The sequence below is a fragment of the Nocardioides sp. GCM10030259 genome (assembly GCF_042666375.1).
In the GTDB taxonomy this organism is placed as follows: Bacteria; Actinomycetota; Actinomycetes; order Propionibacteriales; family Nocardioidaceae; genus Nocardioides.
Genome location: NZ_JBHTDF010000005.1, coordinates 1 through 49,891, shown reverse-complemented (window position 1 = coordinate 49,891; position 49,891 = coordinate 1). Strand labels below are relative to the sequence as shown.

General features: G+C 72.4%; 49 protein-coding genes. 29 read left to right on the top strand and 20 right to left on the bottom strand.

Annotation, left to right across the window (positions count from 1 at the left end; genetic code table 11):
• From ACFQQI_RS04745 to ACFQQI_RS04735, 3 genes are all read right to left on the bottom strand, one after another.
• Positions 1 to 429: AMP-binding protein (locus ACFQQI_RS04745; RefSeq protein WP_378558698.1), on the bottom strand; the 429-nt coding region annotated here is incomplete at its 3' end.
• Positions 430 to 431: 2 nt separating this feature from the next.
• Positions 432 to 1,574, bottom strand: a complete 1,143-nt coding sequence (locus ACFQQI_RS04740; protein WP_378558696.1) for a DUF5938 domain-containing protein — start codon at positions 1,572 to 1,574, stop codon at positions 432 to 434.
• Between the two features lie 2 nt (positions 1,575 to 1,576).
• A complete protein-coding gene (locus ACFQQI_RS04735) occupies positions 1,577 to 2,374 on the bottom strand; it encodes an SDR family NAD(P)-dependent oxidoreductase (protein WP_378558694.1) in 798 nt (265 codons plus the stop codon).
• A 176-nt stretch (positions 2,375 to 2,550) separates the two neighbouring features.
• Here ACFQQI_RS04735 and ACFQQI_RS04730 point away from each other — a divergent pair, with 176 nt between their 5' ends.
• Positions 2,551 to 3,168, top strand: a complete 618-nt coding sequence (locus ACFQQI_RS04730; RefSeq protein ID WP_378558692.1) for a TetR/AcrR family transcriptional regulator — start codon at positions 2,551 to 2,553, stop codon at positions 3,166 to 3,168.
• 175 nt (positions 3,169 to 3,343) lie between these two features.
• Positions 3,344 to 5,815 carry a leucine--tRNA ligase gene (gene leuS, locus ACFQQI_RS04725; RefSeq protein ID WP_378558690.1) on the top strand — a complete coding sequence of 824 codons (2,472 nt, stop codon included), beginning with the start codon at positions 3,344 to 3,346 and terminating at the stop codon, positions 5,813 to 5,815.
• On the opposite strand, the gene ACFQQI_RS04720 is transcribed toward leuS, so the two are convergent.
• Positions 5,816 to 7,267, bottom strand: a complete 1,452-nt coding sequence (locus ACFQQI_RS04720; RefSeq protein WP_378558688.1) for an AAA family ATPase — start codon at positions 7,265 to 7,267, stop codon at positions 5,816 to 5,818.
• A 75-nt stretch (positions 7,268 to 7,342) separates the two neighbouring features.
• On the opposite strand from ACFQQI_RS04720, the gene ACFQQI_RS04715 reads away from it, so the two are divergent.
• The 4 genes from ACFQQI_RS04715 to holA all read left to right on the top strand — a co-directional run bounded on the left by ACFQQI_RS04715 (position 7,343) and on the right by holA (position 12,586).
• Complete coding sequence (locus ACFQQI_RS04715; protein ID WP_378558687.1) at positions 7,343 to 8,194, top strand: DegV family protein; 852 nt, start codon at positions 7,343 to 7,345, stop codon at positions 8,192 to 8,194.
• Between the two features lie 96 nt (positions 8,195 to 8,290).
• The gene (locus ACFQQI_RS04710; RefSeq protein ID WP_378558685.1) at positions 8,291 to 9,187 is read left to right on the top strand and encodes a helix-hairpin-helix domain-containing protein; all 897 of its coding nucleotides are present in this window, start codon (positions 8,291 to 8,293) and stop codon (positions 9,185 to 9,187) included.
• 1 nt (position 9,188) lies between these two features.
• Entirely contained in the window at positions 9,189 to 11,552 is a 2,364-nt protein-coding gene (locus ACFQQI_RS04705) for a ComEC/Rec2 family competence protein (RefSeq protein WP_378558683.1), read from the top strand.
• A 41-nt stretch (positions 11,553 to 11,593) separates the two neighbouring features.
• Positions 11,594 to 12,586, top strand: coding sequence for a DNA polymerase III subunit delta (gene holA / locus ACFQQI_RS04700; protein ID WP_378558681.1), 993 nt, complete (start codon positions 11,594 to 11,596; stop codon positions 12,584 to 12,586).
• Positions 12,587 to 12,647: 61 nt separating this feature from the next.
• Here the strand turns inward: holA and rpsT are convergent, their stop codons facing one another.
• Both rpsT and ACFQQI_RS04690 read right to left on the bottom strand, forming a co-directional pair.
• Positions 12,648 to 12,908 carry a 30S ribosomal protein S20 gene (gene rpsT / locus ACFQQI_RS04695; RefSeq protein ID WP_378558678.1) on the bottom strand — a complete coding sequence of 87 codons (261 nt, stop codon included), beginning with the start codon at positions 12,906 to 12,908 and terminating at the stop codon, positions 12,648 to 12,650.
• 144 nt (positions 12,909 to 13,052) lie between these two features.
• The gene (locus ACFQQI_RS04690; RefSeq protein WP_378558675.1) at positions 13,053 to 14,018 is read right to left on the bottom strand and encodes a phosphotransferase family protein; all 966 of its coding nucleotides are present in this window, start codon (positions 14,016 to 14,018) and stop codon (positions 13,053 to 13,055) included.
• Positions 14,019 to 14,158: 140 nt separating this feature from the next.
• Here ACFQQI_RS04690 and lepA point away from each other — a divergent pair, with 140 nt between their 5' ends.
• Complete coding sequence (lepA, locus tag ACFQQI_RS04685) at positions 14,159 to 16,021, top strand: translation elongation factor 4 (protein WP_378558672.1); 1,863 nt, start codon at positions 14,159 to 14,161, stop codon at positions 16,019 to 16,021.
• Positions 16,022 to 16,027: 6 nt separating this feature from the next.
• Here lepA and ACFQQI_RS04680 read toward each other — a convergent pair whose 3' ends face one another.
• Positions 16,028 to 16,330 (bottom strand): transcriptional regulator, encoded by a 303-nt coding sequence (locus tag ACFQQI_RS04680; RefSeq protein WP_378558669.1) that lies wholly within the window; start codon positions 16,328 to 16,330, stop codon positions 16,028 to 16,030.
• The gene (locus ACFQQI_RS04675; RefSeq protein ID WP_378558666.1) at positions 16,327 to 16,779 is read right to left on the bottom strand and encodes a hypothetical protein; all 453 of its coding nucleotides are present in this window, start codon (positions 16,777 to 16,779) and stop codon (positions 16,327 to 16,329) included. Before ACFQQI_RS04675 ends, ACFQQI_RS04680 begins: the two co-directional genes overlap by 4 nt.
• Positions 16,780 to 16,849: 70 nt before the next feature.
• Between ACFQQI_RS04675 and ACFQQI_RS04670 the strand changes: the two genes are divergently transcribed.
• The 8 genes from ACFQQI_RS04670 (at position 16,850) to ACFQQI_RS04635 (ending at position 28,206) form a co-directional block, all read left to right on the top strand.
• The gene (locus ACFQQI_RS04670) at positions 16,850 to 17,770 is read left to right on the top strand and encodes an aminoglycoside phosphotransferase family protein (protein ID WP_378558663.1); all 921 of its coding nucleotides are present in this window, start codon (positions 16,850 to 16,852) and stop codon (positions 17,768 to 17,770) included.
• 121 nt (positions 17,771 to 17,891) lie between these two features.
• Entirely contained in the window at positions 17,892 to 19,727 is a 1,836-nt protein-coding gene (locus ACFQQI_RS04665) for an AMP-dependent synthetase/ligase (protein WP_378558661.1), read from the top strand.
• A gap of 225 nt (positions 19,728 to 19,952) precedes the next feature.
• Positions 19,953 to 20,642 carry a hypothetical protein gene (locus tag ACFQQI_RS04660; RefSeq protein ID WP_378558658.1) on the top strand — a complete coding sequence of 230 codons (690 nt, stop codon included), beginning with the start codon at positions 19,953 to 19,955 and terminating at the stop codon, positions 20,640 to 20,642.
• 10 nt (positions 20,643 to 20,652) lie between these two features.
• Entirely contained in the window at positions 20,653 to 22,170 is a 1,518-nt protein-coding gene (locus tag ACFQQI_RS04655; protein ID WP_378559866.1) for a DNA polymerase Y family protein, read from the top strand.
• Positions 22,170 to 25,574 carry an error-prone DNA polymerase gene (locus tag ACFQQI_RS04650; protein ID WP_378559863.1) on the top strand — a complete coding sequence of 1,135 codons (3,405 nt, stop codon included), beginning with the start codon at positions 22,170 to 22,172 and terminating at the stop codon, positions 25,572 to 25,574. The genes ACFQQI_RS04655 and ACFQQI_RS04650 overlap by 1 nt, the downstream gene beginning before the upstream one ends.
• A 43-nt stretch (positions 25,575 to 25,617) precedes the next feature.
• The gene (locus ACFQQI_RS04645; protein WP_378558655.1) at positions 25,618 to 26,472 is read left to right on the top strand and encodes a 3,4-dioxygenase subunit beta; all 855 of its coding nucleotides are present in this window, start codon (positions 25,618 to 25,620) and stop codon (positions 26,470 to 26,472) included.
• A 51-nt stretch (positions 26,473 to 26,523) separates the two neighbouring features.
• On the top strand, positions 26,524 to 27,750 hold the full coding sequence (gene hemW / locus ACFQQI_RS04640) for a radical SAM family heme chaperone HemW (RefSeq protein ID WP_378558652.1): 1,227 nt from the start codon (positions 26,524 to 26,526) through the stop codon (positions 27,748 to 27,750).
• Between the two features lie 18 nt (positions 27,751 to 27,768).
• Positions 27,769 to 28,206 carry a TM2 domain-containing protein gene (locus ACFQQI_RS04635; RefSeq protein ID WP_378558649.1) on the top strand — a complete coding sequence of 146 codons (438 nt, stop codon included), beginning with the start codon at positions 27,769 to 27,771 and terminating at the stop codon, positions 28,204 to 28,206.
• A gap of 111 nt (positions 28,207 to 28,317) precedes the next feature.
• On the opposite strand, the gene ACFQQI_RS04630 is transcribed toward ACFQQI_RS04635, so the two are convergent.
• Genes ACFQQI_RS04630 through ACFQQI_RS04615 form a run of 4 tightly spaced genes read right to left on the bottom strand, consistent with a single transcriptional unit; the run spans position 28,318 to position 31,070 of the window.
• Complete coding sequence (locus ACFQQI_RS04630; RefSeq protein ID WP_378558647.1) at positions 28,318 to 29,175, bottom strand: DUF3097 domain-containing protein; 858 nt, start codon at positions 29,173 to 29,175, stop codon at positions 28,318 to 28,320.
• A 48-nt stretch (positions 29,176 to 29,223) separates the two neighbouring features.
• Positions 29,224 to 29,430 (bottom strand): hypothetical protein, encoded by a 207-nt coding sequence (locus tag ACFQQI_RS04625; RefSeq protein WP_378558644.1) that lies wholly within the window; start codon positions 29,428 to 29,430, stop codon positions 29,224 to 29,226.
• 24 nt (positions 29,431 to 29,454) lie between these two features.
• Positions 29,455 to 30,315 carry an MBL fold metallo-hydrolase gene (locus ACFQQI_RS04620; protein ID WP_378558642.1) on the bottom strand — a complete coding sequence of 287 codons (861 nt, stop codon included), beginning with the start codon at positions 30,313 to 30,315 and terminating at the stop codon, positions 29,455 to 29,457.
• Between the two features lie 17 nt (positions 30,316 to 30,332).
• The gene (locus ACFQQI_RS04615) at positions 30,333 to 31,070 is read right to left on the bottom strand and encodes a hypothetical protein (protein ID WP_378558639.1); all 738 of its coding nucleotides are present in this window, start codon (positions 31,068 to 31,070) and stop codon (positions 30,333 to 30,335) included.
• 193 nt (positions 31,071 to 31,263) lie between these two features.
• Here ACFQQI_RS04615 and hrcA point away from each other — a divergent pair, with 193 nt between their 5' ends.
• Genes hrcA through ACFQQI_RS04600 form a run of 3 tightly spaced genes read left to right on the top strand, consistent with a single transcriptional unit; the run spans position 31,264 to position 34,259 of the window.
• Positions 31,264 to 32,280 (top strand): heat-inducible transcriptional repressor HrcA, encoded by a 1,017-nt coding sequence (gene hrcA, locus ACFQQI_RS04610; RefSeq protein WP_378558636.1) that lies wholly within the window; start codon positions 31,264 to 31,266, stop codon positions 32,278 to 32,280.
• Positions 32,281 to 32,340: 60 nt separating this feature from the next.
• The gene (gene dnaJ, locus ACFQQI_RS04605; protein WP_378558634.1) at positions 32,341 to 33,513 is read left to right on the top strand and encodes a molecular chaperone DnaJ; all 1,173 of its coding nucleotides are present in this window, start codon (positions 32,341 to 32,343) and stop codon (positions 33,511 to 33,513) included.
• A 5-nt stretch (positions 33,514 to 33,518) separates the two neighbouring features.
• Positions 33,519 to 34,259 carry a 16S rRNA (uracil(1498)-N(3))-methyltransferase gene (locus tag ACFQQI_RS04600; protein WP_378558631.1) on the top strand — a complete coding sequence of 247 codons (741 nt, stop codon included), beginning with the start codon at positions 33,519 to 33,521 and terminating at the stop codon, positions 34,257 to 34,259.
• A gap of 61 nt (positions 34,260 to 34,320) precedes the next feature.
• Here the strand turns inward: ACFQQI_RS04600 and ACFQQI_RS04595 are convergent, their stop codons facing one another.
• From ACFQQI_RS04595 to ACFQQI_RS04580, 4 genes are read right to left on the bottom strand one after another with little or no spacing between them, the layout of a single operon-like run.
• The gene (locus ACFQQI_RS04595) at positions 34,321 to 35,349 is read right to left on the bottom strand and encodes a winged helix DNA-binding domain-containing protein (protein ID WP_378558628.1); all 1,029 of its coding nucleotides are present in this window, start codon (positions 35,347 to 35,349) and stop codon (positions 34,321 to 34,323) included.
• Positions 35,346 to 36,272, bottom strand: coding sequence for a Gmad2 immunoglobulin-like domain-containing protein (locus ACFQQI_RS04590; RefSeq protein WP_378558626.1), 927 nt, complete (start codon positions 36,270 to 36,272; stop codon positions 35,346 to 35,348). Before ACFQQI_RS04590 ends, ACFQQI_RS04595 begins: the two co-directional genes overlap by 4 nt.
• 15 nt (positions 36,273 to 36,287) lie before the next feature.
• Positions 36,288 to 37,175 carry a Gmad2 immunoglobulin-like domain-containing protein gene (locus ACFQQI_RS04585; protein WP_378558623.1) on the bottom strand — a complete coding sequence of 296 codons (888 nt, stop codon included), beginning with the start codon at positions 37,173 to 37,175 and terminating at the stop codon, positions 36,288 to 36,290.
• Entirely contained in the window at positions 37,172 to 37,702 is a 531-nt protein-coding gene (locus ACFQQI_RS04580; protein WP_378558620.1) for a SigE family RNA polymerase sigma factor, read from the bottom strand. The genes ACFQQI_RS04585 and ACFQQI_RS04580 overlap by 4 nt, the downstream gene beginning before the upstream one ends.
• A 59-nt stretch (positions 37,703 to 37,761) precedes the next feature.
• On the opposite strand from ACFQQI_RS04580, the gene ACFQQI_RS04575 reads away from it, so the two are divergent.
• Entirely contained in the window at positions 37,762 to 38,112 is a 351-nt protein-coding gene (locus ACFQQI_RS04575; protein ID WP_378558618.1) for an HIT domain-containing protein, read from the top strand.
• On the top strand, positions 38,109 to 39,320 hold the full coding sequence (locus tag ACFQQI_RS04570; RefSeq protein ID WP_378558615.1) for a hypothetical protein: 1,212 nt from the start codon (positions 38,109 to 38,111) through the stop codon (positions 39,318 to 39,320). The genes ACFQQI_RS04575 and ACFQQI_RS04570 overlap by 4 nt, the downstream gene beginning before the upstream one ends.
• Before the next feature lie 5 nt (positions 39,321 to 39,325).
• Here ACFQQI_RS04570 and ACFQQI_RS04565 read toward each other — a convergent pair whose 3' ends face one another.
• Positions 39,326 to 39,595, bottom strand: coding sequence for a hypothetical protein (locus ACFQQI_RS04565; protein WP_378558612.1), 270 nt, complete (start codon positions 39,593 to 39,595; stop codon positions 39,326 to 39,328).
• A gap of 110 nt (positions 39,596 to 39,705) precedes the next feature.
• On the opposite strand from ACFQQI_RS04565, the gene ACFQQI_RS04560 reads away from it, so the two are divergent.
• The 9 genes from ACFQQI_RS04560 (at position 39,706) to ACFQQI_RS04520 (ending at position 47,657) form a co-directional block, all read left to right on the top strand.
• Positions 39,706 to 40,719, top strand: coding sequence for a PhoH family protein (locus ACFQQI_RS04560; protein ID WP_378558610.1), 1,014 nt, complete (start codon positions 39,706 to 39,708; stop codon positions 40,717 to 40,719).
• Positions 40,716 to 41,168: an rRNA maturation RNase YbeY gene (gene ybeY, locus ACFQQI_RS04555; protein ID WP_378558607.1), complete on the top strand. Its 453-nt coding sequence runs from the start codon at positions 40,716 to 40,718 to the stop codon at positions 41,166 to 41,168. Before ACFQQI_RS04560 ends, ybeY begins: the two co-directional genes overlap by 4 nt.
• 4 nt (positions 41,169 to 41,172) lie before the next feature.
• Positions 41,173 to 42,474: a hemolysin family protein gene (locus tag ACFQQI_RS04550; protein WP_378558605.1), complete on the top strand. Its 1,302-nt coding sequence runs from the start codon at positions 41,173 to 41,175 to the stop codon at positions 42,472 to 42,474.
• Positions 42,467 to 42,808, top strand: a complete 342-nt coding sequence (locus ACFQQI_RS04545) for a cytidine deaminase (protein WP_378558603.1) — start codon at positions 42,467 to 42,469, stop codon at positions 42,806 to 42,808. The genes ACFQQI_RS04550 and ACFQQI_RS04545 overlap by 8 nt, the downstream gene beginning before the upstream one ends.
• Before the next feature lie 87 nt (positions 42,809 to 42,895).
• Positions 42,896 to 44,224: an FAD-binding oxidoreductase gene (locus ACFQQI_RS04540; protein WP_378558601.1), complete on the top strand. Its 1,329-nt coding sequence runs from the start codon at positions 42,896 to 42,898 to the stop codon at positions 44,222 to 44,224.
• A 5-nt stretch (positions 44,225 to 44,229) separates the two neighbouring features.
• Complete coding sequence (locus ACFQQI_RS04535; RefSeq protein WP_378558599.1) at positions 44,230 to 45,492, top strand: class I SAM-dependent methyltransferase; 1,263 nt, start codon at positions 44,230 to 44,232, stop codon at positions 45,490 to 45,492.
• A 76-nt stretch (positions 45,493 to 45,568) separates the two neighbouring features.
• Complete coding sequence (locus tag ACFQQI_RS04530) at positions 45,569 to 46,342, top strand: siderophore-interacting protein (protein ID WP_378558597.1); 774 nt, start codon at positions 45,569 to 45,571, stop codon at positions 46,340 to 46,342.
• A complete protein-coding gene (era, locus tag ACFQQI_RS04525) occupies positions 46,339 to 47,256 on the top strand; it encodes a GTPase Era (protein ID WP_378558594.1) in 918 nt (305 codons plus the stop codon). The genes ACFQQI_RS04530 and era overlap by 4 nt, the downstream gene beginning before the upstream one ends.
• The gene (locus ACFQQI_RS04520) at positions 47,256 to 47,657 is read left to right on the top strand and encodes a nuclear transport factor 2 family protein (protein ID WP_378558591.1); all 402 of its coding nucleotides are present in this window, start codon (positions 47,256 to 47,258) and stop codon (positions 47,655 to 47,657) included. The genes era and ACFQQI_RS04520 overlap by 1 nt, the downstream gene beginning before the upstream one ends.
• Here ACFQQI_RS04520 and ACFQQI_RS04515 read toward each other — a convergent pair.
• From ACFQQI_RS04515 to ACFQQI_RS04505, 3 genes are read right to left on the bottom strand one after another with little or no spacing between them, the layout of a single operon-like run.
• Complete coding sequence (locus ACFQQI_RS04515; protein WP_378558589.1) at positions 47,627 to 48,388, bottom strand: septum formation family protein; 762 nt, start codon at positions 48,386 to 48,388, stop codon at positions 47,627 to 47,629. The two genes, ACFQQI_RS04520 and ACFQQI_RS04515, sit on opposite strands and share 31 nt — an antisense overlap.
• Positions 48,385 to 49,155: a septum formation family protein gene (locus ACFQQI_RS04510; RefSeq protein ID WP_378558586.1), complete on the bottom strand. Its 771-nt coding sequence runs from the start codon at positions 49,153 to 49,155 to the stop codon at positions 48,385 to 48,387. Before ACFQQI_RS04510 ends, ACFQQI_RS04515 begins: the two co-directional genes overlap by 4 nt.
• A gap of 50 nt (positions 49,156 to 49,205) precedes the next feature.
• Positions 49,206 to 49,688, bottom strand: a complete 483-nt coding sequence (locus ACFQQI_RS04505) for a flavodoxin family protein (RefSeq protein WP_378558583.1) — start codon at positions 49,686 to 49,688, stop codon at positions 49,206 to 49,208.
• Positions 49,689 to 49,891 lie beyond the last annotated feature (203 nt).

Below are 49,891 nucleotides of genomic sequence, written 5' to 3'. Positions count from 1 at the left end.
GGCCACGAAGTCCTCCCAGGAGAGCGCGCCGGGCACCTCGGCATCCAGGCAGACCAGCGTGGTGAGGTGGGGGAGGTCTCCACTGATCTGCTGCACCAGCGGCGCGAACCGCTCCTGGAAGAACAACGTGACGCACTCGAAGAGGTCCAGCAGCTCCTGGTTCTCGGCGGCCTCGTTGCGGGGGTTGATAGGGCACCACACGGCTCCGGCGCGGCTGATGCCGAAGACGCACGTGAACGCCAGCGGGTCGTTCGCCGACAGGATCGCGACCTTGTCGCCCGGCCGGACGCCGTGCCCGACCAGCGCGGCGGCGATCCGCCCGCTCAGGTCGCGCACCTCGCCGTACGTCTGCGAGACGCCGTCGGTCGTCAGGCAGGGGGCGTTCGGATCGAGCGAGGCGCCCTTGTCGAGGTAGTCCGCGAGACGCACGGTCAGCCCTGGACCGTCAGCACGGGTTCCGAGACCAGGCCGAAGCCGCGCAGCACCCCGAGCAGCTCGCGGTGGCCGAACGCCTGGCAGCCCGAGGCGAAGCCGACCCGCTTCGGGGGTTGCTGGAGCAGCGAGTACGCCGCGTACGCCTGAAGCGCCCCGGTCTGCTTGTAGTTCTGGTTGCCGTGGATGACGCAGTGCGCGCGCCCGAGGGGTCCGGAGGCGTGCACCGAGTCGAGCGACTTGTTCAGGCGCGGGTTCTCGCGAGGAGGCATCTCGCTCATCACCTGCGACGCGGTGGCGGTGAGCGCGGCGTACTTCTCGTCCGGCGCCATGTCCTTGGTCGCCTCGACCGCGGCGGCCACGATCTGCGGCACCCCCAGCATCAGCGGCTTGTTGAACACGCCGCCGAGCACCTTGCAGGTGGCGACGCGCGGGTCCTTCTTGAACCAGACCGGGTGCGAGGTGCCGCCCCACGGAAGCGCGAGCGCCAGCTCGTGCTGGCCGGGGATGGCGAGCTGGTAGAGCCCGGCGCCGGAGTCCCAGGGGACGTACTGGTTCTGCTCGAGGTAGTAGGCGCCGGCCAGCGCCGCGTTGACCAGGATGGTCAGCGTCGAGGCGACGGTGGGGCTGCCGCCCCAGAAGACCGCGATGTCGAGGGTGTCGAGGCCGGGCCGCTCGAGCGCGATCTCGGCGGCGATCTCGCCGGTCGTGTACATCTGCGCGACGCCGGGCGCCAGCAGCAGCCCGGCGGCCGCGTAGTCGGCGCCGTACCGCTCGTCGCAGGTGATCAGCCAGTCCTGCTCGCCGGTGGTGTCGAGGTAGTGGACGCCGGCGGCGAGCGCCGCCTCGACGACGGCCGGGCCGAGCTGGCTGAAGGGACCGACGGTGTTGCAGACCACCGAGGCGCCCGCGAACAGTTCGGCCAGGGCCTCCGGGCTGCCGTCGCACGCGGCGACCTCGTAGTCGGCGGTCTCGATGCCGGCGACGTTCGACTCCATGGAGCTCTTCAGCCGCCCCTCGTCGCGGCCGGCGGCCACGAACGGGACGTGGTACTCACGGAGGTACTCGCAGATCAGCCGGCCGGTGTAGCCGGAGGCGCCGTAGACGACGACCGGCCGAGAGGAGGTGCTGGGCTCGCTCATGGTCACATCCCCATCCCGCCGTCGACCGGGAGGCCGACGCCGTTGACGAAGCGCGCCTGGTCGGACGCGAGGAAGACGACGGCGTCCGCCATGTCGGCGACCTCGCCGAGCCGGCCGGACGGCGTGAGACCGACGACGGCCTCGACGGCGGCCTCGGGTGACTCGAAGAGCCCGAGTCGGGCCATGTCGACCGCCAGCCCCTGCCCCATCGCGGTCGGCACGAGGCCGGGGTAGACGCAGTTGACGCGGACGCCGTACCCGAGCTTGCCGGCCTCCATCGCGGCGACGCGGGTGAGCCGGTCGACCGCGGACTTGGTGGCGGAGTAGATCGGGATGCCGGGGAACGCGATCGTCGCGGCGACGGACGCGACGTTGACGATGCTGCCGCCCCGGCCGGCGACGCCGTCGGGGCGCATCGCGCGCAGTCCCCACTTGAGGCCGAGCGCGGTGCCGAGGACGTTCACGTCCAGCATCGTGCGGATGTCCTTCGGCTCGACGTCGACGATCAGGCTGCTGATCTCGACGCCGGCGTTGTTGACGAGTACGTCGAGGCCGCCGAAGTCCGCGGCCGCGGCGTTGACCGCGTTCTCCCAGCTGCCCTCGTCGGTGACGTCGAGGTGGACGAACCCATGGCCCTCGCCCGGCAGCGTGTCGGCGACCTTGGCCCCGAGGTCGTCCTGGAGGTCGGCGACGACGACCCTGGCGCCGGCCGACGCGAGGGCGTGCGCCATGCCTTCGCCGAGGCCCTGGGCGCCTCCGGTGACGAGCGCCGTGCGGCCCGTGAGATCGACTGCGGTCATGGGAGCTCCTCGGGAGGCGACGTGGTGGTCGTCACAAGGTAGGCGGCACCCCTTGACGACTGTCAAGACTTTGCTGGACATTCGTCAAGACAATTCTGGACAATCGTCAAGATCGACGACCGGGACCGGCGTCGGTCGCGTACAGTGACGCCCGACCACGCGGGAGGAGATGGGCGGTGGCAGGCACCAGGGAGGCGCGACGCGCCCCGGCCGACAAGTACGACGAGCGCCGCAACCAGCTCGCCGAGTCGGCGCTGCGGACCCTCGGCGAGCTCGGCTACGCCCGCACCAGCCTCCGCGAGATCGCCAACAACTCGGAGTTCAGCCACGGGGTCGTGCACTACTACTTCTCCGACAAGCTCGAGCTGATCGTCTACTGCGTGCGTTACTACAAGGCGCGGTGCGTGACCCGCTACGACGCGGTCGTGGCGGAGTCGACCACGGCCGAGGGACTGCTCGACGCGTTCGCGGCCAAGCTGGTCGAGACCCTCCGCGAGGAGGCGGCCATGCACCGGCTCTGGTACGACCTGCGCACCCAGAGCATGTTCGAGGAGAAGCTCCGCGAGGCCGTGCTCATGATCGACGGGACGCTCGAGGACATGATCTGGCGGATCGTGAGTCGCTACGCCGAGCTCTCCGGTCGCGCGGTCGCGATGTCCCCCGCCGCGGCGTACGGCGTGCTCGACGGGCTCTTCCAGCAGGCCCTGCTCGGCCACCTGACCGGCGCGGCCGGGGCCGAGGAGTCGATGGCCGCCCAGGTCCACGAGCTCATGCCGTTGATGCTGCGCCCGTGACGCGGGTCGGCGCCGGCGGGCGACCTCGGGTACCCTAGGCGCATGCGCAGGAACCTGCTCCTTACGCAGCCGCACTGACCACCTCCAGTGCGGCCACCCCTCACGCCCGAGGGGTTTTTTTGTGCCTCGGGCCGGGAGCGAGCAGAGTCCCCACCGAACGCGAAGAGAGATCGAGATGAGCGAGCAGGAGACGTACGACGTCGAGCAGGTGCAGGAGAAGTGGCTGCCCGTCTGGGACGAGCTGCAGCCCTTCCGTGCCGACGACGAGTCGCCGCGCGAGAAGAAGTACGCGCTGACGATGTTCCCCTACCCGAGCGGCGACCTGCACATGGGTCACGCCGAGGTGACGGCGCTGCACGACGTGATCGCGCGCTACTGGTGGCAGCGCGGCTACGAGGTCCTGAACCCCATGGGCTGGGACTCCTTCGGCCTGCCCGCCGAGAACGCCGCGATCCGCAACGACGAGCACCCCGCGACGTACACCTACGCGAACATCGAGACGCAGTACGAGTCCTTCAAGCGCTACGGCATCTCGTTCGACTGGTCGCGCCGGCTGCACACCTCCGACCCGGAGTACTACCGCTGGACCCAGTGGCTGTTCCTGAAGTTCCGCGAGCGCGGGCTGGCCTACCGCCGCAACAGCCCGGTCAACTGGTGCCCCAACGACCAGACCGTGCTGGCCAACGAGCAGGTCGTCGACGGCAGGTGCGAGCGCTGCGGCGCCGACGTCACCAAGCGCGAGCTGACCCAGTGGTACTTCAAGATCACCGAGTACGCCCAGGAGCTGCTGGACGAGCTGGACCGGCTGGAGCCCACGTGGCCGCCGCGGGTCGTCACCGCGCAGCGCAACTGGATCGGCCGCTCCGAGGGTGCCCACGTCGACTTCGCCGTCCAGGGGCGCGACGAGCCGATCACCGTCTACACCACGCGTCCGGACACGATCTTCGGTACGACGTTCATGGTCGTCGCCGTCGACTCCGCGCTGGCCGAGGAGCTGGTGACCGACGGTCAGCGGGACGCCTTCGAGGCCTACCGCGAGGAGATCCGCAAGGAGACCGAGATCGAGCGGCTCTCCACCGACCGGCCGAAGACCGGCGTCGACCTGGGCGTCACGGCGACCAACCCGGTCACCGGTGAGCAGATCCCGGTCTGGGCGACCGACTACGTGCTGGCCGACTACGGCACCGGCGCGGTGATGGGCGTGCCCGGCGGCGACCAGCGCGACTGGGAGTTCGCGACGGTGATGGGCCTGGAGATCATCCGGACGACGCAGACGCCGGAGGGCTTCGAGGGCGAGGCCTTCCACGGCGAGGGGCCGGCGATCAACTCCCCGTCGCCCGGGGTCGACGCCGCGCTGGACATCAACGGCCTGGACGTCGCCGCCGCGAAGCGGGCGACCATCGACTTCCTGGAGCAGCAGGGGACCGGCAAGGGCGCGGTCAACTTCCGGCTGCGCGACTGGCTGCTGAGCCGCCAGCGCTACTGGGGCGTGCCGATCCCGATCATCCACTGCGAGAAGGACGGCGAGGTCGCCGTACCGTACGACCAGCTGCCGCTGGAGCTGCCGGAGCTGCGCGGTGCCGACCTGAAGCCCAAGGGCGTCTCGCCGCTGGCGGCCGCCACGGAGTGGGTCGACGTGGAGTGCCCCACGTGCGGCGGTCCGGCGAAGCGGGACAGCGACACGATGGACACGTTCGTCGACTCGTCGTGGTACTTCCTGCGCTACTGCTCGCCGGACTACACCGACGGACCCTTCGACGTCGAGAAGGCCAAGGCGTGGATGCCGGCCGACATCTACGTCGGCGGCGTCGAGCACGCCGTCCTGCACCTGCTGTACGCACGCTTCTTCACCAAGGTGCTGCGGGACATGGGGATGCTGGACGTGGGCGAGCCGTTCGCCTCCCAGCTGAACCAGGGCATCGTCATCAACCAGGGCCGCAAGATGAGCAAGTCGCTGGGCAACGGCGTCAGTCTGGGGGACCAACTTGCGGCCTACGGAGTGGACGCCGTACGCCTGACGCTGGTCTTCGCCGGCCCGCCGGAGGACGACATCGACTGGGCCGACATGTCGCCCGCGGGGTCGCTGCGCTTCCTGCAGCGCGCCTGGCGGCTGTCCGGTGACGTCACCTCGGAGCCCGGCACCGCCGCCGAGGGCGGCGACGTCGCGCTGCGCCGGGTCACCGCGCACACGGTGCACGAGGCGGCCGAGCTGATCGAGTCCTACCGGTTCAACGTCATGGTCGCGCGGGTCATGGAGCTGGTGAACGCCACCCGCAAGGCGATCGACTCGGGTTGCGGCCCGGCCGACCCCGCCGTACGCGAGGCCGCCGAGGCCGTGGCGATCCTGCTGTCGCTGGTCGCGCCGTTCACCGCCGAGGAGATGTGGGAGTGGCTGGGCCACCGGCCGACCGTCGCCAAGGCGGGCTGGCCGGCCGTCGACCCGGCGCTGCTGGTCGAGGAGTCGGTCACCGCCGTCGTCCAGATCCAGGGCAAGGTCAAGGCGCGCCTGGAGGTCGCCCCGGACATCACCGAGGCCGACCTGGAGCAGCTGGCGCTGGCGGACCCGGGGGTCGTGAAGGCGATCGACGGCCGGCAGGTGCGCAAGGTGATCGTGCGCGCGCCGAAGCTGGTCAACGTCGTCGTCTGATCACTCCGACCGGTAGCCCAGCACCGACCGCGTCATCTGGTTGCGGGTGTCGAGGAGCTCCGACAGCGAGGCGTCCACGTCGTCTGCGGTGACGCGCAGGTCGGCGTCGGGCGCCCGCTCGGCCGCGATGACGGCGGCCCGGCGCAGCAGCTCCTTGATGAAGGAGGCGGTCACGCCGTCGGTGCGGTCGAGCACGTCGTCGATGCGGCTCAGGTCGACGTCGAGCGCGCCGCGGTAGAGCTCGACGAGGCGGCGACGCGACTCGCGGTCCGGCAGGTCGACGTGGACCGCCTGGTCGACGCGTCCCGGGCGGGCGGCGAGCGCCGGCTCCAGCAGGTCGGCGCGGTTGGTGGTCAGCAGGAAGACGACGTCCGCGTCCTCGGCCAGTCCGTCCATCTCGTTGAACAGCGTGAAGAGCAGGAGGGTCTCGCCGCCGTAGTGGTCCCGCTGCTGCGCGATCAGGTCGACGTCCTCGACGATGATCATCGCCGGCTGGAGGGCGCGGGCGATCGAGCACGCGTCGCGGATGGCGCCGAGGGTCTCGCCGGTCAGCTCGATGATCGTCGTGTCGGCCAGCTGGCTGACCAGGTAGCGGACCGTGTGGGTCTTGCCGACGCCCGGCGGGCCGTAGAGCAGCAGCCCGCGCTTGAGGTGCTGGCCGGCCGCGCGGAGGCGGTCGCGGCTGTGAGCGACGCCGACCACCTGGCGACGTACGTCGGCGAAGGTCTCCGTCGGCAGGATCAGGTCGTCGGGCGACATCGTCGGGCGCTCGTGGATGCGCAGCAGCGCGGAGCGCTCGCCGAACATGCTGCGCCCGAAGGAGACCACCTGGCCCCGGTAGACGTTGAGAGTGAGGGCGAGCTCGCGCAGCTCGGCGGTCAGCGCCGCCGCGGCCTCGGGCCGGTTGGCGACGACCTCGACGCTGACGCTGCGGTGCTCGCTGTCGTGGTCGGGGCCGCGCACCAGGAGCGCGAGCCGGTCGGCGCCGTCCTCGGCGAGCACCAGCGCGGCGCGCAGGCACTCACGGGTCTGGCCGTCCGGCCCGGACGGCAGCGTGACCCGGGTGATGTTGCCGGGACGCGGGCCGTGGAGCTGCTGGACGGCGTCCTGGCCGATGAGGTCCGCGAGCCCGAAGGACCCCCGGTGGCGGTAGTCCCTGAGCCCGACGAGGCTGTGGTTGCGCCCCGGCGCCGCGAGCCAGGCGTCCAGGGCGCCCTGGACGTTGACGTGCTCGTAGCCCGGCCAGGCCTCCTCGGTGACCGCGAGATCCTGCACCGGGACGCCGAGGTGGTCGGCGACGAGCGTGCGGAAGGTCGGCTGGTCGGCGGCGCGCGCCTGGTGCACGAAGCGGCGGACCAGCATCCGCCCGTAGCCGCCCAGGTCGGAGACCCGGAACGACGTGTCGTCGCCGGGAGGGAGGTCCGGTCCGCTGAGGACGGTGAAGTGGCTCACGCACGGAAGTGTGCCGGTCCGCCATCGTTCGTGCGCGGGAGTTCCTGGCGTTCGTGATCGTCTAACCTCTCCGGCATGCCGGTCACGATCGTCACCGACTCGACCGCCAGCCTGCCTGCGGAGCTGGCGGAGAAGCGGGGGATCGTCGTGGTCCCGCTGCAGGTGGTCATCGGGGCGGACGTGTACGACGAGGCCCCCGGCGGGGCGACGCCCGAGCTGGTCGCGGCCGCCCTGAAGGAGTGGAAGCCGGTCAGCACCTCCCGCCCGGGTCCGGCCGCGCTGCTCGAGGTCTACGAGCAGGCGGTGCGCGACGGCGCGACCGAGATCGTGTCGGTGCACCTGTCCGGCGACATGAGCGGGACGTTCGAGTCGGCGCAGCTCGCCGCCCGCGACGCGTCCGTGCACGTCGTACCCGTCGACACGCGGCAGGTCGGCTTCGCGACCGGCTTCGCGGCGCTGGCCGCTGCCGACGTGGTCGACGCGGGAGGCAACGCCGACGAAGCGGCCGAGGCGGCGCGGGCCCGCGCGTCGGCGTCGTCGTCGCTGTTCTACGTCGACACGCTGGAGTACCTGCGCCGGGGTGGGCGGATCGGCGCCGCCGCCGCGCTGCTCGGTGGCGCGCTGGCGGTCAAGCCGCTGCTCCAGATCGAGGACGGCAAGGTCGCCTCGCTCGAACGGGTCCGGACGTCGGCCCGGGCGCTCGGCCGGCTCGAGGAGCTGGCCGTCCAGCGCGCGGGCGACGGCCAGGTGGACGTGTGCGTCGCCCACCTGGCCAACCCGGACCGGGCCGGGCAGCTCGCCGACCGGCTCGGCGAGCGGCTCGCGGCGAACCTCGCCGGGCGCGAGGTCTGGTGCGGTGAGCTCGGCGCCGTGCTCGGCGCCCACGTCGGGCCCGGGATGATCGCCGTCTGCGTCGCGCCCCGCTGAGCCGGGAACCGTCCACAGGATCCGCTCCGACCGGGCCGTCCACAGCGGCGTACGACGACCGCGCCGGTGGTCGGCCCCGCTGCCTAGCGTCGCGACATGGCCTCCCTGCGACCCCGCGCCGACCAGATCGCCTCGCGGCGGCTGGAGCTGCTGACCGCCGAGCTCCACGCCGCCCGCCCCGACCCACCTCCGGAGCAGGACTCGTGGCTCGAGGGGCACACGCGCATCCGCCCACTGCGCGCAGTGCCGGACCCGGTGCCCGAGCCGGCGCCTCCGCTCCCGCCGGTCGTGCCGGTGCCGGGACGGCACGCCGCCCGACGGGCGCGCGCAGCGCCAGGAGGGGTGCCCGACGCGCTCCGCGGCCGGATCTCGCTCGGCCCGTCCCAGCTGCTGGTCGTCGCCGTGCTGGTGGCCGTCGGGCTCGCCGTCACCGCGTGGTGGGTGGTGCGCGGCGACCCGCAGCGGCTGGAGGCGCCCGGACCGCTCCTGGCGTCGGCAGCCCCGCTCGCTGACGCGACCGCGGCCGCCGCGTCGCTCGAGAGCCCGGGCGCCACGGCCCCCGGCGGTGCGGCCGGCGTGACCGTCGACGTCACCGGCAAGGTCCGCAAGCCCGGGATCGTCGTCCTCGATGTCGGCGCACGCGTCGTCGACGCGCTCGAGGCCGCCGGCGGCGCGCGGCCCGGTGTCGACCTGTCCTCGCTCAACCTGGCTCGGCTGCTCGTCGACGGCGAGCAGGTCGTCGTCGGCCGACCTGCGACGGCTCCGGTGGCGATCCCGTCCGACGGAGCGCCGGCGTCCGGTGCCCTGGTCAACCTCAACACGGCCGGCCAGGCCGAGCTGGAGACGCTGCCCGAGGTCGGGCCGGTCACGGCCGAGGCCATCCTCGCCTGGCGCACCGAGCACGGCGGGTTCTCGGCCGTCGACGAGCTGCTCGAGGTCGACGGCATCGGCGACGCGACACTCGCGCAGATCGCGCCGCACGTGACGGTGTGAGGTGGCCGGCGGTGGGGTGGACGGCGGTGAGGTGGACGGCGGTGACGACGAGCGGCCCGCGGGAGCGGACCTGCGGATGCTGGCCCTGGGTGCCGCGGCCTGGGCTGGCGCCGGCCTCGCGCGCTGGTCGGGGTGGTGGCTGGTCCCGGTCGCGATCGCCTGCGCCCTGGTGTGCTGGCCTCTCGTGCGGAGGCGACGCAGCCGCGCCGCATCCCGCACCGCATCCCGCACCGCCGGCGGCGCGCTGCTCGTGCTCGTCGCGACCGGCACCGTCACGCTGCTGCGCCTCGACCAGGTCGCGCAGGGCCCGGTCCACGCGCTCGCCGCCGATCGCGCGGCGATCGGGGTCGTCGGCACGCTGGTCTCCGACCCGCGCCCGGTCGCCGGCCGCTACGGCGAGGCCGTGGTCACCCGCCTCGAGGTCCGGGAGGTGACCGGACGCGGTTCCTCGTACGCCGTCGCGTCGCCGGTGCTCGTGATCGGGGACGCCGACTGGCTCGAAGTCCCGCTCGGGTCGCGGGTCCGCGCCTCCGGCCGGCTCGGTCCGGCGGACGACCACGACCTGGCCGGGGTGCTCGCAGCGCGCGGTCCGCCCGATGTCGTGGCGGCGCCCGACCTGTGGTGGCGCGGTGCGTCCGCGGTGCGCGCCTCGATTCGGGCTGCCGTCGCCCACCGGCCCGCGGACGAGCGGGCGCTGGTGCCCGCCCTGGTCGACGGCGACGACGCCGGGCTCGACGAGGGCCTCGCGGAGGACTTCCGGACCGCGGGCCTCACCCACCTGCTGGCGGTCTCCGGGACCAACCTGACATTGGTCGTCGGGTTCCTTCTGGTGCTGGCCCGGTGGGCGGGGGTGCGAGGACGGGGTCTGCTCGTCGTCGGCGCCCTCGGGATCGTCGGCTTCGTGCTGCTCGCCCGCACCGAGCCCAGCGTGCTCCGGGCCGCGGTGATGGGCACGGTGGCGTTGTTCGCGATGGGGACCGACGGCCGCAGACGGGGGACCCGGGCCCTGGGCGTGGCCGTGGTGGTGCTGCTGCTCGCGCAGCCCGGGCTGGCGGTGCAGGCTGGGTTCGCGCTGTCGGTGATCGCGACCGCCGGCATCGTGCTGCTGGCGCCGGTCTGGCGCGACGCGCTCCGGCGCTGGCTCCCGCGCTGGGTGGCCGAGGCCGTCTCGGTGCCGGCCGCGGCGCAGCTGGCCTGCACCCCGGTCGTGGCCGGCCTGTCCGGACAGGTGAGCCTGGTCGCGGTCGCGGCCAACCTCGTGGTGGCGCCGGTGGTCGGTCCGGCGACCGTGCTCGGCCTCGGCGGCGGGCTCGTCGGCCTGCTCTGGCCGGCCGGCGGACGGCTGCTCGGAACGCTGGCCGGCTGGTGCGTGTCCTGGATCATCCTGGTGGCCGGGCGCGCGGCGGCGCTGCCCGTCGCGGCGGTTGACTGGGGGAGCGGCGCGCTCGCGCTTGCGGTGCTCACGGTCCTCGTCGTCGTCATCGCACTCGCCGGTCCGGTGCTGCTCCGGCACCCGGTCACCGGGGTGGGCTGCTGCCTGCTGCTGGCGCTCGTCGTCGCCGTCCGCCCCCCGACGCCGGGCTGGCCGCCGTCCGGCTGGGTGCTGGTCGCGTGCGACGTCGGTCAGGGCGACGCGCTGGTGCTCAACGCGGGTGACGGCGCCGCCGTCGTGGTCGATGCCGGGCCCGAGGCGACGTCCGTCGATCGTTGTCTCGAGCGCCTCGGCGTCGGGTCGGTGCCGCTCGTGGTGCTCACGCACTTCCACGCCGACCACGTCGACGGGCTGACCGGCGTGCTCGACGGCCGGCCCGTTGGTGCGATCGTCACCACCGGACTGCTGGACCCTCCCGAGGGCGTGCGGCAGGTCGAGCAGGCGGCGGCCGATGCGGGGCTGGTGCCGCAGGCGACGTTCGACGGTGCGATCACGGCTGTCGGCGACGTGTCGCTCCAGGTGCTGTGGCCGCCAGCGGACGCGCCGACGACCGGGCCCGGCGACGGCAGCACCGCGAACGACGCGAGCGTCGTGCTGCTCGCACAGGTCGGTGGCGTGCGGATCCTGCTCACCGGCGACGTCGAGCCTGACGGACAGGCGCAGCTGGCGCGAGCCCTGCCGGGGCTGCGGATCGATGTGCTCAAGGTGCCGCACCACGGCAGCCGCTACCAGGACGAGGACTGGCTGCTCTCCCTCGGCGCCCGGGTCGCCGTGGTCTCCGTCGGCGCTGACAATGACTACGGCCATCCCGCCCCCGACGCTCTCGAGCCGCTCGAGGCGGCCGGCGCCCGGGTGCTGCGAACCGATCAGGACGGCGACGCCGCGGTGGTCGCCGACGGCGGCGTCCTGGCCACCGTGACGTCCGGCGGGTAGCCCCGTCGGGTGTCCTTGGGCTGTGGCAGGCTGTCCGCACCATGGCAGGTACCTCGAAGCCCCGCGCGGCGGACGTCCTCGGTCGCGTCACCCTGGTGACGGGCAAGGAGGAGTTCCTGCGCGAGCGCACGGTCACCACCGTGCGCGACGCCGTCCGCGGCCACGACGCCGACGCGGAGATGGCGGAGACCCGCGGCTCCGACCTGACGATGGCGACGCTCGGCGAGCTGGCGGCGCCGTCCCTCTTCTCCTCGACCCGGTGCGTGGTCGTGCGCGCCCTCGAGGACCTTCCCGAGGAGTCGGTCGACGGCCTGCTCGGCTACGCCGCCTCGCCCGTCGACGACGTCGCGCTGGTGCTCATGCACAGCGGCGGCACCAAGGGCTCCGGGGTGCTCACCAAGCTGCGCAAGCTCGATCCGGTCGTCGAGGTGAAGGTCGCGGAGCTGCGTCCGTCGGAGTTCCCGGCGTTCGTCGCCAACGAGGCCCGCAGCCACGGCGCCACGCTCGAGCAGGAGGCGGCCGACCTGCTGGTCCAGGCGGTCGGCCAGGACCTGCGCTCCCTGGCGGCCGCGGCCGACCAGCTCGCGAGCGACTTCCACGGCCAGACGCTCACGGCCGAGATCGTGAAGCGCTACTTCGGCGGCCGCGCGGAGGCGAAGTCCTTCGCGGTTGCCGACGCGGCCATGTGGGGACGACGCACGGTCGCCCTCGAGGAGCTGCGCTGGGCGCTCGACGGCGGGACGGCGCCGGTGCTCGTGACCTCGGCGTTCGCCGGGGGAGCGCGCGGGGTGGCTCGCTACAAGGCGGCGCCGCGCGGCATGCGCGATGCCGATCTGGCCCGCGAGGTCGGCGTCCCGCCGTGGAAGCTGCGCACGATCCGCGACCAGTCCCGCGGCTGGTCCGACGGCGGCATCGCCCGCGCCATCCGGGCCATCGCACAGGCCGACGCCGACATCAAGGGCGCGGCCAGCGACGCTTCGTACACGCTCGAGCGCCTCGTCCTCACGGTCACGGGCCTTCGCGACCAGCGCTGAAATGACGACGACCCGCCCGACGTCAGTCGGACGGGTCGTCGGGACGACCGATCGGTGAGGATCAGAGAGAGGCGGCCTTCTTGGCGATCGCGGACTTGCGGTTCGCGGCCTGGTTCTTGTGGATGACGCCCTTGGAGGCGGCCTTGTCGAGCTTCTTGGCGGCGTCCTGACCGAGCTTGACCGCGGTCTCCTTGTCGCCGGCCGCGGCGGCCTCACGGAACTTGCGGACGGCGGTCTTCAGGCTGGTCTTGACGGCCTTGTTGCGCTCGTGCCGCTTCTCGTTCTGCTTGTTCCGCTTGATCTGGGACTTGATGTTCGCCACTTGGTACGCCTTCGTGATGGTGGTGTGATCGGTCGGTTCGTCTGGGGCGCGGTCGATGGACATGCCTCTCGACACGCGACGGACAAGGCTAGCAGCGACGCTCGGGAGCGCCCAAATCTCAGAGGTTGCAGGGCCCGAGCTCGCTCAGGACCAGCCCCGCCGCGCGGACAGCCACCGCCAGCAGACCTCGCCCTGCCAGCGCTGGACCTCGCGGATGTACGGCGAGGACGACGGTACCGGCTGTGCCGCGGAGTGCAGGAAGTAGCCGGTGACCAGCGCGAGCACGATGTCGACCGCCTCGGCGGGGACCTCCGCGGTGAGCGGGTGCGCGGCCAGCGCCGCCTCGACGTCCAGGCCGTCGCCGCGCGGCCCGATCATCAGGAAGAGGGTGTCCAGCCAGGCGGCGCCGCGCACGGGCCAGTTCCAGTCGCAGAGCAGCACCCGGCCGTCGGAGCACAGCATCACGTTGTCGTCGCGGACGTCGGTGTGGACGAGCGTCTCGCCGTCGGCGACCTCGCCATATCTCGCGGCGAGCCCGGCGGCCTCGTCGAGGTGTTCGGACAGGCCGGGGAGGTCGGGGGAGCCCGCGCGCACCTTCCCCCAGTACGCCGGCCAGTCGGCGAAGTCGGCCACGAAGGACGCCGCCTCGAGCCCGTCGGGCGCCGGGGTGAGCGCCTCCGCCATCCGCGCGGTCAGCGTGAGGCAGGCGTCGAGGTCGGCCTGCCGCCACGGCCGGGACGGCTGCCGCGCCTCGACGTGCTCGAGGCCGAGCACCACCCAGTCGTCGGCGTCGTGGAGCCACAGCAGCCGCGGCGCGGGCGCGTCCCCGGGGAGTGCCGCGAGCTTGCGGGCCTCCTCGCGGTAGGCCTCGGCGAACATCCGCTGCGCCCGCGTCGACGCGGCCTTGACGAAGTGGCGGCTGCCGTCGGCGCAGTCCAGCACCGAGGCGAAGCCGGGGGTGAACCCGGCCCCCTGCGACTCGGCCGACACCACCGGCGACCCGCACTGCTCCTCGACCAGCGCCCGCACGTGCGGTGGCAGGTGCGCCCACTCGAGGCGGCGGGCGGTGCGGCCGTGCGGGATCGTGGACGGGAGGGCGGGGGTGCTCACCGCGCCATCCTCGACCACGGCCGCGGGGTGCCGCGAACCGGTTACGGGTGCGACCAGGCGTAGGCGTCGGTGGGAGGAACTCCCCAGGCGCGACCGGCGAGTGAGGTTTTCGAGCCCCACGATGGAACAATGGCCGGATCATGAGCGCACCGCAGCCCGGACACACGCCGCCGGCGATCATCCGCAACTTCTGCATCATCGCCCACATCGACCACGGCAAGTCGACGCTGGCCGACCGGATGCTGCAGCTGACGGGCGTGGTCGACGAGCGCAGCGCCCGGGCGCAGTACCTCGACCGGATGGACATCGAGCGCGAGCGCGGCATCACGATCAAGAGCCAGGCGGTCCGGATGCCCTGGACCGTCCCGGCCGGCAACGAGCAGGACGCCGAGCCCGGCACCTACGTGCTCAACATGATCGACACCCCGGGCCACGTCGACTTCACCTACGAGGTCTCCCGGTCGCTCGAGGCGTGCGAGGCCGCGATCCTGCTCGTCGACGCCGCCCAGGGCATCGAGGCGCAGACGCTCGCGAACCTCTACCTCGCGATGGGCGCCGACCTGCACATCATCCCGGTGCTCAACAAGATCGACCTGCCGAGCGCCAACCCCGAGAAGTACGCCGCGGAGCTCGCCGGCCTGGTCGGCTGCGACCCGAGCGAGGTGCTCCAGGTCAGTGCCAAGACCGGCCTGGGCGTCGAGTCCCTGCTCAACGAGATCGTCAAGCAGACCCCGCCGCCGGTCGGTGAGGCCGACAAGCCGGCACGCGCGCTGATCTTCGACTCGGTGTACGACACCTACCGCGGCGTCGTCACCTACGTGCGCGTCATCGACGGCAAGCTCACCCACCGCGACCGCATCAAGATGATGTCGACCGGCGCCACCCACGAGCTCCTCGAGCTCGGCGTGATCAGCCCCGAGCAGGTGAAGGCCGGTGAGGTCGGCGTCGGCGAGGTCGGCTACCTGATCACCGGCGTGAAGGACGTCCGCCAGTCCCGGGTCGGCGACACCGTCACCACCCAGCACGGCGGCGCGACCGAGGCGCTCGGCGGCTACAAGCACCCCAACCCGATGGTCTACGCCGGGCTCTACCCGATCGACGGCGACCAGTTCGGCGACCTGCGCGAGGCGCTGGAGAAGCTCCAGCTCAACGACGCCGCGCTGACCTACGAGCCCGAGACCTCCGGTGCGCTCGGGTTCGGCTTCCGCTGCGGCTTCCTCGGCCTGCTGCACATGGAGATCACCCGCGACCGGCTGGAGCGCGAGTTCGGCCTCGATCTGATCTCGACGGCGCCGAACGTCGTCTACAGCGTGCTGATGGAGGACGGCTCCGAGGTCGAGGTGACCAACCCGAGCGAGTTCCCCGACGGCAAGATCGCCGAGGTCCGCGAGCCGGTCGTCAAGGCGACGATCCTGAGCCCGAGCGACTTCATCGGCACGATCATGGAGCTCTGCCAGACCAAGCGCGGCTCGCTCCAGGGCATGGACTACCTGTCCGAGGACCGGGTCGAGATGCGCTACACGCTGCCGATGGGCGAGATCGTCTTCGACTTCTTCGACCAGCTGAAGTCGCGCACCAAGGGCTACGCCTCGCTCGACTACGAGCGCTCGGGCGAGCAGGCCGCCGACCTGGTCAAGGTCGACGTCCTGCTCCAGGGCGAGCCCGTCGACGCGTTCTCGGCCATCGTGCACCGCGAGGCCGCCTACTCGTACGGCGTGATGATGGCCGGCAAGCTCAAGGAGCTGATCCCGCGGCAGCAGTTCGAGGTGCCGATCCAGGCCGCCATCGGTGCCCGCGTGATCGCCCGGGAGAACATCCGGGCGATCCGCAAGGACGTGCTCGCCAAGTGCTACGGCGGTGACATCACCCGCAAGCGGAAGCTGCTCGAGAAGCAGAAGGCCGGCAAGAAGCGGATGAAGAACATCGGCACGGTCGAGGTGCCGCCGGAGGCCTTCGTCGCTGCCCTGTCGACCACGCAGCCCTCCGAGAAGCCCAAGAAGTGACGGTCCTCAGGTCGTGACCGTGCCCTCGAGGATCGCCTCGAGCGCCGCCCGGTGGCGGGCGTAGGCCTTCCTGCCCTCACGGGTCGCCTGGTACGTCGTGGCGCTGCCGCGACCGCGACCGTTCTTGCGGACGGTGACGTAGCCGGCGGTGACCAGCGCGGACATCTGCTTCGACAGGTCGGACTCGCTCACGTCGAGGTGGTCGCGCAGCACGGCGAAGTCCGCCGCGGTGGCCCGGGTCAGCAGCGCCATCGCCGCGAGCCGCTTCGGCGCCGTGAGGGCGGGGTCGAGCCCGTCGAGGGCGCTCATGCCAGCCGGGTCCGGGCGCGGGCGGCGGCGCCGGCGTAGACGCGCTCGTACCACCCGATGCCGAGGGTGACCGCGACCAGGACGAAGACCACGGCCGCCCACGTGGCGACGTTCGCGACGAGGGCCGTGGCGCCGAGGACGATCGCTGCCGCTGTGAGGACGAAGCAGAGGATCGCGGCCCGGAACTCGCGCGGCGCCGAGCCGGTCGGCATCACGCCGCCGCGGTAGCCGACGTACCAGCGCAGGAAGGCGAGCTCGATCGCGATCAGACCGACGGCGCCCGCCATCCGGGTCGCGTCCTCCAGCTCCGCGAGCACGAGGGTGAGCAGGGCGGCCCAGGTGCCCACCGCGAACGGGTACCACCGCGGCGTCGGCGGGTAGTCGATCCAGGGCGCGGCCTCCGCGCGGTCGGCCTTGCGCAGGGTCCTGCGGATCTCGTCGCTTTCCATGACGGAAAGTTATCGAATGCTTTCCGGATCGGCAAGTGATCGGGCTGGTTCGGTCTGGTGGGATGGGAACGTGTCGATCACGCTCCCCGAGACGTTCATGGCGTACGCCGCGCGCGGGTCGGACTTCGCCGACTGGCTCGACCGGCTTCCCGGCCTGCTGCGCGACCTGCTGGAGGAGTGGGAGCTGACCGTGGACGGCGAGGCCGGCCACGGGCAGTGCGCGGTCGTCGTACCGGTGCGGACGGGCTCGGGGCGGCCCGCCGTCCTCAAGGTCGGGTGGCCGCACTGGGAGGCCGAGCACGAGCACCTGGCTCTGCAGCACTGGCGCGGCCGCGGCGCGGTGCAGCTGCTGCGCGCCGACCCGCGCCGGTTCACGTTGCTGCTCGAGCGGCTGCACCGCGAGGACCTGACGGAGCTGTGGGACATCGAGGCCTGCGAGGTCGTCGGAGGTCTGTACCAGCGGCTGCACCTGCCCGCCCCGCCCCAGCTGACGACGCTGTCCTCGTGCGTGCGGCGGTGGTCCGAGGAGCTGGCCGCCCTGCCGAGGGACGCGCCGCTGCCCCGACGTCTCGTCGAGCAGGCGGCGTCGATCGGCCGCGACCTCGCGGCGGACGCCGGCACCGACGGCCGGATGATCCACTCCGACCTCCACTACGAGAACGTGCTCGCGGCGGACCGGGAGCCCTGGCTGGCCATCGATCCCAAGCCGTTGAGCGGGGACCCGCACTACGAGGTCGCGCCGATGCTCTGGAACCGCTGGGAGGAGCTGACCGCCGGTCCGCGGAGCGTCCGCGACGGCGTCCGGCTCCGGTTCCACACCCTGGTCGATGTGGCCGGGCTGGACGAGCGACGGGCCCGCGACATGGTGGTGCTCCGGATGCTCTGCAACGCGCTGTGGTGGCTCCAGGACCCGTCCGGGACCGGCAGCGGGACGGAGACCGACGACTACCTGACCATGTGCCTGACGATCGCGAAGTCGGTGCAGGACTGAGGGTGCGGAGAAACCTCGGAGCGAGGAAACTCACTCTTGCTACCCGCGAGTTGCGAAAGTGATCTAGGTTACTCGGCAACCATTTCCCCATGCCCTTTCTCGGCAGCCCAGCAGGAGTGAGATGTCAGCCCAGGCCAGTGCCACGCCCGTCGACCCGACCTTCGTCGACAACCTGACCCAGAACTTCGCGGTGCAGTTCCTCGACCGCGTCGCAGCCTCCGCCGACCACGAGGCGTTCCGCTTCCCCCGTGGGGAGACCTGGGAGTCCGTCACCTGGCGCCAGGCCGGTGACATCGTCGAGCGCCTGGCGGCCGGCCTGCTCTCCCTCGGCATCGAGTCCGAGCAGCGCGTCGGCATCGCCTCGGCCACCCGCTACGAGTGGATCCTCGCCGACCTGGCGATCATGTGCGCCGCCGGCGCGACGACCACCGTCTACCCCACGACCAACGCCGAGGACACGACGTACATCCTCGCGGACGCCGAGTGCCGCGTCGTCTTCGCGGAGGACGACGAGCAGATCGCCAAGCTCACGGCCAACAAGGCCGAGCTGCCCCACGTCAGCAAGGTCGTCACCTTCGACGGGAAGGCCGACGGCGACTGGATCATCGGTCTCGACGACCTCGCGAAGCTGGGCGACGCATACCTCGCCGAGCACCCCGGCATCATCGAGGAGACCGCGAAGGCGATCGCTCCCGACCAGCTCGCGACGCTGATCTACACGTCCGGCACGACCGGCCGCCCGAAGGGCGTGCGGCTGCTGCACAGGTCGTGGGTCTACGAGGGCACGGCGATCCAGGTGCAGAACATCCTCGACGAGCGCGACCTGCAGTTCCTGTGGCTGCCGATGGCGCACTCGTTCGGCAAGGTGCTGCTCTCGGCCCAGCTCGCCTGCGGCTTCGCGACCGCGATCGACGGCCGCGTCGACAAGATCGTCGACAACCTGGGCGTGGTGAAGCCGACGTTCATGGGCGCGGCCCCGCGCATCTTCGAGAAGGCCTACGCGCGCATCGTCACGATGCAGGCGGCCGAGGGCGGTGCGAAGGAGAAGATCTTCAAGAAGGCCTTCGAGGTCGGGCTGAAGGTCGACGAGCTCAAGCGGCAGGGCAAGTCGGTGCCGTTCCTGCTCAACCTCCAGCACGGCCTCTTCGACAAGCTGGTCTTCAGCAAGGTGCGCGAGCGCTTCGGCGGCCGGGTGCGCTTCTTCATCTCCGGCTCGGCGGCGCTCAACCCCGAGATCGGCGCGTGGTTCCACGCCGCCGGCATCCTCATCCTCGAGGGCTACGGCATGACCGAGAACGCCGCGGGCGCCACGGTCAACCACCCCGACGACTACAAGATGGGCACGGTCGGCCCCGCGCTGCCGGGCGCCGAGGTCAAGATCGGGGAGAACGACGAGGTCATGCTGCGCGGCCCGCACATCATGGCCGGCTACCACAACCTCCCCGAGGAGACCGCGAAGACGCTGACCGACGACGGCTGGCTGCACACCGGCGACAAGGGCAGCCTCGACGCCGACGGCTTCCTGACGATCACCGGCCGGATCAAGGAGCTCTTCAAGACCTCCGGCGGCAAGTACGTCGCGCCGCCGGCGATCGAGTCGAAGTTCAAGGCGATCTGCCCCTACGTCAGCCAGTTCCTGGTCTTCGGCAACGAGCGCAACTTCGTCTCGGCGCTGGTCACCCTCGACCCCGACGCGATGGCGGCCTGGGCAGAGGAGAACGGCATGGCCGGCGCGTCGTACACCGACATCGTGAGCTCCGACGCGGTCCAGAAGATGGTCGGGGAGTACATCGACGAGCTCAACGGCAAGCTCAACCGGTGGGAGACCATCAAGAAGTGGAAGATCCTCGACCACGACCTCACCATCGAGTCGGGCGAGCTGACCCCCTCGATGAAGGTCAAGCGCAACGTCGTGGAGGAGCGCAACAAGGCGTTGATCGAGAGCTTCTACAGTTAGCGAGCCGGTGGTCGAGCTTGTCGAGACCCCGGAAGTGACGCAGGGCGGTGGCCATCGTGGTCGCCGCCCTGCGTCATCTCGCCGGGTCTCGACACGCGGGTCGCGACTTCGCAAGCTCAGTCGCGCCGCTTGCTCCTTGCGTTGAGCCTGTCGAAACGACCACCAATAGCCGATCCGCTGACGCGTCTCGGTTGACCCGTTCGAACAGATGTTCGATGATGGGGTGTGGCACCACGCATCGACACCCCCGGCGCCGCCGCCCAGGCGGTGGACCAGATCCAGCAGCTGCGGACCCGGATCTCGCGGTTGCAGGAGAGTACGCCGTCGGCGATGCCGCTCGAGACCCACCCCGCGCTCGCGGGGCTGGTGCAGCTGCGGGCCGGCGCGGCGTACTCCGTCGACAGCGCGACGCTGGCCCTGGCGCTGCTGGCCGGCCCGTCGCGGGCAGGTGGCTGGTGCGCGGCGGTGGGCGTCGCCGACTTCGGGGCCGAGGCGGCCGCGGCGCTCGGGGTCGACCTCGGGCGCACCGTGCTGGTGCCCGACCCGGGTGACCAGTGGCTGGAGGTCACCGCAGCCCTGGTCGACGTGACGACCGTCGTGCTCGTCCGGCCCACCGGCAGGGTGGCGCCCCAGGCCGCGGAGAAGCTCGCCGCTCGGCTCCGCAAGCGTGGCGCCGCACTGGTGGCGTGGGGGGAGTGGCCGCGCAGCGAGGTGCGGCTGACCACCCGCGACCCCGCCTGGGGCGGGGTCGGGCAGGGCGACGGCCACCTCCGCTCCCGGCGCATCCTCGTCGAGGCCCATCGCGGCTCGGCGCCGCCGCGTCGCGGAGCGCTGTGGTTCCCCGCCGAGGACCAGACCTACCGGCCCGTCGAGCAGGTGGCTCCCGTCGCCGCTCCCGTGGAGGGAGTTGCATGAGGTGCGCGTGATGGTCGTCTGGTGCCCGGACTGGCCGGTGGTCGCCGCACTGGCCGACGAGGGGCTGCCCACCCACCTCCCGGCGGCGGTCTTCCACGCCAACCTCGTGCAGTCGGGCAACGCGGCCGCCCGCTCCTTCGGCGTACGCCGTGGCATGAGGCGCCGCGACGCGCAGGCGCGCTGCCCCGAGCTGGAGGTCTTCCAGGCCACCCCGGAACGGGACTCCCGGACCTTCGAGACGGTGCTCGCCGCGGTCGAGGAGCAGCACCCCGGGGTCGCGCCACTGCGCCCGGGGCTGGCCGCGCTGCGCTCGCCCCGGCGGGTCCGCGGCGGCGAGACGACCGCGGCGGCGCTGCTCGCCGAGCGCCTGGTCGAGCTCGGCGTCTGGGACTCCCGGATGGGCGTGGCCGACGAGCTGTTCACCGCCGAGCAGGCTGCCCGCCAGGCGTCGTCGCAGGACTGCCGCGTGATCGCGCCGGGGGAGTCGGTGCCGTTCCTGCGCGAGCTGCCGGTCGAGGCGATCGACGACGCCGATGCGGTCAGCCTGCTGCGCCGACTGGGCCTGCGCACCCTCGGCGAGCTGGCGGACCTGCCGGCGGCAGCGGTCCGTGACCGGCTCGGGCCGCGGGTCGCGTGGGTGCACCGGGTCGTGGGCGGCGCCGGCGCCGTGCCCCTCGCCACCCGCACCCCACCACCCGAGCTCGCCCGCCACGTCGACTTCGAGCCGCCGCTCGACAACGCCGAGACGATCACGTTCAGCGCCCGCCAGACCGCCGACCGGGTCGTCGCCGGTCTGGCCGCCCAGCAGCTGGTGTGCACCGAGGTGCGGATCGATGCGTACGTCGAGGGCTCGGACGACGTGGTGTCGTCACGGCACTGGCTGCACCCGCGCTGGTTCACCGCCGCGGACCTGGTCGACCGGCTGCACTGGCAGCTCCAAGGTGGGTTCAGGGCCGGGGAGGTCCGCGCCCCGGTGAGCCGGGTGCTGTTCACGCCGGTGACGGTGGTGCCCGACGCCGTGCACGCCGACGGGCTGTGGGGCGGCACCGACGAGCGGGTGCAGCGCGGCATCGCCCGGGTGCAGGGCATGCTCGGCCACGAGGCGGTCGTCCAGCCGGTGCTCCAGGGTGGCCGGGCGCCCGCGGACCGGCAGGCGCTGGTGCCGTGGGGCGAGAAGCCGACCGGGCTGCGCCCGGCGAGCCACCCGTGGCCGGGGTCGATCCCGCCGCCCGCGCCCGCCCGGGTGCTGGCCACGCCGTGGCCGGCCGAGGTCGTCGGCTCCGGCGGTCGCCCGGTCGCGGTCGACGACCGGGGCGCGGTGCTCGGCGAGCCGGCGCGCTTCCGGCCGGAGCCCGGCGACTGGCAGCCGGTCGCCGCCTGGGCGGGTCCGTGGCCGGTCGAGGAGCTGTGGTGGGAGGCGAGCCCGCGGAGGGTCGCCCGCTTCCAGGTGGTCGGTGTCGACGGTCGGGCGTGGCTGATGACGTGGGAGTCGCCGGACTCCTGGTGGACGGAAGCTGCGTACGACTGATGGGCTGGAGCAACCCGAACATCTCCTGGGGCGAGTTGGAGAAGCGGCTCTCCGGACGGCTCACCACGCCCCAGGACCCCGAGGCTCCGATCTCGCAGCGCAAGCGCAAGCGCGAGAAGGTCGAGGTCGAGCGGCCGGCCGGGTGGGTCACGCCGTACGCCGAGCTGCACTGCCACTCCAACTTCAGCTTCCTCGATGGCGCGAGCGGACCCGACCACCTGGTGCTGGAGGCGATCCGGCTCGGGCTGCACGCGCTGGCGATCACCGACCACGACGGGTTCTACGGCGCGCCGCTCTTCGCCGAGACCGCCCAGCTGCACGGCGGCATCAGCACGATCTACGGCTCCGAGCTCTCCCTCGGGCTGACCCGACCGCAGAACGGCGTCGCCGACCCCGAGGGCAGCCACCTGCTGGTGCTCGCCCGCGGGGTCGAGGGCTACCACCGGCTGGCCGGCGCGATCACCGACGCCCAGCTCCGGGGTGACGAGAAGGGCAGACCCCACTACGACGAGCGCGAGCTGGCCGAGCGAGCCGAGGGGCACTGGCTGGTCCTCACCGGCTGCCGCAAGGGCGCGGTCCGGCAGGCGCTTACACGGGATGGACCAGGGGGCGGACCGTCGTACGCCGCCAACGAGCTCGATCGGCTCGTCGGGCTCTTCGGCCGCGAGCACGTCGCGGTGGAGCTGACCGACCACGGTCACCCGACCGACAGCCGCCACAACGACCTGCTCGCCGCGATCGCCGCGGAGCGCGGGCTACCGGTGGTGGCGACCAACAACGTCCACCACGCCACCCCCGACCGCCACCGGCTGGCCGGGGCGATGGCGGCGGTGCGGGCCCGGCGCAGCCTGGCCGAGATGGACGGCTGGCTGCCGGCCTCCGGCGGTGCCTGCCTGCGGTCGGGGGAGGAGATGGCGCGGCGGTTCGCCCGCTATCCCGGTGCGGTGGCCAGATCGGTCGAGCTCGCCGACCAGGTCGCGTTCGACCTGCAGAAGGCGACGCCCCGGCTGCCCAAGTCGGTCCCGCCCGGCCACACCCAGATCAGCTGGCTGCGGGAGCTGACCGAGCGCGGGTTCGCGCAGCGCTACGCCGGCACCGAGCTCGAGGCGGAGGCGCGGGCCAAGGTCGACCACGAGCTGAAGGTGATCGAGGAGAAGGACTTCGCCGGCTACTTCGTGATCGTCCACGACATCGTGGAGTTCGCGCGGTCGAAGGGAATCCTCTGCCAGGGCAGGGGATCGGCCGCCAGCTCGGCGGTCTGCTTCGCGCTCGGCATCACCGCGATCGACCCGGTCTTCTACCGGCTGCCGTTCGAGCGGTTCATCTCCGAGCACCGCGACGAGGAGCCCGACATCGACGTCGACTTCGACTCCGACCGGCGCGAGGAGGTGATCCAGTGGGTCTACGACAAGTACGGCCGCCACAACGCCGCGCAGGTCGCGAACGTCGTCGGCTACCGCCCCAAGATGGCGGTCCGCGACGCCGCCAAGGCGCTGGGCCACTCGCCGGGCCAGCAGGACGCATGGTCCAAGCAGATCACCAGCTGGACGAAGGTCGCTGCCGACGGCGACCACGGCGTACCCAGGCCGGTGGTCGAGCTCGCCAACGAGTTCCTCGGGGCGCCGCGGCACCTCGGCATCCACTCCGGCGGGATGGTGCTCACCGAGCGGCCGATCGGCGAGGTCGTGCCGATCGAGCGGGCGCGGATGGAGAAGCGCACGGTGCTGCAGTGGGACAAGGACGCCTGCGAGTTCATGGGGCTGGTGAAGTTCGACCTGCTCGGCCTCGGCATGCTCGGCGCGCTCGACCACATGATGCGGATCGTCGAGGAGCACCTGGGCGAGCACTGGGAGCTCGAGACGATCCCCAAGGAGGAGTCCGCGGTCTACGACATGCTCTGCCGCGCCGACTCGGTCGGGGTGTTCCAGGTCGAGAGTCGCGCGCAGATCGGCACGCTGCCGCGGCTCCAGCCGCGCGCGTTCTACGACCTCGCCATCGAGATCGCGCTGATCCGTCCCGGACCGATCCAGGGCGGCGCCGTGCACCCCTACGTACGCCGCGCGACCGGTCGCGAGGAGGTCACCTACGCCCACCCGATGCTGGAGCCGGTGCTCGGGCGCACCCTCGGCGTACCCCTCTTCCAGGAGCAGCTGATGGACATGGCGCGGGTGCTCGGCGACTGCTCGCGCGACGAGGCCGACCTGCTGCGCCGGGCGATGGGCTCCAAGCGCGGTGTCGAGCGGATCGAGTCGATCAAGGAGAAGCTCTACGCCGGCATGCGTGCCAAGGGCCTGGTGGGCGACGAGGCCGACGCGATCTACCTGAAGATCCTGTCCTTCGCGAACTTCGGCTTCGCGGAGAGCCACGCGCTCTCCTTCGCCAAGCTCGTCTACGCGAGCTCGTGGTGCAAGCTGCACTACCCGGGGGCGTTCCTGGCGGCGCTGCTGCGCAACCAGCCGATGGGGTTCTACTCGCCGCAGTCGCTGACCCACGACGCCCGCCGCCACGGCGTCGAGGTGCTGCGGCCCGACCTGGCGCGCTCCGCCGCGCTGGCCGACCTCGAGCCGCTCGGCTCCGACCGGGGACCGACGGGTCTCGACGCCTGCCTCCACGACGGGTCCCGCACAGCGTGGGTGCCCGGCACCCCCGACCCCACGCCGGAGCACCGTCGCGACACGGCGTACGCCGTACGGCTGGGTCTCGACTCGGTCCGCGGCATCGGCAAGGCGGTGGCCGAGCGGATCGTGGCGGCCCGCGCGGAGCGGCCGTTCACCGACCAGGCCGACCTGTCCCGCCGCGCCGGCCTGGACGCCCGGCAGCTGGAGGCCCTCGCGACGGCGGGGGTGTTCGACGAGTCGTTCGGGGTGTCGCGCCGCCAGGCGCTGTGGAACGCCGGCTGGACCGAGGGAGAGGAGCACCTGCCCGGCGTCCGGGTCACCGCGGACGCCCCGATGCTGCCCGACATGGACGTCGTCGAGACGACGATGGCCGACCTGTGGGCCACCGGCATCACGCCCGACGACCACCCGGTCGGGCTGCTGCGCGAGGCGCTGAGCGCGGCGGGGATCCGCTCGGTCGCCGATACCGCGACCGCCGAGCCGGGCCGCAGGATCCACGTCGCTGGGCTGGTCACCCACCGGCAGCGGCCGGGCACCGCCGGTGGGGTCACGTTCCTCAACCTCGAGGACGAGACCGGCATGCTCAACGTGATCTGCACGGCCGGGCTGTGGCGGCGCTACCGGCAGGTGGCCGCGAGCTCGGCGGGCATGGTGATCCGCGGGGTGCTGGAGCGCCAGGACGGTGTCACCAACCTGGTCGCCGACCGGCTCGCGCCTCTCGAGGAGGTGCACCCGTCGGCCGGCCGGGCGCTCCGGTCCCGGCACCGCTCACGGGACTTCCACTGACGCCCCACAGCAACCGCTCAGGTCCTCGGAGTGTGATGTCCCCATGACCGACGAACGAGAAGAGCACGACCTCGGCCTCTCCCACGACCTCCCGCGGATCCTCGGACGCCGCGGCCTGCTCAGCATGTTCGGCGCCGTCGGCATCGCGGCCGTCGCCGTCGGGTGCGGGACCGACGAGCCGACGTCCACCTCGTCCACCTCGTCGCAGCCGACGCCGCCGCAGGGTGGCGGCCCCGGCGGTGGCGGTGCCGAGTCGTCGGTCGACGTCGCGGAGGGTGAGATCCCCGAGGAGACGGCCGGCCCCTACCCCGGCGACGGGTCCAACGGCGTCAACGTCCTCACCGAGTCCGGCGTGGTGCGCAGTGACCTCACCACGTCGTTCGGCTCGGCGTCCGGTGTCGCCGAGGGCGTCCCGATCACGATCGAGCTGAAGGTCTACGACCTGAACGGCGCGGATGCGACCGCGCTCGCCGGCGCCGCGGTCTACCTGTGGCACTGCGACCGCGACGGCCGCTACTCGATGTACGACGACGAGATCAAGGACGAGAACTACCTGCGCGGCGTCCAGGAGACCGACGACTCCGGCCGGGTGACCTTCACGAGCATCTTCCCGGCCTGCTACGACGGCCGCTGGCCGCACATGCACTTCGAGGTCTACCAGTCGCTCGCCGACGCCACGACGTACACCAACAAGCTGCGCACCTCCCAGCTCGCGCTGCCCCAGGACGTCTGCGACACCGTCTACGCCTCGGAGGGCTACCAGCAGTCGGTCACCAACCTCGCCGGCGTCGGCCTCGACACCGACATGGTCTTCTCCGACGGCCACTCCCTCCAGATGGCGACCGTCACCGGCTCCGTCGACGACGGCTACACGATCTCCCTCAACGTCCCGGTCTAGGTCGAATCGACCGGCGGAACTCCCGACTCGACCTGGTGGGAGGATGTCCGTGTGCCGTCAGCCCTGCCCGCCGGTGATCCGGTACCTGAGGACGGGGCGCTGCCGGGGAGCGCTGTGGAGGGGCTCGGGGAGCGTCCGTTCGGGATCTATGTCCACGTGCCCTTCTGCACGGTGCGCTGCGGCTACTGCGACTTCAACACCTACACGGCCGAGGAGCTCGGACCGGCCGGTGGGGCGCCGGGGGCGAGCCGGGCGACGTACGCCGAGGCCGCGATCGCGGAGGTACGCCGCGCCCGCCGCGCGCTCGGCGACGCCGACCTGCCGGTCCGCACGATCTTCTTCGGCGGCGGCACGCCGACGCTGCTGAGCACCGGCGACCTCGGGGCGATCGTGGCGGCGATCGCGGGCGAGTTCGGGCTGGCCGAGGACGTCGAGGTGACGGCGGAGTCCAACCCCGACAGCGTCGCGTACTGGGACCTCGAGGCGCTGCGCGGGGCGGGCTTCAACCGGATCTCCTTCGGCATGCAGTCCGCGGTCGACCACGTGCTGAAGGTCCTCGAGCGCACCCACGACCCGCTGCGAGTCCCGGCCGTCGTCGACTGGGCCCGCCAGGCCGGCTTCGAGCAGGTCAGCCTCGACCTCATCTACGGCACGCCGGGGGAGTCGGTCGCGGACTGGGAGACCAGCGTCGAGGCCGCGCTCGCCTGCCGGCCGGACCATGTCTCGGCGTACTCGCTCATCGTCGAGGAGGGCACCGCCCTCGCCCGCCGGGTCAAGCGCGGCGAGCTGCCGATGCCGGAGGACGACGACCTCGCCGACAAGTACCTCCTCGTCGACGAGCGCCTCGGGTCGGCCGGGCTGGAGTGGTACGAGGTCTCCAACTGGGCGAGGGGCGAGGCCAGCCGCTGCCGCCACAACCTCCTCTACTGGACCGGCGGCGACTGGTGGGGCATCGGCCCCGGCGCCCACTCCCACGTCGGCGGCGTGCGCTGGTGGAACGTCAAGCACCCAGCGGCGTACGCCGAGCGCATCGCCCGCGGCGTCACGCCGGCCCACGCCCGGGAGGTCCTCGACGACGAGAGCCGCCGGGTGGAGCGGGTGCTGCTCGAGCTGCGCCTGCGTGACGGGCTGCCCGTGCACGTCCTCGACGCGAGCGGCCGCTCCGCCGTCGCGCGGCTCGTCGACGAGGGGCTGCTGACCCGGCACGCGGAGCGGCTGGTGCCGACCCGCCAGGGCCGGCTGCTCGCCGACGCCGTGGTCCGCGACCTGCTGCCCTGACGGCACTAGGGTGACGCCATGACCCAGGGCCCGGACGACCAGGACCACAACCCGCCGCCGCAGGAGCAGCCCGCGCCGCCGCCGTACGGCGCGCCGCCGCCGCAACCGCAGCCGGGCCCGCAGGGCTACCCCGGGCAGGGCTATCCCCAGCAGGGCTACCCCCAGCCCGGCTACCCCGTCGGCCCGTACGGCGTGAGCCCGCAGGCGCCGTACGGCGTGGACCCGAGGACCGGCCTGCCGTTCTCCGACAAGCAGAAGCTGGTCGCCGGCCTGCTGCAGATCCTGATCCCGCTGGGCATCGGCCGCTTCTACATCGGCGACACCAAGATCGGTGTCTGGCAGCTGGTGGTCACGATCTTCACCTGCGGCATCGGCGCGCTGTGGCCGTTCATCGACGGCATCATCATCCTCGCCACCGACAGCAAGGACGCAAACGGCTACCCGCTGCGGAGCTAGACAATGGGACCGGGACGACGACTGGGTTTCGAGACGGCTCGCTCAGCCCTCGCAGGCTCGGCCTGAGCCGAGCCCCTCAACCTCACCGCCTGACGCTCGTCCTTCGCAGGCTCAGTCCGAGCTGGCGGTGACGAAGTCGATCAGCTCCTCGACCCGGCCGAGCAGGGCCGGCTCGAGGTCCTGGTACGACGAGACCCGCCCGAGGATCTGCTTCCACGCGCGGGCGATGTCGGCCTGGTCGCGGTGCGGCCAGCCGAGCTGCTGGCAGACGCCCTTCTTCCACTCGATGTGGCGGGGTACGTCGGGCCAGCGCTGCAGCCCCAGCCGGTCGGGCCGGACCGCGGCCCAGATGTCGATGAACGGGTGGCCGACGATCAGCACGTGCTGGCCGATCGGGGACTTGGTGATGCCCTGCGCGATCCGGCTCTCCTTCGAGCCCGGCACCAGGTGGTCGACCAGCACGCCGACCTTGCGGTCGGGGCCCGGGCGGAAGTCGCGGAGCTCGGCGGCGAGGTCGTCGACACCGCCGAGGAACTCGACCGCCACCCCCTCGATGCGCAGGTCGTCGCCCCAGACCTTCTCGACGAGCTCGGCGTCGTGGCGGCCCTCGACGAAGATCCGGCTGGCCCGCGCCACCCGGGCCTTCGCGTCGTGCACCGCGATCGAGCCCGACGCCGTGTGGGTCGGGCGGGCCGGCGCGCCCTGGCGCACCGGAGCGGTGAGGATCACCGGCCGCCCCTCGAGCAGGAAGCCCGGCCCGAGCGGGAACGTGCGCCGCTTGTTGCGCCGGTCCTCGAGGGTGACGGTGTGCAGGTCGCGGTCGACGGCGACGATCTCGCCGACCCAGTCGGTGGTGACCTCCTCGACCACGGCGCCGATCTGCGCCGGCGCCTCGACGGCGCGGCCGCGCTTCGGGGCGCGCCAGTCGCCGGCCAGGACGTCACTGCCGTAACGGTCTGCGGGGGTCACCCGCCTCACGCTAGGCGGGACCGCCGACAGTCCCGGGGTGGCGCGCCGTCAGTCCTCGTCGCCCGGATCGTCGTCATTGTCACGTTTGGTCGACTGCTCCGGCGTCTTGCCGCCATGCATGTCCAGCTCCTCGGCGGACTTCGCCTCGTCGTCGTCGAGCTCCTGGGCCAGCGGGTTGTCGTCGGTCGGCTGGAGCTCCTCGGGCAGCTCCTCGTCGGTGATCCCCGCGTCGGTCTCGTCCTCGTGGTTGCTCATGCCCGGGCCGTACCCCGTTCGGCCTCACACCAGCGGCAGCCGGCGCTGGCTCCGGGGGAGCTGCTCGTAGCCACGGCGTACGGCGTGCGCGAGCTCCGTGCGCGGGTAGGGCCACTCGGCGGCCTCGAGCGCCTCGTCGAGGGGTACGCCGCGGGTCGCCAGGTCGCGGATCGTCTCCGCGACCACGCCGATCGTGTTGCGCTGGTCCTCGACGAACTCCCGGTCGACCGGCGCTCCGTGCCCGGGCACGACCACGGTCGCCGCCGCGGTCAGGCCGAGCACGATGTCCAGGCTGAGCGGCCAGTCCATCGGGTAGCAGTCCGGGCCGAAGCCGGGCACGTGTCCGCGGATCGCGGACTCCTCGACGAGGTCGCCGGCCAGCACGACGTCGGCGTCCGGCACCCGCACGACGAGGTCGCCGCCGGTGTGGCCGCGTCCGGGGTGCACGAGCTCGACCTGCCGGTCGCCGAGGTCGAGCGCGACCGCGGAGGAGAAGGTCCGGTCGGCCGGCACGATCGTGGTGGCCTGCACCTCGTCGCGGTGCGGGTCGTCCGGCTCCTCGTCGTACAGCCCCTTGATCCGCTCGCCGGCGGGCACGGTCCGCTCGGCCGCCACCTCGTGGGCGTGGATGGGGATGTCGCCGTACTCGTCGCGGAAGGCCCCGTTGCCGAAGGTGTGGTCGAAGTGCTCGTGCGTGTTGACGACGCCGACGATCCGGCCGGCACCGAGGCGGCGTACGTCGTCGATGACCCCTCGCGCCGCGAGCTCGGAGGCGTGCGTGTCGACGACCAGGAGCCCCCGGTCACCGCCGACCAGCGTCACGTTGACGTCGAACCATTCGTAGCGCGCGACCCAGACCCGGTCGCCGACCTCGGTGAAGTCCACCGAGTCAGCGTAGGCCTTCAGCAGATCCCAGCGTGCAGGCTGCGGCGGAGCAGCTCGCCGAGCTCGGCGAGGTCGCGGGCCGTGTGGGGGAAGGCGATCGAGCGCTCGTGCGCGCCGGTGGCGTCCACCCACTGCACGGTGACGCCGGCCGGAGTGAGCCGGGCGATCCGGGCGCCGAGCAGCTCGGCCGGGCGGGTGCCGCTGCCGAGCGCGACCGCCTGGCGCAGCTCCGCCTCGTGGCAGTCGTTGGCGTGCTCGACGGATCGCTGGAGGTGGCCGCGGTTGAGGTGGTGCTCGCGGCTGCGGTAGGCGTCGAGGGGGACCCGGAGCTGCCGGTCGGGGGCGCCCGGCGTGAGGGTCGGCCGCGCCAGCAGCACGAAGTTGAGGTCGAGCGTGACGACGTGGCGCATCTCGTCGCAGCAGTCGCAGTGCTCGAAGCCGGTGCGCTCGAGACGGCCGGCCAGCGTCAGCGTGTCGAGCCGTGCCTGGCTGCCGCCCGGGCCGAGCCCGCTGGTCACGGTCAGCAGCGCGCTGCTGTGCGACGCGGCGGCTCGGGCGACGGGGGACCCGGCGCTGGCCACGAACGTCGGCGTACCCCGGTGGTCGGTGAGGCCGAGCCGCTCGTCTTCGCCGACGGCGTGCTCCTCGCCGTCGATCACCAGGCTGACGGTCGCGGGGCAGGCGAGGATGCTGCGGGCGTCGTTCGCGATCAGGCGCGCGTCGATGTCGGGGGTGGGATGCTCGGTCGTGGTCACCGGGACTCCGTCCGGACGAGGATCGTGACTTAGGTAAGCCTAACCTACTCCGGTTCGATCCGTGGTGGGCAGCGGCGTTCCACGATGTGACCGCGGCGGCCGTTGGGTACTCTTGGCACTCGGGTCGGCTGAGTGCCAAGGAGCACGCCCGGCAGGGCAGGAACGACGAGCAGGAACGGCGAGGAGGCGGGCGGTGCAGGAGGAGCGCAGGCTGGCCGTGCTGCGCGCGATCGTCGAGGACTACGTCACGACCGAGGAGCCCGTCGGCTCCAAGGCCCTCGTCGAGCGGCACGGTCTCGGGGTGTCGCCTGCGACGGTGCGCAACGACATGGCGGCGCTCGAGGACGAGGGCTACATCACCCAGCCCCACACCAGCGCCGGTCGCGTGCCGACCGACAAGGGCTACCGGCTCTTCGTGGACCGGCTCACGACCGTCAAGCCGATGACCGCCGCCGAGCGGCGCGCGATCGCGACGATCCTCGACGGGGCGGTCGACCTCGACGACGTCGTGCAGCGGTCCGTACGGCTGCTCTCGCAGCTGACCCGGCAGGTCGCGATCGTGCAGTACCCCACGCTCTCGCGCTCCACCGTCCGCCACGTCGAGCTGGTCGCGCTCGCACCGAACCGCCTGCTCCTGGTGCTGATCCTCAGCACCGGCCGCGTCGAGCAGCGCCTCGTCGAGCTCGGCACCGACCTCGACGACGAGGTGCTCGGCGACCTCCGCTCGCTCGTCAACCGGGCCGCCACCGGCCAGGTGATCGCCGAGGCGTCCGCGGCGCTCGCCGGGCTGGTCTCCGACGGTCCGGTGTCGTCGGCGACGACGGCGGTCGTCGAGACGCTGCTCGAGGCGATGTCGGACCACCGCTCCGACGAGCGCATCGCCGTGGGTGGCGCCGCCAACCTGGCGAGGTACGGCGACAGCTTCGACTCGGCCGTCCGGCCGCTGCTCGAGGCGCTCGAGGAGCACGTCGTGCTGCTCAAGCTCATCGGCGAGGCGAGCACCGCCGAGCCGATCACCGTGCGCATCGGCCACGAGGGCCCCTACCAGCAGCTCGCGTCGACGAGCGTGGTCGCCGCCGGCTACGGCCCCGGCGAGGAGGCGTTCGCCCGGCTCGGCATCGTGGGACCCACCCGCATGGACTACCCCGGCAGCATCGCCGCCGTGCGTGCCGTCGCCCGCTACGTGTCCCGGATCCTCGACGAGGCCTGACGCGCTGCCGTCGGCGGGGTACATCCGGGCACATCCGAGAACGACCACGAAGGAACACACTTGAGTCAGGACCTGTACGAGCTCCTCGGTGTCGACCGCGACGCGGACGCCGACGCGGTCAAGAAGGCCTACCGTCGGCTCGCGCGCCAGTACCACCCCGACGTCAACCCGGACCCCGACGCGCAGGATCGGTTCAAGGACATCTCGCGCGCCTACGAGGTGCTGTCCGACCCGCAGAAGCGCGCGGCGTACGACCGCGGCGGCGACCCGTTCGTCGGCGCCGGCGGCTTCGGCCAGGGCGCGGGCTTCTCGTTCACGGACATCATGGACGCGTTCTTCGGCGGTGCCGCGAGCGGCGCCGGCGGCCGCGGCCCGCGGTCGCGGCAGCGGCGCGGCCAGGACGCGCTGATCCGGCTCGAGGTCGAGCTCGCCGAGGCGGCGTTCGGCGTCTCGCGCGAGCTGAAGGTCGACACCGCGGTGCGCTGCTCGACCTGCCACGGCGACGGCGCCGCGCCCGGCACCCAGCCGGTGCCGTGCGAGACCTGCCACGGCCAGGGCGAGGTCGCGCACGTGCAGCGCTCGTTCCTCGGCGAGATCCGCACGCTGCGGCCGTGCGCCGCCTGCCGCGGGTTCGGGACGATCATCCCGGACCCGTGCCGCGAGTGCTCCGGTGACGGCCGGGTCCGGTCGCGCCGCACCCTGACCGTCAAGATCCCGGCCGGGGTCGACACGGGCACCCGCGTGCAGCTGACCGGCGAGGGCGAGGTCGGACCCGGTGGTGGCCCCGCCGGTGACCTGTACGTCGAGATCCTCGTCGCCGCCCACGACGTGTTCACGCGCCACGGCAACGACCTGCACACGACGGTCACGCTGCCGATGACCGCGGCGGCGCTCGGCACCACGGTCACGCTGCCGACGCTGGAGGCCGACGTCGTCACCGATGACGAGCCGCAGACCGAGGTCGAGACCAGCGTCGACCTCGACATCCGCACCGGCACGCAGTCGGGCACCGAGCAGGTGCTCCGTGGCCGCGGCGTACCCGGCCTGCGTGGCGGTCGCGGCGACCTGATCGTCACGGTCGTCGTGGAGACGCCGACGGCGCTCGACCCGCGGCAGGAGGAGCTGCTCCGGGAGCTGGCGGCGATCCGCGACGAGGAGAAGCCGTCAGGCCAGGTGCGCCCCGGCAACAAGTCGATGTTCGGCCGGCTCCGCGACGCGTTCAACGCGCATTGAGTCGGATGTCGCTCCCGGTCCACCTCGTCCCGTCGCTGGCGGGCGTCGGCGTGGGCGACGTCGTGACGGTCGACGGTGACGAGGCGCACCACGCCGTCGCCGTACGCCGCCTGCGGGTCGGCGAGCAGGTCGTGCTCACCGACGGGGCGGGCGTCTCGGTGCAGGGGCCGGTGGCGTCGACCGGCAAGCGGGTCTTCACGCTGACCGTCGAGTCGGTCGACGCGCACGAGCCGCCGGCGCCCGAGGTCGTGGTGGTGCAGGCGATCCCGAAGGGCGACCGCGGCGAGCTCGCGGTCGAGGTGCTCACCGAGGTCGGTGCCGCGCGGATCGTGCCGTGGGCCGCGTCCCGCAGCGTCGCGGTCTGGAAGGGCGATCGGGCCGGGAAGTCCCTGGCGAAGTGGCGCGCCACCGCGCGCGAGGCCGCCAAGCAGGCGCGGCGGTCGTGGTTCCCGGAGGTGTCCGAGATGGCCACGACCGCCGGCGTCGCCGACTTGGTCGCGGACGCCGCGCTCGCGGTCGTCCTCCACGAGGAGTCGTCGACCCCCTTCGCGGACCTGGCCGTCCCGGCCACGGGCCGCATCGTCGTGATCGTCGGGCCCGAGGGCGGGCTCACCGCCGAGGAGGTCGACGCGTTCGTGGCCGCCGGTGCGGTCTCCGTGCGGCTCGGTGCCGAGGTGCTGCGTACGTCGACCGCCGGCCTCGCCGCCGTCGCCGCGCTGCTGGCGCAGACCCCACGCTGGGGCTAGCGGCGCGATCGGAGGACGGACCTCCCGGGCGGTCCTGCCGGTTCCGGGCCGCTGCAACGGCCTAGCGCGCCAGCAGCGTCTCGACCCGGGCGATCTCGTCGTCCAGCCCGGACCGCTCGGCCGGAGACAGGTCGCGGAAGAGCTCCACGATCTGCACGCGGTCGTCCTCGGCGCGCCACAGGCCGGTGAGCCAGCCGTCGACGAAGACCGTCATCGCGACGCCGCCGTTGCGACCCATCCAGCGGGAGCGGTGCTCGGGCTCGGTGACCCGGTCGCGGGCGGCGTGGGAGAGCCAGACGTTGTCGTAGGTGCCGAGCAGCCGGGGCGGCACGGGTGCGTCCTCGTCCTCGATCGCGCCGCCGGGCACGTCGAAGAGGACCTTCCCGGCCTCGTCCTCGTGGCGCTCCAGGTCGGACATCCCCGCGAGCACCGGGCCCAGCCTGGTGACGCCCGACCAGGCGGTGACGTCGGCCGCGGAGGCCGGACCGTAGGCCGCGAGGTAGCGCCGCACGATCCCCGGGACGTCGGGCTCGGTCAGGGGCGCGCCGACCCAGCGCTCGAGGTCCTCGTAGACGAGCCCCCCGGTGCCCTTCCAGGTGCCGCGCGGCGGCAGCTGGACCAGGGGCACCAGCCCGCGGGCGACGACGGCCCGGTCGCCGGGCGGCAGGTCGGGCAGCGCCTCGCCGACGGCCGCCGACAGGTCGCGCTGGGCGACGGGCCCGTCGGCGAGCGCCTCGCGGACGGCAGCGCGGACCCGGTCGGCGTCGGCCGGAGCATGGTTGCGCAGGACCTTGTCGATGACCGGCTGGGTCCACCACCGCAACGCCAGCGCGTCGGCAGGCTCGAGCAGGTGGATCGTGCCGCGCATCGTGAGCAGCCGGACGAGCGAGCGGTCCTCGAGCAACCGCGTGACGGCGTACGGATCGAGGTCGGTGAGCCGGGCGTGGAGTGACAGGTACGGCGGGAGCGTCTCCTGCGCCTGCAGCCCGACCACGTGCCGCGTGAGGTCCTCCGGGGTGGCGTCGACGCGCGAGAGCAGGTGCTGGCGGCGCAGCAGCGTGCGGTTGAGCCGCCGCCGCGTCAGCCTCATCCGACCGTGATCGACTTGGTGTCGACCGTCGGACCGCCGCCCTCGCCGCCCGACGGGTCGTCGGTCATCGCGACGAACGTGTACGAGCCCGGCTCCAGGTCGGACACGTCGACCTCGGCCTGCCACGGGTAGAGCTTGTCGATCCAGCCCTCGGCGGTCACGAAGCCCTCCTTCACGACCTCGCCGTCGGCGCCGCCCTTGCGGATCTCCCACGGCGTGGTGGCCTCGAAGGAGCTCGAGACGCCCTCGGCGGTGAAGGTGCCGCTGACGGTGCCGCCCTCGCCGGGGGTGGTGACGTTGACGAGGGCGCGTACGTCGAGCTCGGGGTCGTTGCTCACCTCGCCGGCCAGCCCGAAGAGGTCGGCCGGGGCGCCGTCGAGCGTGATCGCGACCGGAAGTCGCTTCTGGGCGATGCCCTGGACCGTGTAGACCATCTGCTGGGTGGCCAGCCGCGCCTCGCGCTGCGACATCCCGTCGGGTGCGACCGTCCACGACTCGTCGGGCAGCCCGACGGTGATCAGGTCGGCGGCGACGTCGACGCTCACGAAGCTGCCGCCGCCGGGGTAGAGCGTCGAGTAGTCGGGGTCGAGCGCGTCGCCGGAGGTCACCAGCTCCAGCGCCTCCACGGCCGTGTCGTCGGCCGCGACCTCGCGGAACTCGCGGAAGAGCCGGGGTCCCTGCGGGGTCTCGCCGACGAAGTAGACCGGAGCCGCGACGGTCGCCGGCGCCTCCGAGGTGGGCTCGGAGGGCTCGGAGGGCTCGGACGGCTCGTCGGTCTGGGTGGGCTCCTCGGTCGACTCGGTCGCCGTGCTGCTCGCCGGTGTCGGGTCGCTGTCGTTGCCGCAGGCGGTCAGCACGGTCAGCGCGAGGGCGGGGAGCGTCAGGGCTGCAGCGAGCCGGGTGCGGGACATGCTCTCCATCATTCCGGTCCTCCTCGGCTATCGGACGATGATCGTGCGCGTGTCGGTGGAGAGCAGGCTCTCCTCGGCACCGCCCGACGGGTCGGCGGTGGTCGCGACGAACGTGTAGAAGCCGGACGGCAGGCCGGACACGTCGACCTCGGCCTGCCACGGGTAGAGCTTGTCGATCCAGCCCGCCGCGGTCGCGAAGCCCTCCCTCACGGTCTCGCCGTCCTCGGTGCGCAGCTCCCAAGGCACGGTCGCCTCGAACGAGCTCGCTCGCCCGGTCGCGACGAAGCTGTCGGTGGTGTACGCCGTGCCCTCGGCCGGGTCGCTGATGCTCACCAGGTTGAGCACGTCGAGCTGGGGCGCCGCCTCGAAGGACGAGTCCCCGATCTGCACGGGCAGCCGCTCGCCGGCCGCGGCCTGCAGCGTGTACACGACCTGCTGCACGGCGACGTCGTCGTCGAGGACCGCGTCGCCGAGCTCGACGTGGATGACGCCGTCGTGCAGGGCGACCTCCCCGAACGACGTCGCGGACCACGGGGTCCGGTAGTCGGGGTCGCTCGCCGGCCGCTGGATCCGCTCGAGCGCGGCCTGCAGCGGGTCGCCCGCCGGCACCTCGTCGAACTCCCGGAACAGCCGCGGCCCGGACGGGGTGTCGTCCACGAAGTACGCCGCCACCAGCATCGTCTGCGAGTCGTGGCCGTGGTGGCCGTCGCCCGCCGGTCCCGGCGACTCCGACCGGTCGCCGACGACCGCGAACGCCGCCACGGTCGCGGCGGTGGCGACGACGACGCCGCCCGCGGTCCACCACCACGGCCGGGCGGCGCGGGCCGGGCTCGACGTACGCGCCCGGATGGCGCCGAGGCGGTCGACGGGCTCGACGTCGTCCACCGCGTCGTGCAGCAGGTCGGCGAGGTTCACAGGTCCTCCTCGAGCAGCGAACCCAGCCGGGTCCGGAGCGTGGCGGCGCCGCGCGACGCGTGGCTCTTCACGGCGCCGCGGCTGATGCCGAGGGTGTCGGCGATCTCGGCCTCGGAGAGGTCGAGGTAGTAGCGCAGCGCGAGCACCTCGCGCTGCCGCTGGGGGAGCGCACGCAGCGCGTCGAGCACGGTCGCGCGACGGTCCGCGTCGAGGGTGGCCCCGTCGGCGGGCTGCCCGTCGTCCGTCGTCGTACGCCGAGCGGCGTGGCGTTCCACGACCGCGCGGTGCCGCAGCGCCGAGCGGGAGCGGTTGACGACCGTCTGCCGCAGGTAGGCGAGCGCGTGCTCGGGATCCCGCAGCCGCCGCCACCGGCCGTGCACGGCGACGAACGCGTCCTGGACCACCTCCTCGGCGACCCCCTGGTCGTGCACGAGCAGCACCGAGAGCCGCACCAGCCGCCGCCAGTGGGCGGCGTACAGCAGCTCCAGCGCCTCGTCCGCCGTCCAGGCGAGCGGCCGGTCCGTCACGGTCGTCACGGTAATGGGACGCTCGAGGACGAAGTCCGGTTTACTCTTCCCAACACGAGGTGGAGGACCAAGTGGACGACTGCCTGTTCTGCAAGATCGTCGCGGGCGACATCCCCGGCGACGTCGTGCACACGACCGAGCGCACCGTGGCGTTCCGCGACATCAACCCGCAGGCTCCGATCCACGTGCTGGTCGTGCCGAAGGCGCACTTCGCGAACGCCGCCGACCTCGCCGCGGGCGACCCGCAGGCGTCCGCCGAGCTGGTCATGGCGGCCGCCGCGATCGCGACCGCCGAGGGGCACGACGACTACCGCCTCGTCTACAACACCGGCGCGGGCGTCGGCCAGACCGTCTTCCACACCCACCTGCACCTGCTCGCCGGGCGCCCCATGACCTGGCCGCCGGGATGAGACGCCTCGTCGCACCCGTCGCGCTGGCGCTGCTGATCGTGCTGGCCCTGACGGGCTGCGTCGAGGAGGATGCCGACCGGCGCACCGGTTCGCCGTCCGAGATCCTCGACCCGCCCGACCCGCCGGAGGTCGAGGCCAGCCAGCTCGCCGCGCTGCCCCCGGGCAAGATGCTCCCGCTGCGCGCCGGCGAGAAGCGGATGACGATCCAGATGCAGGAGTCGTACACGCCGTCCGCGCCGACCGGCGTCGGCACCGACGACTACCGCTGCTTCCTGCTCGACCCCGGCCTGGAGAAGGACGTCTGGCTGACCGGCAGCCACGTGCTGCCCGGCAACCCGCAGGTCGTCCACCACGTCATCCTGTTCCGGGTCGACCCCCAGCAGGTCGCCGAGGCGGAGCAGAAGGACGCGGACGCGCCGGGCGAGGGGTGGACCTGCTTCGGCGGCACCGGCCTGAAGAACGAGTTCGGCAACATCAACGACGCCCCCTGGCTCGCCGCGTGGGCGCCGGGCGGTGACGAGACCAAGATCCGCGACGGGTACGGCGTACGCCTCGCCGCGGGCTCGCGCATCGTCATGCAGGTCCACTACAACCTGCTCAAGGGCGCGGCGCCCGACGTGTCCAGCACCCAGCTGCGCTGGATGAAGGGGCGCGCCGGCCTGACCCCGCTGCACACCTTCCAGCTGCCGGCGCCGGTCGAGCTGCCCTGCCGCCCCGCGCACGACGACGGTCCGCTCTGCGACCGGGACGCCGCGGTCGCCGATGTCGCCGCGAGGTTCGGCCACGCGGCCAGCACCAACAACGCGCTGCACTTCCTGTGCGGCAGCGAGCCCAAGCCGTCGAACACGACGAAGTGCCGGCGCTACGCGCCGCAGGGGATGACGATCCTCGGCGTCTCCGGCCACATGCACCTGCTCGGCCGCAAGATCAGGATCGAGGTCAACGCGGACAAGCCCGAGGCGCGGACCATCCTGGACATCCCGATCTGGGACTTCGACAACCAGGGCACGGTGCCGCTGAAGGAGCCGCTGCACCTCGACCAGTACGACACCATCGACGTCACCTGCACCCACCAGCAGTGGCTGCGCGACCGGCTCCCGGCCTTCGAGGGACAGCCCGACCGCTACATCATCTGGGCCGAGGGCAGCACCGACGAGATGTGCCTGGGCACCCTCCAGGTCGCGTTCGACGGCGAGCGCGCGCCGTAGCAGGCTCAGAACACGTAGAGCACGCGCAGGGCGGCGAAGACGACCGGCAGCCCGAAGATCACCAGCAGCACCCAGGCGGCGATCCGGTGGCCGGGCCTGGTGGCGTCGAGCCGGCCCGCGAAGTCGAGGATCGCGCCCTCCGGCACGTGGTGGGTGAGGCCCATCGCGCGGGCGTCGGGCGGGAGGTGCTGGCCGGCGTACCAGTACGGCGGCGCGTCCGGGTCATCCGGATCGTGGTCGTCGGCCCAGGGATCCTCGACGTCACCCTCCCTCATGCGCCAACGGTACGCCGTCGGCGGGCCCTAAGTCGCTGGGCCGCGCGAGGCCGCTCCCGTAGCATGGAGTGGCACGATCCACCGACTGAAAGGCAGCCCGTCCGGGCCTCATGACTGACTCGCAACCGTCCAGGCACACCACGAGGCACACCGTCGTGGTCCCCAACAGCATCAACATGGTCAGCCTGCTCGGGCCCGGTGACGAGCACCTCGACCTGATCGAGCGCTCCTTCGACGCAGAGGTCCACGTCCGCGGCAACCGCATCACGTTCGATGGCGAGCCCGGCGAGGTGGCCCTCGCCGAGCGGCTCCTCGAGGAGCTGGTGGCGATCATCCGCACCGGCCAGGGCGTCACGACGGAGACCGTGGAGCGGGTGCTCGGGATGCTGCGCGCCGAGACCACCGAGCGCCCCGCCGACGTGCTGAGCCTGAACATCCTCAGCAACCGGGGCCGTTCGATCCGGCCCAAGACGCTGAACCAGAAGCGCTACGTCGACTCGATCGACAAGCACACGATCACGTTCGGCATCGGCCCCGCCGGCACCGGCAAGACCTACCTCGCGGTCGCGAAGGCCGTGCAGGCCCTGCAGTCCAAGCAGGTCAACCGGATCATCCTCAGCCGCCCGGCGGTCGAGGCGGGCGAGAAGCTCGGCTTCCTCCCGGGCACCCTCACCGAGAAGATCGACCCCTACCTGCGCCCGCTGTACGACGCGCTGCACGACATGATCGACCCGGAGACCATCCCGAAGCTCCTCGCGGCGGGCACGATCGAGGTCGCCCCGCTGGCGTTCCTGCGCGGGCGGTCGCTCAACGACTCGTTCATCATCCTCGACGAGGCGCAGAACACCACGCCCGAGCAGATGAAGATGTTCCTGACCCGCCTCGGCTTCGGCTCGAAGATCGTGGTCACCGGCGACATCACCCAGACCGACCTGCCGTCCGGGCAGAAGTCCGGGCTGCGCGTGGTGCAGGACATCCTCGACGAGGTCGAGGACATCTCGTTCAACGTGCTCACCAGCCACGACGTGGTCCGCCACAAGCTGGTCGGCCGCATCGTCGCGGCGTACGACGACCACGACGCGCGCTCGACGCTGCGCCAGGCCGGCCCGCGCACGACGCCATGAGCATCGAGATCCTCAACGAGTCGGGCCGCGAGCTCGACGTGAAGCGGCTGGCGGAGCTCGGCCGCTTCGTCATGGACCGGATGCGCGTGCACCCGCAGGCCGAGCTGTGCATCAAGGCCGTCGACGAGCCGACCATCGCCGAGCTCAACGAGCAGTGGATGGAGAAGCAGGGACCGACCGACGTGCTGGCCTTCCCCATGGACGAGCTGCGGCCCGGCCTGGTCAACGAGGAGCCCGAGGAGGGCGTGCTCGGCGACCTGGTGCTGTGCCCCGACGTCGCCGCCCGCCAGGGCGAGACCGCGGGCCACGGCACCGAGGCGGAGATCGAGCTGCTGACGGTGCACGGCATCCTGCACCTGCTGGGCTACGACCACGCCGAGCCGGAGGAGCACAAGGAGATGTTCGGACTCCAGGACGAGCTCCTCGCCGCCTGGCGCGCCGACCGCTGACACGATGACCGGTACCGACATCTGGCTGCTGGTGGTAGCCGCTGCGCTCGTGACCTTCGCGGGGCTCTTCTCGGCTGCCGACGCGGCGCTCGCATCGTTCTCCCGCGCCCGCGCCGAGGAGCTGCTCGCCGACGGCCGCCCCGGCGCCAAGCGGCTTGTCGCCCTGCTCGAGGACCCGCCGCGCTACCTCAACACCGCGCTGCTGCTCCGGCTGCTGTGCGAGATCGCCGCGATCGTCCTGGTCGCGATGACCGTCGACGACGCGTTCGAGGGGGCGTGGTGGCCGGCGGTGCTCACCACGATCGCCGTGATGCTGGTGGTCTCGTTCGTCGCGATCGGCGTCGCGCCGCGCACCGTCGGCCGCCAGCACGCCGAGCGCGTCGCGCTCATCTCGGCGACGCCCCTGACCTTCGTCACCGCGGTGCTCGGACCGCTGCCGCGGCTGCTGATCCTCGTCGGCAACGCGCTGACGCCGGGCAAGGGCTTCCGCGAGGGCCCGTTCTCGACGGAGACCGAGCTGCGTGAGCTCGTCGACCTCGCCGAGGCGTCGTCGCTGATCGAGTCCGGCGAGCGCAAGATGATCCACGACGTCCTCGAGCTCGGTGACACCATCGCCCGCGAGGTGATGGTGCCGCGCACCGACGTCGTCTACATCGAGCGCCACAAGAACCTCCGCCAGACGCTCTCGCTCTTCCTCCGCAGCGGCTTCTCGCGGCTCCCGGTGATCGGCGAGAACCTCGACGACGTCGTGGGCATCGCCTACCTCAAGGACATCGTCCGCCGCGACTTCGAGGCGCCCGACGTCGAGTTCACGCAGCGCATCGACGAGGTGATGCGCCCGGCCCACTTCGTGCCCGACTCCAAGCCGGTCGACGCACTGCTCTCCCAGATGCAGGCGATGCGCCAGCACATCGCGGTCGTCGTCGACGAGTACGGCGGCACCGCCGGACTCGTCACGATCGAGGACATCCTCGAGGAGATCGTCGGCGAGATCACCGACGAGTACGACGCCGAGGAGATCGACGTCGAGACGCTCGACAACGGCTCGATGCGGGTGTCGTCGCGCTACCCGATCGACGACCTCGACGAGCTCTTCGGCTTCGACGTCGAGGAGGAGGACGTCGACAGCGTCGGCGGCCTGCTGGCCAAGCACCTGGGCCGGGTGCCGATCCCCGGCTCGTCGGTCGAGGCCCACGGCCTGCGTTTCGAGGCCGAGGCGGTCACCGGCCGCCGCAACCGGATCGGCACCGTGCTGATCTCGCGCGTCGCGGGCGAGGACGAGGAGGAGCGGGACAGCGATGACTGACCTCAGCACCGAGGACCGCAAGCTGGTGACGCTGGCCCGCGCCACCCGCGCGCGCACCGGCGCGGCCGAGGGCGCGGCGGTCCGCGACAGCGACGGCCGCACCTACGCCGCCGCCACCGTCGACCTGCCCTCGCTCCAGGTCTCGGCCCTCGGCGTCTGCGTCGCGATGGCCGTCGCGTCCGGCTCCCGCGGCCTCGAGGCGGCCGTGGTCCTCTCTGCCGCCGACGGCATCGTGCCGGCTGACCTCGACGTGGTCCGCGAGTTCGCGGGCCCCGGCGTCCTCGTCCACCGGGGCGACCCGAAGGGCAAAATCGCGGCGACCCTCACCGTCTAGCCGGGATCTGTCTGGACGACGGACCACCCAGCAGGAGTAGGTTCTCCTCTTGTGGGTCTGCGGGGCTGGGGAGCACACGAGGGAGCGGTGGAGCGGTTGCGGTCGTCGTACGCCGCGATCCCGAAGGGCGCGCCGGTGCGGCTGGCGAAGAAGACCACCAACCTCTTCCGGCCTCGTGCCGCGGTCTCGACACCCGGGCTCGACGTGTCCGAGCTCGATGGCGTCATCGCGATCGACGTCGCCGCGCAGACCGCCGACGTGCAGGGCATGTGCACCTACGAGGACCTCGTCGACGCGACGCTGCCGCACGGCCTGATCCCGTACGTCGTGCCGCAGCTGCGCACGATCACGCTCGGTGGCGCCGTCACCGGCCTGGGCATCGAGTCGACCAGCTTCCGCAACGGACTGCCGCACGAGTCGGTGCTCGAGATGGACGTCTTCACGGGAGCCGGCGAGGTCGTCACGTGCCGGCCCACCGGTGACAACAGCGACCTGTTCGACACGTTCCCCAACTCCTACGGCTCGCTCGGCTACGCCACCCGCCTGCGGATCAAGCTGGAGCGGGTGCCGGACCGGGTCGCGCTGCGGCACGTCCGGTTCGACGACGCCGACCTGCTGGCGAAGTCGATCCGCGAGGTCGCCGAGACCGCGTCGTACGACGGCGTGCGCGTCGACGCGGTCGACGGCGTCGCGTTCGGGCCGGGGGAGTACTACCTCACGCTCGCCACCTGGCAGGAGCGCGGTGGCTCGACGAGCGACTACACCGGCCAGGACGTCTTCTACCGGTCGCTCCAGCAGCGCGAGACCGACCTGCTCACGACGTACGACTACCTGTGGCGCTGGGACACCGACTGGTTCTGGTGCTCCCGGGCCTTCGGCGCCCAGCACCCCAAGGTCCGCCGGGTGTGGCCGCGGCGGTGGCGGCGCTCCGACGTCTACATGCGCCTGCTCGGCCTCGACCGCCGCTACTCGATCGCCGACCGGCTCGACCGTCGGGCCGGCCGCCCGCTGCGCGAGCGGGTCATCCAGGACGTCGAGGTCCCGGTCGAGCGGCTCGCGGAGTTCCTCGCGTGGTTCGACGCGGAGATCGGGATGCGGCCCGTCTGGCTGTGTCCCTGCAGCGCCGGCCGCAACTGGCCGACGTACCCGCTCGAGCCCAACCGGCTCTACGTCAACGTCGGCTTCTGGGGCACCGTCCACGTCGGCCCGGAGGCCGTGGACGCACCCCGCAACCGCGCGATCGAGGCGAAGGTGCACGAGCTCGGCGGCCACAAGTCGCTCTACAGCGAGGCGTTCTACGACCGCGAGACCTTCGACGAGCTGTACGACGGCGCGAACCTCGCCTCCGTGAAGCGTCGCTACGACCCCCTGGACCGGCTGACCTCCCTCTACGACAAGGCGGTGAAGAGACGTTGACAACCATGACGATCGCCCAGGCCTTCGACTCCTTGCTGAAGGAGCCGCTGCCACTGCGCTTCACGGCGTACGACGGCAGCGCGACCGGGCCGGAGGACGCGCCGTTCCAGTTCAAGCTCCACAACGAGCGCGGGCTCGCGTACCTCGTCACCGCGCCCGGTGACCTCGGCCTCGCGCGCGCCTACGTCAGCGGCGACCTCGAGATCGTCGGCGTGCACCCGGGTGACCCGTACGAAGCGATGCGGCTGCTCCAGAAGGGCCTCAAGCTGCGCCGGCCGGCGCCCGGCGAGCTGCCGGCGCTGGTGCAGGCGGTCGGCCTGTCGAACCTGAAGCCGCCCGCCGCTCCGCCGCAGGAGAGCACGCCCCGCTGGCGTCGCGTGCTCGACGGCCTGCGCCACTCCGAGCACCGCGACGCCGAGTCGATCCACCACCACTACGACGTCTCGAACACCTTCTACGAGCACGTCCTCGGGCCGTCGATGACCTACACCTGCGCGATCTACGAGTCCGACGACTCGACGCTGGAGGAGGCGCAGCAGACGAAGTACGACCTGGTCGCCCGCAAGCTCGACCTCCGGCGCGGCCAGCGACTGCTCGACATCGGCTGCGGATGGGGTGGCATGGTGCGCCACGCCGCCCGGGAGTACGGCGTCCGGGTCCTCGGTGTCACGCTCTCCCGCGAGCAGGCGTCCTGGGCCCAGCACCGCATCAAGGAGGAGGGGCTCGACGACCTCGCCGAGGTGCGCCACCTGGACTACCGCCACGTCGAGGAGTCCGACTTCGACGCCGTCTCGTCCATCGGCCTCACCGAGCACATCGGGCTGAAGAACTATCCGGCGTACTTCTCGTGGATCCGCGACCGCCTCAAGCCGCAGGGCCGGCTGCTCAACCACTGCATCACCCGCAACGACAACCGGGGCAAGGCGAGCGCGGGAGCGTTCATCGACCGCTACGTCTTCCCCGACGGCGAGCTCGCCGGGTCGGGCACGATCGTCCAGGCCGTCGAGGACGTCGGCCTCGAGGTGCAGCACCACGAGAACATCCGCGTCCACTACGCCAAGACGCTCGCCGGCTGGTGCCACAACCTCCAGGAGAACTGGGACGCCTGCGTCGCCGAGGTCGGCGAGGGCACCGCCCGGGTGTGGGGCCTCTACATGGCGGGCTCGCGGCTGGCGTTCGAGCGCAACGAGATCCAGCTCCACCACGTGCTCGCCACGAAGACCGACGCCAACGGGACGAGCGGCTACCCCCTCCGCCACTCCTTCTGACAACCGTCCACGGTGGTCGAGGTGCGAAGGCGCCCTGGCGCCTGAGCCTCGAAACCACCACCGGTAGCGTGGGCGCGTGAGCACGAGGGCCGAGACGTACGACGCGCAGGTGCTGCGCCGTGAGCGGCTCTCGGACCACCTGGTGCGGCTGACGCTCGGCGGCCCGGGGCTCGCGGGCTTCGAGAGCACGGGCATCCCGGACGAGTGGGTCGGCCTGGTCGTGCCGGGGCAGTTCCAGAGCCGCTACTACACGGTGCGGTCGTGGGACGGCGCCGAGATGGTGATCGACGTCGTCGTGCACGAGGTCGGCCTGGTGACCGAGTGGGCCGCCCGGGACGTCGTGGGGGAGACGGTGACGATCACCGCGCCGAAGGGGTCCTTCGCGCTGCCCGACGGCGCCGCGTGGGTGCTGCTCGTCGGTGACCTCACCGCGATGCCCGCGATGGCGCGGATCGCCGAGACCGTCGACCTGCCCACCCGGATCTGGGCGGAGGTCCCCGACGACCTGGCCGGGTACCTCCCGGACCGGGCCGAGGTCACCTGGCTGGAGCCGCCCGGCGCCGGCCAGAGCCGGCTCGTCGACGTCGTCGAGGGCATCGACTGGCCGGCCGGCGAGGGCTACTTCTGGATGGCGGGGGAGTCGGCGCAGATGCGGGCGATCCGCAAGCACCTGATGCGCGAGCGCAGGCTGCCGAGCACGGCGTACGACGTGATGGGCTACTGGCGGGGCGTCGCCCAGCGTCAGCCGCGCGCGGTCGATCCCGGTCCGATCTGGCGGGCCGGCAAGGCGGCGGGCAAGAGCGACGAGCAGATCTGGGCCGAGTACGACGAGGCGAGGGATGGATCATGAGCGAACACCGGAGCGGCTTCGTCTCCTTCGTGGGCCGGCCCAACGCCGGCAAGTCGACGCTGACCAACGCGCTGGTCGGCCAGAAGGTCGTGATCACCTCCGACAAGCCGCAGACCACGCGCACCGTCGTCCGCGGCATCGTGCACCGCGACGACGCCCAGCTGATCCTGGTCGACACACCGGGGCTGCACCGGCCGCGCACGCTGCTCGGCGAGCGGCTCAACGACCTCGTGACGACGACGCTCGCCGAGGTCGACGTGGTCGCCGTCTGCTTCCCGGCCAACGAGAAGATCGGGCCGGGCGACCGGTTCATCGCCACCGAGATGGCCAAGATCAAGCGCACCACCAAGGTCGCCGTCGCCACCAAGACCGACCTCGCGTCGGCCGATCAGATCGGCCAGCACCTCCTCGACATCCAGGCGCTCGGCGCCGAGATCGGCGTCGAGTGGGCCGAGATCGTGCCGGTGTCGGCCAAGGCGGGCGACCAGATCACCCTGCTCCAGGACCTCCTCGTCGGGCTGCTCCCCGAGGGGCCGCAGCTCTACCCCGACGGCGACCTCACCGACGCTCCCGAGGAGATCCTCGCGGCCGAGCTGATCCGCGAGGCCGCGCTCGACGGCCTCCGCGACGAGCTCCCGCACTCGGTCGCGGTCGTCGTCGAGGAGATGCGGCTGCGCGAGGACCGCCCGGAGGACAAGCCGCTCGTCGACATCCACGCGAACGTCTACGTCGAGCGCGACTCCCAGAAGGGCATCATCATCGGTCCGAAGGGATCGCGGCTGCGCACGATCGGCACGAAGTCCCGCGGCCAGATCGAGGCCCTGCTCGGCACGCCCGTCTACCTCGACCTGCACGTCAAGGTGGCCAAGGACTGGCAGCGCGACCCGCGCCAGCTCCGGAAGCTGGGCTTCTGATGACCGACCGCCCCGCAGCCGTCGCCGCCTGGCACGGTATCGCGGAGGCCCGCGACCCGGCCGGTCTCTCCGGGCTGCTCGCGGACGACGTCGTCTTCCGCTCCCCGGCCGTGCACAGCCCGCAGGAGGGCAAGGCGCTGACCACGGCGTACCTCTCCGCCGCCATCGTCGTGCTCGGCCCGACGCTCACCTACGTGCGGGAGTGGTACGCCGAGGACTCGGCCGTGCTGGAGTTCACGGCGGAGCTCGACGGGCTCACCGTGCACGGCGTCGACATGCTGACGTGGGGCCCGGATGGGCGGCTGACCGACTTCACCGTGATGGTGCGGCCGTTCAAGGGACTGCAGAAGCTGGTCGAGCTGATGGCCGCTCAGCTGGCGGGCGCCCAGCAGATGCCGTAGTGCTGGCCGGCGCGCCACTGCTCCTTCGTCGGCCACTCGTAGCCCCACTGGTAGTCGAGCGCCCCACCCGCGGCCTCGGCGCCGGCGTCGCGGCACGGCCCGTCGCCGGCGTTGCGGACCTTCTCGAGCCCGGGGTAGCTCTCCTGCTCGAAGACGACCGTGTCGACCGCGCGCCAGGAGTGCCGCGCCGAGCAGATGACGCGCTCGAAGCGCGGCGTACCGGGCTCGGCGGTGCCGCACATGCCGTAGCGGTCCCGGCCTTCCGGCCTCCCGAGCACGCCGCGGAGGTCGCCCTCCAGGTCGACGAGCCGCTCGCTGCCGGCGAGTGCGATGGCGTCGCAGCGCCACCACGACGCGCCAGCGTCGGCCTCCTCCTCGGTCGGCGTGAACCACACCGGCCGGAGCATGCTGAGCCGCCGGTCCTCCGTCGTGCCGCCGACGTGCGACGCGAACCGCTTCGGGCACTGCTCCTCCGCCCGGCGGCCGTCGCCAACCGCGATCGTCCGCGCGGTGTGGCGGCGCCGGCACGGCACCGGGTCCGAGTCGTTGCTCGTCGCGACGGCCTCGTCGTAGCCGAGCCGGTAGCACTTGTCGCGCTTCGGCGGGGGAGGCGGCGGAGCGGGCTCGGTGGTCTCCGCGGGCGAGCCGGGCGGATCGGCGGGCTCGTCGCTCCCGGTGCACCCACCGAGCAGCAGGGTGCACGCCAGCACGACGGCGGCCGCGACCCTCACTCGGCCGTCTTGGCCCAGCACACCGATCGGCGGTTGCCGGCCTCCCACTCGGCCTCGTGGAACCACGTGTAGCCGAACTCGTAGTCCACGGGGTAGTTCAGCCAGGCGCCCACCGACTTCGAGCAGAAGTCGCGGGTGGTCACCTCGGCCAGCCGGTCGCCCGGGTAGTCGTCCTTGGCGTCACCCAGCGAGATCGTCGTGACGGCGCGCCACGAGTGCGGCTTGGTGCAGGGCACCTTGACCGACCCGGCGACCGTCTCGCCGTCGGCGCAGACCATCCACGCGTCCTTCGGCCGGCCGAGGAGCAGGCCGCGGGCGGTGGTCGGCAGGTCGACGTACTCCTTGCTCTGCTCGCCGCCGCCGACGACGTCGCAGCGGTACCAGCGGGCGCCCTCGTCCCAGGCGTCCTCCGACGGGCGGAACCACGCCCAGCTGGCGACCGTGCGCATCACCATGCTCTCGTCGGCGCCGAGGAACTCCCGGAACGCGTCGGAGCACTTCTCGTACGCCCACGCGCCGACCTCCGAGTCGTCGTAGTCGGCGTCCTCGAAGTCGCCCGGCAGGTCGCCGACCGCGTAGGTCTCGGCCGTGTGCGCGTCGGTGCACGGCACGTCGTCGGTGTCGTCGGACGGCTGGGCGACGTCGTCGGGGGTGAGCACGCGGCACAGACCCAGCTCGGGAGCCGCCATGTCGGCCGGCTCGGAGTCGCTCGTGCCACAGGCCGAGAGAGACAGCGCAGCCACGAGACCGAGCACGACGAGTCGCACGCGTTCTCCTCCCTGCGTCGGCGGCGTCCGCGTGATCGTACCCCTGCCGCTCAGGTCAGCAGCGCGGCCAGTGTCCCGCCGAGCTCGTACGCCGCATCGCGGTGCTCGTCCTGCACGTCGCCGACGACCTCGAGCACCTCCGCCGCCTGCACCCACGGCAGCGCGCCCACGATCGACTGCACCGACCGGACGGCGCCGGTGACGTCGTACCGGCCGTGCACCCAGAGCCCGTACGGCTTCTTGCCCCCGCCCGTGCTCGCCGCCGACCCGTCGTCGGAGAGCGCGCCGCCGGCCTCGAGGAAGATCGTGTCGAAGAAGTGCTTGAGCGCCCCGCTCATGTAGCCGAAGTTGGCGGTCGTGCCGAGCAGGTAGCCGTCGGCGCCCAGCACGTCGTCGGCCCGCGCCTCCAGCGCCTCCCGGACCACCACCTCGACGCCCTCGATCTCGTCGTCGTGCGCCCCCGCCAGCACCGCGTCGGTCAGCGCCCGCACGGTCGGTGTGGGGGAGTGGTGGACCACCAGGAGCCGGGACATGCCCTCAGGCTGGCACAGCGCCACGACCGACGGTCGAGCAGCGAGCGCCAGCGAGCGTTGTCGAGACCCCCGCACCCGACGACGGCGCGCGGGCTGCGGGGGTCTCGACAGGCTCGACCACCGGGGCTCGCCGTTGGTCGAGCAGCGAGCGCCAGCGAGCGTCGTCGAGACCCCCGCACCCGACGACGGCGCGCGGGCTGCGG

What these genes read in the sequence shown, in the direction of transcription:
- ACFQQI_RS04740 (WP_378558696.1), bottom strand. Translation starts at nt 1,574, where the DNA reads ATGAGCGAGCCCAGCACCTCCTCTCGGCCGGTCGTCGTCTACGGCGCC.
- ACFQQI_RS04735 (WP_378558694.1), bottom strand. Translation starts at nt 2,374, where the DNA reads ATGACCGCAGTCGATCTCACGGGCCGCACGGCGCTCGTCACCGGAGGC.
- leuS (WP_378558690.1), top strand. Translation starts at nt 3,344, where the DNA reads ATGAGCGAGCAGGAGACGTACGACGTCGAGCAGGTGCAGGAGAAGTGG.
- ACFQQI_RS04715 (WP_378558687.1), top strand. Translation starts at nt 7,343, where the DNA reads ATGCCGGTCACGATCGTCACCGACTCGACCGCCAGCCTGCCTGCGGAG.
- ACFQQI_RS04710 (WP_378558685.1), top strand. Translation starts at nt 8,291, where the DNA reads ATGGCCTCCCTGCGACCCCGCGCCGACCAGATCGCCTCGCGGCGGCTG.
- holA (WP_378558681.1), top strand. Translation starts at nt 11,594, where the DNA reads ATGGCAGGTACCTCGAAGCCCCGCGCGGCGGACGTCCTCGGTCGCGTC.
- lepA (WP_378558672.1), top strand. Translation starts at nt 14,159, where the DNA reads ATGAGCGCACCGCAGCCCGGACACACGCCGCCGGCGATCATCCGCAAC.
- ACFQQI_RS04680 (WP_378558669.1), bottom strand. Translation starts at nt 16,330, where the DNA reads ATGAGCGCCCTCGACGGGCTCGACCCCGCCCTCACGGCGCCGAAGCGG.
- ACFQQI_RS04675 (WP_378558666.1), bottom strand. Translation starts at nt 16,779, where the DNA reads ATGGAAAGCGACGAGATCCGCAGGACCCTGCGCAAGGCCGACCGCGCG.
- ACFQQI_RS04665 (WP_378558661.1), top strand. Translation starts at nt 17,892, where the DNA reads ATGTCAGCCCAGGCCAGTGCCACGCCCGTCGACCCGACCTTCGTCGAC.
- ACFQQI_RS04655 (WP_378559866.1), top strand. Translation starts at nt 20,653, where the DNA reads ATGGTCGTCTGGTGCCCGGACTGGCCGGTGGTCGCCGCACTGGCCGAC.
- ACFQQI_RS04650 (WP_378559863.1), top strand. Translation starts at nt 22,170, where the DNA reads ATGGGCTGGAGCAACCCGAACATCTCCTGGGGCGAGTTGGAGAAGCGG.
- ACFQQI_RS04645 (WP_378558655.1), top strand. Translation starts at nt 25,618, where the DNA reads ATGACCGACGAACGAGAAGAGCACGACCTCGGCCTCTCCCACGACCTC.
- ACFQQI_RS04635 (WP_378558649.1), top strand. Translation starts at nt 27,769, where the DNA reads ATGACCCAGGGCCCGGACGACCAGGACCACAACCCGCCGCCGCAGGAG.
- ACFQQI_RS04625 (WP_378558644.1), bottom strand. Translation starts at nt 29,430, where the DNA reads ATGAGCAACCACGAGGACGAGACCGACGCGGGGATCACCGACGAGGAG.
- ACFQQI_RS04600 (WP_378558631.1), top strand. Translation starts at nt 33,519, where the DNA reads ATGTCGCTCCCGGTCCACCTCGTCCCGTCGCTGGCGGGCGTCGGCGTG.
- ACFQQI_RS04595 (WP_378558628.1), bottom strand. Translation starts at nt 35,349, where the DNA reads ATGAGGCTGACGCGGCGGCGGCTCAACCGCACGCTGCTGCGCCGCCAG.
- ACFQQI_RS04590 (WP_378558626.1), bottom strand. Translation starts at nt 36,272, where the DNA reads ATGATGGAGAGCATGTCCCGCACCCGGCTCGCTGCAGCCCTGACGCTC.
- ACFQQI_RS04570 (WP_378558615.1), top strand. Translation starts at nt 38,109, where the DNA reads ATGAGACGCCTCGTCGCACCCGTCGCGCTGGCGCTGCTGATCGTGCTG.
- ACFQQI_RS04565 (WP_378558612.1), bottom strand. Translation starts at nt 39,595, where the DNA reads ATGAGGGAGGGTGACGTCGAGGATCCCTGGGCCGACGACCACGATCCG.
- ACFQQI_RS04560 (WP_378558610.1), top strand. Translation starts at nt 39,706, where the DNA reads ATGACTGACTCGCAACCGTCCAGGCACACCACGAGGCACACCGTCGTG.
- ybeY (WP_378558607.1), top strand. Translation starts at nt 40,716, where the DNA reads ATGAGCATCGAGATCCTCAACGAGTCGGGCCGCGAGCTCGACGTGAAG.
- ACFQQI_RS04550 (WP_378558605.1), top strand. Translation starts at nt 41,173, where the DNA reads ATGACCGGTACCGACATCTGGCTGCTGGTGGTAGCCGCTGCGCTCGTG.
- ACFQQI_RS04545 (WP_378558603.1), top strand. Translation starts at nt 42,467, where the DNA reads ATGACTGACCTCAGCACCGAGGACCGCAAGCTGGTGACGCTGGCCCGC.
- ACFQQI_RS04535 (WP_378558599.1), top strand. Translation starts at nt 44,230, where the DNA reads ATGACGATCGCCCAGGCCTTCGACTCCTTGCTGAAGGAGCCGCTGCCA.
- era (WP_378558594.1), top strand. Translation starts at nt 46,339, where the DNA reads ATGAGCGAACACCGGAGCGGCTTCGTCTCCTTCGTGGGCCGGCCCAAC.
- ACFQQI_RS04520 (WP_378558591.1), top strand. Translation starts at nt 47,256, where the DNA reads ATGACCGACCGCCCCGCAGCCGTCGCCGCCTGGCACGGTATCGCGGAG.
- ACFQQI_RS04505 (WP_378558583.1), bottom strand. Translation starts at nt 49,688, where the DNA reads ATGTCCCGGCTCCTGGTGGTCCACCACTCCCCCACACCGACCGTGCGG.